This window comes from Chryseobacterium candidae, from assembly GCF_004916905.1.
Taxonomy (GTDB): domain Bacteria; phylum Bacteroidota; class Bacteroidia; order Flavobacteriales; family Weeksellaceae; genus Chryseobacterium; species Chryseobacterium candidae.
On record NZ_SDLV01000003.1, the window covers coordinates 115,344 to 173,014 of the forward strand.

A 57,671-nucleotide genomic window follows, 5' to 3' on the forward strand; every position below is an offset into this window, starting at 1 on the left:
GAATTCCTGAGCTTTTAAGTGAATTCCTTTATTGGTTACGTCAAAAGTCTCGTCATTCAAACCGTCAGCAACAATTTTATTTCTGACTTTTATGGTTAATTTTAAAAATGAGTAATTGTCATGGTCTACCGCTACGTTCAAACGGATTCCTTTCATGAAGTCATAAACTTCCAGCGTATCACGAAAAGCCTCAAACTGATCTGCAGGAACACTCATCTGAGCATTAATTCCTTCTGTTGCAACATAAATACGGCCAAGTGCATCCAGTGCATTCCAGGCTATAAATAATTCGTCGCGAAATTTTTTGGGATCTTCAATTTTGGCATACGCATAGAAAGACAAAGTAAGACGGTCTTTACCGGCTTCATCAATAAGTTGAGCTCTTTCTTCTGCGCTTAAGGTGTTATACAGTTGCATGCTATAAACGTTTTAAGTGAGAATAAAATTTTTGCAAAGGTAATAATTTTTGAATTAAGTATATTTATGACACAAATCAAGAATAGTAAGTAATGACCTGTCTGCAATGAAAAAGAAATCACTTTACATCATGATTCTGCCATATTTTCTTTAATTTTTTTTTAAGTTTTGTTAACTCTGACATTAACAATTATGACATAAGACATAAAATGATATAATAGCCGTTAAATTTTAGTTAAAATTGAAACATAGCATACTAATTGCTTACTTATTTAACATTAAATTTGTTTACTCAAAAACATAAAAATGAAATTAATTAATAAAAAAGAAAGATATACAATGAAGACTACTTTTAAAAAACTATTACCATTTGCAGTGGTAGGCGTATTATCTGGAGCTACTACCGTTGGAGCTTTACAATATTTCGGACATGGCTCTAATAATGGAGATCAATCTTATTTCACAACAGCCGCACCTAATACATCATTCGCAGGAATGAATACAGGAGCTGTAGGTGATGATTTTGTAAAAGCGGCTAAAACAACCGTTCCGGCTGTAGTTACCATTAAAAACTATCAGAGCAGAACCTCAAGCAGAGCTTCAGAGCAGGATTTGTTCGACTTTTTCTTTGGAGATCCTTTCGGGGGAAGAGGCCAGCAGAGACAGAAGCAGCAACAAGCTCCTGACAATATGCCATCTGGAATGGGTTCCGGTGTTATCATCTCTCCGGACGGTTACATTATTTCCAACAACCACGTGGTAGCAGGTGCTAACAAGCTTGAAGTTGTTTTAAGCAACAAAAAATCATATATCGCTACTTTGGTAGGAACAGACCCTAATACAGATATCTCTTTATTAAAGATTGAAGAAAAAGGTCTTCCTTATCTGAATTTTGCGAACTCTGACAATATTGATGTAGGACAATGGGTACTTGCAGTAGGAAATCCATTAGGATTAAATTCTACAGTAACAGCCGGTATTGTTTCTGCAAAAGGAAGAGGTATCGGAATCTTGGGAGGCCAGGGAAAAGCTACTAATCCTATTGAAAGTTTCATTCAAACGGATGCCGCCATCAACCCGGGTAACTCAGGAGGAGCTTTGGTAAACACGAATGGAGAGCTTATCGGGATCAACTCTGCGATTCAGTCTACTACAGGATATTATCAGGGATACGGATTTGCAGTGCCTTCTAACTTAGCAAGAAAAATCGTTGAGGATATCAAGAAATTCGGAATTGTACAGAGAGGATTCCTTGGAGTTCAGTCTTTAGATCTTTCGAATGACCAACTGGTAAGTTCATACAACAAGCAGTTTAAAACAAATCTGAAGGTAGGTTCAGGAATTTATATTACAGGATTTGGTGAAAACAGTGGTGCTGAAGATGCAGGACTGAAAAAAGGAGACGTAATCACTAAAGTAGACAACTACGATATCACAGACTTTGCTGATCTTTCTATGTCTATCGGAAGCAAACGTCCTGGCGATAAAGTACAGGTTACTTATTCAAGAAATGGCAAAGAAAGTACTACCTCTGTAACGCTTAGAGACCAGAAAGGAGGCACTTCAACAAGAACGAAAGCTGACCTTAGTGTAACAGAAAAAATCGGATCTGAATTTGATCCGCTTACAGAGCGTTTCAAAACAGAATACGGACTAAATAGCGGTGTAGTGGCTAAAAACGTATCTGAGGGCAGCGAAATGGCTAAAATCGGGATCGTAGATAACTATATCATCATCGAAATCAATGGCAAGCCGGTCAATTCACAGAAAGATGTTGAAAAGATCCTTGAGAAATATCAGGGGAATGTACAGGTGAAATTCGTGGATGACTATGGAAGAATCTATACAAAAGGTTTCAAAATGCCTTAATCAGAAAAAAAATTAGTTTTTCATATCAACAAAAAGCGCTGCAAATGTCTGCAGCGCTTTTTATTATTTATTTAGACTTGTTCATTTTATCAGCGATATTCTTCTTTTTATTCCTTTCGTAGATCACTTCTACAATTTTACCCCCAATCCATGAAAACGGAAAGAATGTAAGAAAAATAGAGATCTTATAAAATGTAGGATGATAAGGAAAAATAATGACATCCAACATGGCGATAAAAAGCATAATAAAGCCAATCAGAATAGCATAGGCTACTTTAGCAAATTTAACGATAATGGCCGTTGCAACTCCTCCAATGGTCGTTCCTAATCCGGAAATAAATAAAAGGAAGCCGAAAAACGCCTTATCATCTTTCATGCTGAAAAGAAACCTTTGCCAGTGCTCAAACGGAGCAAAAGCCTCAAAAGTTACCCATTGCGGAAAAGCCCTTATACCAAGAGTAATAATAAGTCCTGCAATACCAAGGCCTATCAGAACCGCAATTGTATTTCTTATAAAGTTCATTAATCCTGATGTGCGATCATAGAAATTTCGATATCCACATTTTTAGGCAAGCATGAAACCTGTACTGTTTCTCGGGCAGGATAGCTTTCTGAATCTAAGTATGATGCATAAATATCATTCATTACAGCAAAATCATCCATGCTCTTAAGGAAGATGGTCGCTTTTACAACATTTTTGAAAGTCATGCCAGCTTCAGTAAGGATGGCTTCAAGGTTTTTCATTACCTGATGCGTTTCCTTTTCAATTCCTTCTACCAGTTTACCCGTTGCAGGATCTACAGGAATCTGTCCGGAGATATACAAAACTCCGTTTGCCATATTAGCTTGTGAATAAGGTCCGATAGCTGCAGGTGCATTAACTGTGTTGATTATTTGTTTCATATGCGGATATTTAATTTTTTCCAGATCATAGGTGATCACTATCTGTTATGTTCGCTGGTTTACGAATTTTGTCAACAGTGATTTCATTAACATTTATTCTGCTTGCAAATATAAAATTTATATTCACAAATGCCAATCTGATATTAGAAAGGTGCATTAGGCTGGGTAAAACTTCTGTCTTTGTACTTCAATGCATCACTTAAGATATTGGCTTTGATACCGATAAAGAAGTCATACACTTTATACTGTCCGAAAGGAACCCAATTGAAATTGATTGTAAAACTTCGCTGATCCCTTGAAAAACCAATCCTTGTATATGCCAATTCTTTAGTCACCATATCATAATGCGTACTTCCGTTGATATTCCAGTAAGGAGTAAGCTTGATACTACCGTCTAATCCTATGGATGCAATTTTATTGGCAAATTTGCTCAATCCTTTGGAATAAGCATAATTGGCACTGATATTTAAAGTCCAGGCCTGATCAAAGTGAGCATAATGATCATCATCAAAATAATAATTTTCATTTCGGACTTCTCCCTTCGAAGAATACTTCTTGGCATAATCTGTTTTTTCTCCAAAAATTTCGCTGCTTAAAGGATAAGATAGCTGAACGTTGAATCCTTGCACACTGAAGTGACCGAACTGCTCTGTTCTTACCCCTGTATTTTCTCCTGATGAGAAATCAATTTTATAAGGCTCCAGCGCAAGACTGGTATTTACAGTAAGTTTACTATTGAAAAAGGAAGACTGTCCGTTGATAGAGAATACAGACCAGGGATGATCTTTAGCAGCAAAGTTGTAGCTTCCTGCCAGGTTTAAAGATTCAAAAATTTTGATTTTCTTTACCCCTGTAGAATCACTCTTAGACTTTACTTTCATCTCAATATTGTTACCGATATTGAACCCTAAGGCTCCCTGCATACCACTTGACGGGCTTCCGATAATTCCTTTTTCAAAAATAGAATAGGGTGTCAGCGCTCCGGTTGCATTATAATAGTTTCTGTAATATCCGAAGCCAGGACTTGAGAAATCCGGTGAATAGGTAAAACTCATACTTGGAGTCATCATATGTCTTATCGCTTCCACTGTAGATCCTTTTTTGAATTTCATCATTCCAAAAAGTGTTGTCTGAAGACTTGCGGAAGTGGAAAAAGTAGAGTATCCTGTAAAGTTTTTATTGATTTCGTCAACCGTTACATTTTTTACCGGATCATAATATCTGTTCAGCGTTTTTGTAGTCAAAGCGTTATCGATATTCGCACTTAAACTGAAAGTGAAGTATTTCGCCAATGTTGTATTGGTAGCCAATGCGATATTGTTTTTAAGCCCTGTCTGCATTTTATCCCACATTTCTTTTTTAAATAGCTCGTTCTCCTGAGTATTCACAAAATTGGTAAGATTGAAACCGGTATTCACTGTAATATTTTCAAGTAATCCCTGTCTGATCCCTGTTCTTGATTTGAACAGATAGAACTGATTAATTGCTACGTTCATCTGTGGAAGACGAAGGTCTGCCAATCCTGTTGCAAAGTTCTGGGAATATGAAGCAGTTCCTGTGATAGTCATCGGAAGTTTCAGGAATCTTTTGGTAAGGGTTACTGTAGAGTTCTGCTGGGTATTCAATACATTCTGATTGAAAATGTAATTGTTGTTAAGCGGGTTGTTATAGAATTTGGTACTTACAATATCTACAGAGGCACTGAATGTAAGGAAAGGATTGGCTTTGGAATCCTGCGAGTGAGTCCAGTTGATTCTATAGGTACTGTTTTTAGTATAATCGTCCAAACCTTTGATCCCTCTCACCATTGTACCAATATCTGCCGTAAAGTTTCCTGAGTAGCGGTATTTCTTCTGGTAATTCACCTGAGGACGTAAGTTCCAGCTTCCTTTTGTATAAATATCTGCTAAAACCTTAAGGTCAAAATGTTCTCCAATCGGTTGATAATATCCAATTCCGTTCAGGAAGAAACCAACATCTTCTCTTTCCCCGAAACTTGGGATCAGAATACCTGCAGCCCTTTTATCTGAGAATGGCAAAATAGCAAACGGAAGGTAAAGCGGTGTAGGAACCTGTTCGATAAACATCTGAATAGGACCTGTTACGATCTGGGATTTTGTTTTGGTTTTAATCAGCTTAATATTATAGGCTCTCATAAAATAATCCGCTGCCGTATCTTTCTTCTTAATGAAATAATCATCCGTTGTATAATCCGCTTTTCTCATTGCGAATACGGAATCATTATATTTTTTAGTTTTCTGGGCTATAATTACCCCTTCGCTTTCTTCTGTTCTGGCATTGAAAGCAATGGCCTGTTTTGTTTTTGTATTATAGTTGAATTCATTGGTTTCGTATTTTTTCCCGGCCTGTGTAGTGATTACAGGCTCTATAATCTTCCCTAGAGAGTCTTGTTTTCCTCTGGCGTAGATCAGATTTTTGTTATCATCAATAGAGATATAATCCGCATCAATCTGCATATCCTGATACTTTACCTGAGCATTTTTGTTCAGGAATGTCATTTTTTTGGGAACATCTCTTCTCTGATCATCCGCTTTTGTACGAAGAACATCATTTAAAGGTTCTTTTTTTACAACTATGGTATCCTTTTTGGAAATAGTATCATTAACCGCATTTTCAGGCAATTTTTCAGGAGTTTTCTGTGCTAAAAAATTGTTAAAAATTAGGATAATTAAAATTTGTAATATATTTTTGAAGACGGTTTTGGCCAATTTTATTCTATATAATTAAGGCTCAAAATTAATATAATTTTTATAACTGTAAGATGCACAAACAAAATTTTAAAATAATTTTATCATTTCTCCTTATCCTTACCAGCAACTTTATTTTCTCACAGAAGAAGTTTACTATCGTTCTGGATGCTGGACACGGAGGAAGTGATCATGGAGCCAACAGGACTTATTCCGACATTGGAAGGGTTGCAGAAAAAGACATTACACTTGCCATTACCTTAAAAGTAGGTGCCATGTTAGAGAAAAACAGAGATTTCAAAGTAATATATACCCGTAAAATAGACGAGTACCCTTCTCTGTCTGACAGGACCAATCTGGCTAACAGAAGTAAAGCAGACCTTTTTGTATCCATTCACTGTAACTCTTCCCAAAGACCTACAGCATATGGAACTGAAACGTATGTACAGGGACCTAACCAGAATAATGAGAACCTGGAAGTAGCCAAAAGAGAAAATGATGTAATTTTCCTTGATGAGAAAGATAAGCAGATTTTTGGTTCTTATAACCCGGATTCTCCTGAATCATTAATTGCTTTGAAACTTCAGCAAAGTAAATATCTGGAATCAAGTCTTCTCTTGGGAGGACTGGTAGAAGATAACTTTGTGAATAAAGATAAAAGATTTTCAAGAGGTGTATTTCAGAAAAACCTTCACGTTCTCCGTATGAATGCCATGCCATCTGTACTGATAGAGACAGGATTCATCAATCACCCTGAAGAAAGCCACTATATTGCTTCAGACAAAGGACAGACTGAAATTGCAGAAAGTATCTACAATGCCATTATTGATTATAAAAAAGCGGTTGACAGAAAATCCGGCGGTTCTATGGCTGTCAGAAAACCAGAACCTGAAAAACCGGCAGAAGTTCCTTTGAAAAACGATTTCAGAATTCTATTGATGAGTTCTCCTACGAAATACAATGAAAATGATCCTGCCCTGAAAGGCCTGAACTATATTCTTACCCTTAAAGAAAACGGACAATACAAGTATTACTATGCTGTAACCAATATGGCTTCAGTGAAAGATATTAATCTTAAAACTGCCAAAGATGCAGGTTTCAGAAATGCGTTTGCTGTAGGATTTATGCCTAACCAGAGAATCAGTATGGGATATTATACCATAGAAGTGTATGCAGGTGATAAACTGAATGGTAATTCTTATATCCTTCAGAATTTAAAAGATGTGGAAAGAAACAAGGATAATGGAGTATTTTATTATACCTACGGAAAGGTATACACATTGGAAGATGCTGTAAAGCTTCAAAAGGAACTTGAAGCTAAAGGTGTCAAAAATACCGTGATACAAAAGGTCTACAAATAAATCAAAAAAAATAATTTTGAAGTTTAAAAGTTAATTCCTACTTTTGCAACCTCAAAATTTGGCCTATTCGTCTAGTGGTCAGGACTCAAGATTTTCATTCTTGCAACAGGGGTTCGATTCCCCTATAGGCTACCGAAAGCTATATATAGCTTTACACAAAATTAGCTAAAACCCCTTTTAAACAATGTTTATCAGGGGTTTTTATTTTTAATAATGTAAAGTGATGTAAAGTCACGTAAAGCGCTTTTTGTCCCTAAAACGTCCCCATTTTTTCTAAATTAATATTCTATCTCAAAATTATTTTTAACTTTAAATAAATATTTGATATGAACGTTAATTTCTATTTGAAAGAACCAAAATCTAAGGATGAAACATTAATTCACTTTAGTATAATAATTAATGGTTCAAGAGTAAAACGCTCAACAGGTGTAAAGGTCAAGCCAAATCAATGGAGCGGAACTAAAGTAAAACCATTAGCACCCAATTCCGAAAACAAAAATCTGAAACTAGAAAACATTCAACATATTATTAATGAAATTGAGAGGGACTATTTGAGGGACAGGAAAGATTTAACAATAGATTTATTCAGAAATGAATTTGATAGAAAAATCAATCCTACACACACAAATACAGATAATCGTTCTTTTTCAAACGTAATTGACGAGTTTATTAAATTAAAAACTCCTATTTCGTCCGAAAATACTATAAAGGCATATAACACTCTAAAAAAGACAATTTTAGAATTTGAAAAAGAAAAAAAATATAATGTTAACATGGAATCATTTAATTTGGTTTTTAATGATTACTTTCAAAATTATCTTATTGAAAAAGAGTTTTTGAACTCCACAATTAACAAATACTGTAAAAACCTGAAAGCTTTTCTAAATTGGACTTATAAAAGAGGCTATCATAACACTACTGATTACAAGCAATTTGATTTACCCAGCTATGAAACTGACAAAGTTGTATTAACGGCAGAAGTTATCGAAAAACTTAGAACAGAAGATTTTAAAAATGAGTTAAAGAATTGCATACGAGACATTTTTATTCTAAGTTGCTATACAGGTCTCCGTTATATTGATATTTCATTAATCACTAAAAACGATTATGATGATAAATTTTTGAATCTGCACATCAAGAAAACAAGGGAAAATTTAACTATCCCTTTGCTTCCACAAGCAAAGGCAATTTTAGATGCTCAATTCGAGCATTTTGGTAAAATGAATGTCCCTCCAAATCAAACATGTAATAGAATATTAAAAGATTTGTTTGAAGAGATAAAATTTACTCATACTGTAAAGTTTACAAAACACTCTGGCGGTAATAACATTATTGTAGAACAACCTGCAAATAAATTTATTACTGTGCACTATGGCAGATCATTTTTTATAACCAATTCTTTAACATTAGGAATGAATGAAGAACTCATTAGAAAAATTACAGGGCATAAAGACTATAAATCTTTTAAAAAATATGTTAATTTTTCAAAAGAAATGGTAGCCGAAAATTTACATTCACATTGGACTGTAAAGAAAGAACCTGAAAAAGTGGAATAACAAAAACAATATTTTTTAAGAATCTGATATTTGCCACCGCAGAAATCAGTTTTTTTATGAGCGGTTTACCAAACCTTTGATCGCTTTTTCAACATATACATCATTGAATAATCAATCATACATATGAAAATACTCATATAGATATTTTAAGAGCCTGACCTATTACAATTGCATAAGTCAGGCTCTTTTATAATAGTTCACAACCATAAAAATTGCGGAATCTTATTATTTTGAAAAATTAGCAAGTAACTAAATTAAGTACCATATTAGCTATATAGAATAATAAAAGCAACTCCAACGCTTCGATAGTAAAAATAGCTCGCTTTACCTTGTTTCCGATTTGTCGATAGTGATAATTATATTTTCTTTGGCTGGTCGCCCCTAATTACATCAGATGTTATTTTTCACTTTCTGAACAGTTCCAATGCTGACCGAACAGATTTTAGCCGTATCCCTGATAGAATTTCCTTTCTTTAGGCTTTTAATCACTTCTTTATACTTAGATAGAAAATCGTCTATACTCTCCGTAGAACCTTTCTCTCGCCCCTTATAGATGCCCTTAGCCTTTGCAAGTGCAATACCTTCACGCTGTCGTTCTAAAATGGTTTCACGTTCCATTTCGGCGATGTTTGCCATAACAGAGATTATAAGTTTGAATGCCTGATTTTCTTTTCCTTTAATCAAACTTTCTATTCCGAGGTTATCTACTTTGAGAATAACACCCTTTTCTTTGAAAAATTCCAGAGTCGTAAGAATGTCATACAAGTTTCTTCCGAGCCTATCAATAGAACTTACCGAGACGTAATTTATTTCTCCCCTTTCAATAGCTTTTATAAGCTCTTTTCCCTGAGTTCTATCCTTAAACGGACAAGAACCACTTACCACATCAATAAAAACCTTTTCTCCCTTTGCTTGGCGTTCCTCCTGTCTTGCAATGTTCTGCGATCCAGTTGAAACTCTAATATATCGTGCTTTCATAATTGTAAATGTTAAAGCACCCCGCATTTAAAGCAAGGTGCAAAAGATTGTTATTGTAATTAGTTTCTGAAGTAATGTCCGTTTGATTCAAAATAATCATACATGATGTTCCGTGCTGTACTTTCCCAGTCAATACAAACATAACTCGGCAGATTGAAAGGGATATCGTCCTCGTATAGATATTCCACGAACTCAATATCATCTGCAAACTCACCATAGTAAAAATTGTTTACGTAATCATAAAGGCTTTGAAAGTCCATTTTACCAAGATTATCCAAACAAGCTTCGTACACCTCTGCCTCATAATCTGATCCATCTATCTGATAGGCAATATCATAGATATCTTTGGATATATGGCACTCGCTAATCAGCCCTAGTTTTTCAAACAGGGAACAACATTCATAATCTTGTAGCATGAATTCAGGGCCAGATTCATCAGAATGAAGCTCATACATTGCTGTAAGTAGCTCATCATAATTTGAATAATCCAAAAGGTTTAACCATTTGCCATGTAGGCTTGCATTGTTGTACTTTGCGTACGTTCCGACATAGATACTTGCTGTATCCAAAGAATTTTTTAACTTTGTCATTGTAGATAAGTTTTTGATTGAACACTGAAATTTATTTTACACACTCCCCATTCAATATTAGTAGTATTGATGGGGTTTTTTGTTGCCTTTTAGTAGTCGAAAACCGTGCCAAATGTTATAAAAATAGGCTGGAATTCAGTGAAATAGCAGAAATATTTTGAATCCGTAGAAAATCTCTTCAAACCTGTACTAACTCTAGGCAGTAGTCTAAAAATGTTCAAAAAAAAGTACTGAGGTTTTTACACCTCCTGAAAACTTTGCCCAAATTTCTAAAGGTGGGGGTACTACCAAAAACTTGTCCTATGGTGGGGTGTTTTTGTTTAGATACCTCTTATACTGTCACATATAAAAAAGATCTTTTAATATTTCAAATTGAAGATTTTTAATGATATTTTTGCAAAACAATTTCAAATATGACTTTTACAGAAGCGAAACAGGATTTTGATAATAAATACGAAAATATAGCTGAGTTTGAATGCTTTATTCAAGCACATTTGTCCTTTGGAAAAAAGATAAATTTAAAAAAGAAGAATGGAACTAAAAACGAACAATATTACAAATGGCAGTTTTTATATTCTATAGTACAATCAGGACTTTATATTAAAGATTATATTGGTACAGAAATTCATTTTCCAAAAGGAAATAAGTCTTCGGCACCACTAAAACTTGATGGAGCAATTTTTGATGATACCTCTTGGTTTGATAAATATAAAGATTATCACGAAAATGGAAATAATGAAAGTTTAGAATGGTTACGAGAACACTTAATTGTTGCATTAGAATTTAAAAAAGAAGATAATAAGAATATAGGAGATGTTTGGGATAAGCAATTAAAAGCTTACTTAAATGAAAGTAGAAGACCTTTTTGTTTAGCAATTCTTTATGATACAGAAAGACTTTATTTATTTCGTAAGCACAACAATAAATTTTTAAGATATAGCGAAGAATTTAATACCAAAGGTGAAGATAGTAAAACCAAAGAATTGGCTTTACATCTTCCAGACCCATATATTAATATCCCAAGTTTTGAAGATATTTTAGAATGGACTGAAGCTAAAATGATTGATCGTTCAAAGAGAGGCATAAAAGAATTAGATATTATTTCAGGAGTACATTCTACACAAATTAATAATGCTATGAGTGCCATTTTACGTACAATGGATAAAGTAGGAAAGGTTGACCAAGAAGGTTTTAAAATTCTTATACAAATTCTTTCGCAAAAAATATTTGATGAGAAAAGAAACGAAAAACTAAACAATCGTTTTTTGGATTTCTATATTACTGAAGAAGAAAAAAATTATAAAACTCTTGCCGATAAGGCATTACAAGGATTTATTAAAAGGATTGATAATTTAAGAACTGAAGCATCAGGAGAATATTATCGTATTTTAAAAGATAATCCTTTAAATACAAAAAATGAAAATCATATAAAAGTACTGATTGAGGTTGTGTATCAATTTCAAGATTATTCTTTTGTTCGCTCTCATAAAACTGATCTTTACCAATTAGTATTTTACAAGTTTGCAACACCATTTTCAAAAGATGCAAATGCACAATTTGTAACTCCTCTACCATTAATTGACTTTTTGGTAAGCATTGTAAATCCAAGAAATGGCGAAACTGTAATTGATCCTACTGTTGGAATTGCTGATTTTCTTTCAGTTTCTTATGTAAACTCAAACAGTAAATTAGATGATAACAATATTTTTGGAATGGATATAGATGAGCAAATGGTAATGCTGGCTACATTAAATATGTTATTGAATGGTGACGGAAATGCAAAAATAAAAGCACAAGCAGGCTACGGTTCTTTACTTTCGAAATTTGACCATAAAGGTGAAGTACTAGAGTTAATACCAAGCATGAACCAAAAAGGAAATTGGGACAATCGGCCAGATGAAAAGCAACTGAAAAAATTTGATGTGGTTTTAACCAATCCTCCCTTTGGAGAAGATAGAGCCTTTGTACCAAAAGACGACAAAGATCTTGAAATGATACAATGCTATGAACTTTGGCATTTATATGGAAATAAAGTATCTGATTTCGACTTATTGGTCAATGATTTAAAAACAGATGTAAATAATTCCATAATCCAAACTAAGCATAAGAAAGGAGCAAAATCTAAATCCAAAATAGATTTGGGAGTTGTTTTCCTCGAAAATGCCTACCGCATTTTGAAAGAAAATGGAAGAATGGGCATTGTACTTTCTAATTCTATTGCTAGTATCGACAGCCATAAAATAGCAAGAAAATGGCTAATGGATAAAATGCGCATTGTTGCCATTTTTGATTTACCAGCCAATGTATTTGCCGAAACAGGTGTAAATACGTCAATAATTGTAGCATACAAACCCAATGAAAAAGAGCTTGCAAAGCTAAAAGCGCAAAATTACGAAGTCTACTTTAAAGGCATTGAAAAAGTAGGCTATGAAGTAAAGACAAGTAAACGAGTAAAATTCTTTTCTCCAAACTATAAAATAAATTATGAAAACTTTGAAATAGAAATTGACAAAGACGGTAGAGCTTTGCTTGATGAAGATTTTACTGAGACTATCGCTGACTTTAAGAAATGGTGCTTGAAACAAGAAAAATCTTTGCAAGATATTTTTATAAAAGTTAAGTAACTATGAGTAACACATACAGAAAAATACCAAATTCAATCTCTTTCAACTCTATTATTGAAAAAGACTACACTTTATCTTCTTCTCAATATATGGATTTAATAATGCCTAATAAAAATTTTCTGTATGTAAAAGACTTTTTGAAAAGAGGTTTACAAAGAAAAGATTTAGGTGTTGAAGTTGGTTCATTGAATTATATTGGACAATCGACACATTATTTTATTAAAACAAAAGCATTACAAGCACATTCATTTTTACCAGAAATTACAAGCGAAACAACTTTGCCAATTATGCCAAATTCATTTATAGAAATGAATTTAAAACAAGGCGATTTGCTGATTTCAAAAGACAGCAATATTGGAGAAGTAATAATTTTAGATAAAGACTATCCAAATTACATGCTATCAGGTGCAATCTATAAATTACCTGTAATTAAAAATAAGTATTATTTATTAGCATTTATAAAGCATGACATTTTTAGAGAACAATTGGATTCTATGGTTCCGAAGGGTGCAACTATTCGGCATGCAAAAACAATGTTTTTGGATTGTAAAATTCCAATGCCAAATAAAGATGCAGAAAATATAATCAAATTTGTTGAAGTTTTAACACAAGCCATAATAAACAAAGAAAAATTAATCAAAGAACGACACAAAGCCATTTTAAAAACTATAGAAACTGAATTGTTAGAAAACCAAAAATCAAATCAATTTAGTTTTGAATTACCAAGATTTAATGAATTAAAAGAAGTTGGAAGAATTGATACTGCAAGATATTCTTCTGATTATAAGAAATATGAACATTTAATTCAAAATTACAAAAATGGATTTTTCAAATTATCACAACTAGGATATACTGTAAGCAGAGGGCAAAACCTGCAAATCTCTAATATAGGAGAAAGTTTTTATTCCAATAGTAATATTAATGGCTTTTATAAATTAGCTGTATCTTCTAATTTTTCTGAATATTCAACAGTGGAGAAATTTAATTATTTGGGTAATCCAGGATCATTAAAAAAGATAGCAAAAGGAGAAATCATTTTTTCAGCAAGAGGAGCTCAATTTGGAAGAGTTGTTGTCTTCCCAGAAAACATCGAAAATACTATAACAAATATTGATAGCTTAGTTATTAAAAATGATGTTGCAAATATTGAGCAAAATATTTTTATTGCTATGTTTCTTAATAATTTGAGGTGGAATAAGCACATTTATAAAATAGCAATTACAGGTTCAGGTGCAAATAGTTTAACACAATACCAAAGTGATGATATTAATTTTCCAAACTTTGAAGCAAGTAAGCAAAAAGAAATTGCATTACTTTACTACAATGCTCAAATGGAGTACAAGTCCGACAGTTTTACATTAACTGATTTTTTAGATAGAGATAGTGAATATAATCAAAAAGCTGGTATCTACGAATTAGACAAAACAGCAAAACTATTAAAGACGCTCTTGAATAATGCTATTGATAATATAGTAAATGACAAAGATGTGATTATAAATTTTTCGTAAAAAATAAACAAAATAATCATGCCAGAAAAAAGCAAAATATGATCTTTCCAATATTACCGTTGTAAAAGATTTAAGCAATTATCATAAAAACGATTGGGTTAAGAAGATATAGACCTGAGAGAAATTCAATTCAAATATGATTTATTAAATTTCTTTAAGTTTGCATTGAATTAATAAGGCACAAAATTTGTAGTTTTGCGCAAAGACATCAACGAAAAATAATAAGTGTAAAGCTTATTGCTTTGTTAGAAAAATTTGGCGATTTTGAAAACACACGGAGCAAAAGTTAGACACCCACCCTACGGCGTGGGCGTTCTGCTTCTGTGTGTGGGTTACGCCAAATACCTTCTAACAAAGTGTGAATAGCTCACGCTTTGTTATTTTATAATACATTATAAAATGGGGTATCTACACAAAATCATTGAATTAGAAAAACAAAAGAACTTTCGAGAGATTGCTACAACTCTTTTCATGGAAGCCGAAATCAGCTACAACCAGACTGAATGGAGCGAGAAAAAACCAAACATGAAATACTGGGAGTTTGTAAGCAAAACAAAGCACCTTCTCAATCAAGAATTTCATAAAAACATTATGTTTGGCGACTTACAGCCTAATCCACATTTAATAAATGCTTATAAAATGATTGGCGGAAAAGGCGAAATTGCATTTTGGAGAGAAGACAAATATCCCCTTGACGGAGCAATAGCACGTCTTATGTTCACCCCGACAATTTACATTTACGCAAAAGAATGTTGCGAAGTATTTGAAGAAAAAATAGGCAATAAACCATTATTCATGAGTGGCTTAACTCCACAGGGAGTTGTTAACAAATACAATTCTGAAAAAAATACACTCAAATCCCCTACAAACTACACAAACAACAGCTCACAAAGTGGATGTATGGGAGTTCTATTGCTAATAATGGGAATTATAAGCCTACTAATATTACAAATTAACTTTTAAAACAATTATACATTATGAAAAAAATGATTTTTACTTTAATGTTCGCATTACCAACACTTTATTTTGCTCAGGAAGAAAAACCGAAAGAACCACAAACCGCTAAAGAGTGCGTCTTACCGAAAGATTTTAAAGAACCAATAAAAAACAACCGTCTTAAAAAGTTTGTAGCCATAGACAATGGAGTTAGCGAAAAGGACATAATTATAATTCGAGCGCAAAATGGTTTTGGAAGCGGGATTTATACGCTATGCGTTAAAGAGCAACCAATCCAATATCAAAAAATAGGGACAGTTTTTATGCGTGAGGGGAAAAATCCATTTAATAACGCAAAATGATACTGCAATTACAAGCGCAAACAAGTTGTTTTCCTGCAATCAAATTCAGACCATACAGCATTTGGGATGATGTATCACTTATTTTGACACTGTTTGTGTTTCTCATTCTGTATGTAGGTAGCATTTATTACCTTATGTTAGGGTTGAAACTAGTTATTAATGTACTAAAAAACATTTCAAAATAGAAAAATGTTAAATAATTTACAACCGATCGTATAATCTTGTCAGATTTTGTTGTCATATAGACATAAATTAAAAAAAAGACAATGTTAAAATTTGTTAAAAGTAAAAGCGATTATTTGGTCGATAATTCTTTTATTTATAGTTTAGCTATTCAATAAAAAACACGAGTGCACAAATGTTTTTTAGAATTAAGTAAATATTAATTTTAAAATCGAAAAAAAATGAATTTATCGAAATTAAACGTACAAGAACTTAGTACAAATGAAATGAGAGAAGTTGAAGGAGGTCTATATCCACTTTTACTTTTAGGAATCATCGGAGGAATGATGTATGCTCACTATGCTGCTGGAGGACTAGATTAGTTTTAAAAAGTATAGTAATATATTATGGATAATAAAGATAATAATGCAGATTATTTTGCACCATTGACTATTCTTTTCATTTTAGCATTTGCTGCTATTTGGCACTATATTTCTTTATAGAAGCCTCAAAATAAGCTTTTTACAACCATAATATTAAATAATATAGCTTCAATAGTTTATTGGAGCTATAGTTTTTCACAATATTAACTAAATAATTACTAATTATAATGTTTGATTTACCCATCGAAAAGGCAAAGATTTTAAAACAAAAAACAGAAGATTTTAAAACGAAATTAAATCAAGAATTTATTACCCATTCATCAAATGATAAAAGTATAGAAATAAAGATTTCTATTTTAGGAAATATTAAGGAAATTAACACTACTGCAAGTGTAGATATTAATCATATAATTCCCTTATTAAATGAAGCAATTAATGAAGCAAAGAGTATTTATGAAATTAGATTAGCAGAAATGTATCAGCAAGAAATGAAAAATTTGTGGAATGGTTAAAAACATTCTGTATATCAGTATTATTTTTTTTGTCTTTATCATAATTTTAGCATTACCAATTGTCAAAATTCCCATTTCTTCTTCCTCAAAAGGTATAGTTCGTTCTATAACAGAAAATACTAAACTTAATTCTGTTGTAAATGGTAGAATCATAGAAACCAAATTAGAAAAGAATAATCAATTTCTAAAACAAGGAGATACATTACTTGTTATAACAGCAGAACAATTAGATACTCAGAAACATCTACAAAATAGCCAGAGTGAAGATTATGCAGAACAGCTACAGGATTTAAACAGACTTACCAAAGGGCAATACAGTAGCTTACAGACAGGGCAATACCAAAGGGAACTTTCTGCCATGCAGGAAAAAATTGCACAGGTCCAAACTCAATTATCGTTAGCTCAAAAGGATTTAGACAGGGCTGTATTACTTTATAAGCAAGGGGTTATCCCCAAAGCAGAATATGACAAGTATTATTATGACCATCAGGGCTTTTCTAAACAAATTGCTAATATTAAAGAACAGCAAATTGCACAATGGCAGACACAAAAACGAGAGGTTGAGAGACAGTTACGTTCTTTCAGTTCAGAAATTCAACGTATCAATCAAGAACAAAAAAATTACATCATCACTGCTCCCATTTCTGGAAGATTGGTAAATTTTTCAGGAGTACAAAAAGGAAACTTCTTAGTTCAGGGACAAACTGTAGGAGAAATTTCACCTGAACAATCTTTAATTATAGAATGTTTAGTTTCTCCCAAAGATATAGGATTTATTCGAGTAGGACAAAAGGTAAAATTTCAGATAGATACTTATAATTATAACCAATGGGGACTATTAAATGGAAGGGTTCAGGAAATAGACCAGAATATAAAAGTAAATGAACAAACAGGAGAAGCTTACTTCAGGGTTCTTTGTGGAATGGATAAAAACTATTTGGAACTAAAAAATGGTTATAAAGGACAAATTGGAAAAGGAATGACCCTTACAGCCCGTTTCCACCTTATAGACCGTACTTTGTGGCAATTGTTATTTGATAAAGCAGATGACTGGTTTAATCCGAAATTGAAATAATGAAAAAAGATACATTGATTAAGCAACATGATTTAAAAGATTGTGGTGCAGCTTGTTTGGCTTCTGTTTCTGCTCACTATGGACTAAAAATGCCTATTGCTAAAATCAGGCAATTGAGCCATACCGATACAAGAGGAACTAATGTATTAGGGCTTGTACAAGGCTTGGAAGCAATGGGATTTAATGCGAAAGGAGTGAAAGGAGGGGCAGATGTTTTACCTGACATTCCATTACCTGCTATTGCTCACATTATAAGCAAAGAACAATATCATCATTACGTAGTTGTATATAAAGTTGCTAAAGGCAAAATTTCTGTGATGGACCCAGCTTTTGGTAAAATAGAAGAATACACCATCGAAGAATTTTCTAAAATATGGACTGGAGTTTTGGTTTTGTTAGAGCCTAATCAGTACTTTGAGCAAAAAAATGAAAAAACAAGCCTATATAAAAGATTTTGGAATCTGGTACAGCCCCATAAAAGTATCTTGATTCAGGCTTTGTTAGGGGCTTTGGTGTATACTATTTTAGGATTATCCACATCAATTTATATAGAAAAGATTACGGATTATGTTCTGATAGATGGAAACAGAAGACTTTTAAACCTACTATCTGTGGGAATGATTGTTATTTTGCTATTTCAAATTTTTATAGGAGCTATGAAAAGTATTCTTGTTCTGCAAACGGGACAAAAAATGGATAAGCACCTTATATTAGGCTACTATAAGCATTTATTGAAACTACCCCAACGTTTTTTTGATACCATGAAAGTGGGAGAAATCATTTCAAGGGTAAATGATGCAGTAAAGATTAGAACGTTCATTAATGATGCTGCTATTCAAATATTTGTAAATATTTTCATTGTCATTTTTTCATTTGTTTTAATGTTTACCTATTATTGGAAACTCGCACTTATAACAGCTTTGGTTATTCCGTTGTATTTTTTTGTTTATTATATTACAAACAAGTTAAACAAAAAGGTAGAAAGGAAACTAATGGAAGAAAATGCAGAATTAGAATCTCATTTAGTAGAATCTCTTAATTCTGTTCGAACCATCAAGCAGTTTGGTATAGAAACATTTGCCAACAACAAAACCGATAATGCATTCACAACACTATTAAAAACAATTTATAAATCTGTACTGAATGCTTTGTTTTCTGGTAATTCATCAGAGTTTTTATCCAGAATATTTACCATCATATTGCTGTGGGTAGGTTCAGGATATGTTATAGACAGGATTATTACTCCTGGGGAATTGTTATCTTTTTATGCTTTAATAGGTTATTTTACAAATCCTGTTTCCCAACTTATAGGAATGAACAAAATTGTACAAAATGCTTTGATTGCTGCTGACCGTTTGTTTGAAATTATGGATTTGGAAAGGGAAGAAACCACAGAAAAAATTGATTTGACAACTGAACAAATTGGGGATATTCAATTTATTGATGTTAATTTCAGTTATGGAAGCAGAGTTGATGTTTTTACTAATTTTAATTGTCTCATAAAAAAAGGACAAACAACTGCCATAATTGGAGAAAGTGGAAGTGGAAAAACTACCTTAGCAGCTTTAATTCAAAACTTATACTCTTTAAAATCTGGTAAAATCATTATTGGAGATTATGACATCAATTATATTTCAAATTATTCACTAAGGAACTTGGTTTCAGTAGTACCCCAACAAATAGATTTGTTTTCTGGCAATGTAATTGAAAATATTGCATTGGGAGAGGATTTTCCAGATATGCAAAGGATTTTACAAATCACTAAAAATCTAGGTATACTTAATTTTATTGAGAAGCTACCAAGTGGTTTCCAGACTTATTTAGGAGAAAACGGAGCTTTATTGTCAGGCGGTCAAAAACAAAGGATTGCTATTGCTCGGGCTTTATATAAGAATCCTGAAATCTTGATCTTAGATGAAGCTACTTCATCATTAGATACTGAAGCAGAAATTATTATACAAAGAACATTACAGGATTTTAAAAATCAAGGAAAAACAATGATTGTTATTGCTCACAGACTGAGTACGGTTGCTAATGCTGATACTATTCTTGTTATGAAAGAGGGACAAATTGTAGAACAAGGGCATCATAAAGAGCTACTTTCTAAAGATTCTATTTATAAATCTATGTGGGATAAACAAAGTCTTACACTTTGAGAAATAGATTTAGATAAAGTTGTAGCTATTACATCTAAAGATTAGAAACAGGCTCAAAACAAGCCTGTTTTTTATTGTCTTTGATTAGTTTTTCATTATATACATTGTTGAATAATCAATCATTCACATTATTCTATATCTTGTATATTATCATCCACCACCCCATAAAATAGCTGTTCATATTTCCTATCCAATAGGTCTTTGAAATATTTTTTTGTGTGCAACATATCATTATCTGCGAGTAACTTTTGAAACGCTTGTTTAACTCTATTAATGTTAGGTTTACCTTTTAAATCACGCCAAAATGAGGGTTCTAAATAATTTCCAATCGCTTGTTTTATATTTTCTGCAAGACCTTCCTTTTGGTTTCTGTTATCTGTCAAAATAAAATTATCCATTTTTTCACAAAAGTATTTGTACAAATTCTCTATACTCTCATTAGCAAATAAATCATCAAACTGAGTTATACCCAGTTCCCTTAAATGGTTAGATTTTAACACAATCTCAACCCTCATAATATTGGTATGTAAATGTTTTTGTTTCTTTTTACTGTAGACCTTAAAACCGAATTTGTTATGTAAGAATTTTACAAAACAAGTATTGGCATCATTATAATTACTTGTCGGAGCTTTATAATCATACAGCAGGAAATTATAGTTAATATAATCGTCTGGATCACGTTCCACTTTTAAATTGAAACCGAACTCAAGCTCTGTAATGGTCGCATCATTTAAATCCAGACCTTCAAAAAATTCCTGCAATGTTTCCAATGACTGTAAAACCTCCGTATAGTAGAAATCATTATAGTTATTATCCAGTAAATGACTGTAATCATTATCATCTCCCCTGCTACTTAAGTCATTATGCATTAAATGATTAAAATACTTATGTATAGAACCTTCTAAAACCGCCATTTTTTCGCTTATTCTCAATTTAAGATTCTCTATATCAGCAATTATAGGATAAGTCGTAAATGAGGCTTTATTTTCCGTTAATTGTTTTTTTTGTAAAGCAGGAATATTTTTCCTAAAAACATCTAAACATTTCTCTAATAAAGTTTTTTGTCTGGATTCTGCAACATTTGTAGTTATGTGTTTTCTCTGTACAGTAGGAAATTTATCCCCATTAGCATTTAACCACTTTTCTACAATGGTTTTATCTTTAAATTGTAGTTTTATATTATCTAACATTATAAGCGGTTTTATGGTTATACAAAAAACTTACATCACTATTTTTAATGAAAACAGGAGCATTAGCTCCCGTTTCTTTTAATTTGCTTAAATATATCTGTCTAAACATAATTGTCTAATTTTTAAGCAATAGAAACCCTATACAAAGGAATTTCCCATTGCAGATTATAGATTAACTTTAAAATTTTAGTTTTAAAGTCTGAAAGAATCTAGAATGTTCAGACTTTTTTAGATTGTAATTCTAAAACCTTATATTATATCAGGCTTTGAATAGTTTGTTAAGATTTTATTCATAATATTTCATTTGATATTAGTGCATTAATTAAAATTTGTTTGTTTAAAATATGTTAAGCGTTACAAAATTTCCCTGAATTACTAATAAAATTCAACACATCACTTTTTCTGTAAAGATAATTTCTCCCTGATTTACCAAAAGGTTTTAAAATGCCCTTTTTGCGCCAATCAATAATAGTAGGTCTCGATTTTCTCGTAAGCTTACATACTTCATTCGTTAATAAATATTCTTCTTCCGCATTTGAAGAGACTTTTTCAATACTTTCTATTTTAGAAAGAATTACATTCATTTTCTCGTCAGAAGTACTCACTGAAGAGAAAGCCGCTAAAAACTGTGTGAGCGCAGTAATAACATTTGAGTTTTCAATGTTTTTGTCCATTATCTTATATTATTTTATTAATTATTATTTTATACATAACAAATTTTTGGGTATAAAAAAAAGACCCCCTCATTCAAAAAGGTCTTTGATCTATCTTAAATTTTTATATGTCTATTGTTCTTTTTCTGCTATTATTTAATACAATTTTAAATTTAAGGACATAATTATCCTGTTAGACAATAAAAACATCAATTATTGCCTTTAAAGCAAAAAACCTATGAATGCCAATGTAACATTTATAGGTTTTTTACATTATTTTGATTTTTACTCGTCAAAATAATTAATAAGAGTCAAACTATATTATCTATTTGATAAAAATACCATTTAACTTTCTAATCAACCTATTATCAAAAACCGTGCCAAATTTATATTATTTCTGAATATCTATATTTTATTTTACAATTTCTTGAAAGCATTATACTATATGATACAACACACGTAAATAAACCATGATTGTAATATTAGAAAAAATGCTTATTTTTGCAACCACATATTTCTTTAAAGAGTTAAGATCAAATTAAGGCACATGTCCCCAAAATGTCCCTAATTCATAAAAGAAAAATGTAAGTTATTGAATATTAATTAAATGGGTTACGGGGTGATATTCCCCTATAGGCTACTCAACTACATCAATCAATCCCTGATCAATAAAGGTTAAGGGATTTTTTCATTCCAAAAATCAACAGAATCTCCACGAATTTTAAAAGAACGCCTCTACACACTTTGTACAGGGCGAATTTCGAAAATCTTTTTTGATATCTAAAATTTTTCTTTCCTTTCGTTACCTTTCTTGTTTCTTGAAATTGATTCGGGAATATTCCATGCTCTCAGGGCTGAAAACAGAATTATTATTGAAGGAAAATTGAGAAAATAAAAAACAGGCTTAAAATAGACCTGTTATTATTTTGTTAATCAAATGTTTCAAATGTATCAGTATTTTTATCATACTTCGCAAGTAATTTGAGTTCCTTTATTTTGTTGTTTGACGTATCAAAAAAGTGTACTTTATTCACATCATCAATAACAATACTACCACTATGTTCTCCATCAAAAAATGATACTGTTTGAGCCTTTATTTCTCCATTTGAAAAATTTCGATATTCTTTTGTCTGAATTTCAGGGCTAATGAATTCAAAGTTAATTTTTGCATTACAAATGAATTGATTAATTGTGATTTTCTCATCTTCATACTCAAAAAAAATCCCTTCACAATTAACAGCAAATTGAATTTTATGTTGTGGTGTATTGTCTTTAAGCCAATTATTGAAGGCTTGACCACTAACATACTTCCAATTTGGCTTAACTGCTTCTTCTAATAGATCATACAAAACAAGTTTTTTCCCTGAAGCTGAAATCAATTGTAATTCTTGAACACTTTTTATTCTGATTTCTGATAATCTTGGATTTTCTTCACAATAAATATCTAAAAGTTCAAACCCAAGAAACACTGGTTTTATACGAGAAATTGGGAATAATATATCACTTGCATTACTTTGGATGTCATCAAAAGTGTACAAACTAATTCCAAAGTTTTTGGCTGCATCAATTGCATCTTTTTGAAATCCTATTTGAGACACAAAAATTTTCTTATTAATTGATGGGATTCTCTGGCATTTAGAATTGAAAGCTTCGATTTTTTCAACCGAAACTTTCGCTTTGTATTCTTTGCATTCAATCGCAATTTTAATCTCAAAATTATTAATTGTTGACTCAATTAAAACATCAATTTCCCTCTTATTTCCACTCTCGTTTGGAATTTTATAATTACTATGGACTTTTGTGTTCGGATTGGTTTTATAGACCTCTTCAACAATTCTAACCAATTTCTCCAAATTCTTGCCGTCTTTTGCCATAACCAATGCTTTCGACTTTTTATTCTATTAATTTAAATGTATCATTTTTTTTCTTCATTCGTTATTGCTTATCATAAGGGAACGAAGGGCTTATGAATTTCATTTTTACAGGCTTACCTTGTTTATCATAAATAATTTCAAAAACTCCATGATCTACATATATTCCTTTGACTTTCATTGTTTCAGCATCTACAACAGAATAGTATGGTGTTGGAATGCCAAATACATCGTGATAAAAATCAACACTATAGTGACTCCATTCTTTTCCATCATACATTTTCTGCTTTTCATTAAATATGGCATCCATAAATTCCAATTCTTCTTCTGAATTTCCGTACTGAAATTTTAGTTGGTCTAATACTTTTAGGGTTGCCTCTATTGCTTTTTTTTGTTCTGTTGTTTTTTCCATTGTTTTTAAATCTTTTTATAATCAATCCCTGTTTCTTCTAATTTTTTTATTGCTTTATTTAAAATCATCTCTGCATGCTCTAATTCTAAATCGTTGAACAAGTGTTTTTTCTCCATTATTTTGTCAAATACATATTTTTCTCTTTTGTAGGTTCTGATTGCTCTCTCAACTTTTGTTCCATTGGCTCCAGCCAGATATACCTCTTTCCCTAAAAGTTTAAATTCCAATGCATGCTGTATTTCATGGAAAGCTTCATAAAAAGTAAACTTTTTTCTAAAAAACAACTCTCTGCTTGTTGGGCTAAAACCTGCTTGAGCTCCACTGGCATCTAAAAATTTATCTTCACCTCTTCTCATAACAACTCCTACATCCCCCAAAACTTCTGCAATATATTTTTCAAGAGCCTTCATTTGCCTGTTATTCATATATTCTCTGCCCAAGAATTTTCCACGTTTACTCGCTTCTTTTCCTTCCCAGCCTAACTCATCCAACAATTCATCAAAAACCTCTTCTTCTCTGCCTAATAATTGATTAAATTTGGTCTTTAAGTAATTGGCTAATCTTCCATTCTTTATCGCTTCTACCAATTCCAAAAATTCCCTTTCCAACCATTTATAAAGGTCTTTTGCCGAATTAGCAACTTTCTTTCCTAAACCTTTTCCAAAATTAAGAGCCTTTGCTCCTGCCTGCTCTGCTTTGGCAGTTATTCTGCTGATCTTCGCAGAAGTTTGTGCTACCAAAGAACTACCTCCTGTAAAATAAGCAATAATTGCATCTAAGATAAGTTCAAAAGCAACACCCCCAATGAAGTATGCCCAAAAATACTCATTCAGGTCTTTTATTTGGATGAATTTCTTTTTCAGCATATCAAAGAACTGAGAAATTTCTTTCCATATCTTTCCGTCACTAAAGAGATTTTTAATACCCTCAAAAAATTCTTTAGAGTTTTTTGCAAATAAATCTACAAAATCTTCTATAAATTCCAATTTTTCCTGATGCTTTGCCAATTCCAAAGGACTGCTTTTTTCTATTTCAAAAAGTGGAAATTTTTCCACTACCATAGCCAAAAGCATAATAATGGTTTGTACCAATGAGATAAGTCCATTGAGTAAACCACACAAGAAAGCATTAATTTTAGCTATCTCGCTATTGAGTTCCGCTTTAATGAAGTTTTCAATTCCTGAAACAGTATTCAGCAGCTCATTAAAAACAGCTTTTAATTTATTGTACACTACTTTAACGCTTTCAGGCATATTGTCTTCTATGGCATTTTTCACTAAAAAAGTAACAGCGAAAAGAATATCATCTGCAATAGTAGGGGTGGCTTTTACGATATTGAAAACAGCGGCAGTAGAAATTTCATCAAATGAAGTAATGAAGCCTTTAAGATTTTTCAATCCATCTGCCACAATATGTGGAGAATCGGACATATTCTTGTATTGATTGTTGGGAAATGGAACAGGAATAATAGGTTTGTATTTCATTTCCTGTTGTGGAAAACCACTTGCACCTATTTTATTTTGGAAATTGTTATACATAGGCAACACATAGTATTTTATGTAGTCGTAGTTTTCTTCTGTGAACTTCCATTTTTCAGTGGCTTCTATGCCTCCTTTTAACCAATCTGCTAATTGGTTGTTCAATGAAGATACTTTTTTGAAGGCATCATTTATCTTACTTTTATCTAAAATTTCCAAGTAAATAGCACCTTTCAAAAGGATTGCATTAATTCCATAATCTTCTGCAATCACTTTCATAAGACTATTGAAATCTGATACATTTCTGTCTAAAGTATTTCCGTCATAATTGATTGTTTTTCCCTTACTGTAATAGTGTTTTATCAATTGCTTCCTTGCATAATCTCCCATTTTTACCCGACAGGCTGTTCCAAAAAAATTACTGGTATTTTTGGAGGTCATTTCGTAATAAATTATAAAGTAATCAGGCTCAATAGGATCTTTTTCATACCTGTCAAAAACCTCTGTTCCACTTTCACAAAAAACAGCCTGATGATGAACCACACTGTATTTTTCTGATTGAGGATAGCTGTCTTTTAACTCTGGAGGAACAACAAATGTTTCATAAAATACACTATTTTCTCCTAAAGGACTGCCAATGTCTCTGCTTAAGACGTAATTTAATCTTTGTATCATATCATTTGAATTTATTATGAGCCAAATGTAGATTCGGGTAACGACAGAACTTGACGTATTATATTTATTTTACTTGAGACTTCACCTCATAATATTGCTATTAGCAATATTTGTATTAAGAATTATTTGAAAAAAGCATTATATTTGCAAAAATTTCACCATAGTTGGTAACACCAATATGGTCACACTGATGAAAAATATTATTGATAAATCATTGTTTGCAGTTTTCTGCAGACTATCAAATTTTATATCATGCCGGATTTAAAAATACAAGAAGCGAAATTGCTTTTTAAGAAAATCCACTCTAACCCAAAAAGTTACGATTTACAAATCAATGAAGGCGGGATTACAGGCAGAGATGATAAAATCAGTTTCAGGCTTTACAGGACTGGAGAAAGGGTTGCTTTTGAAGTAACAATTGACGGACTTACTTTCACCAATACCACTGGAGAATGGAATAATGCACTGATCATGCTGGGAAATACGATCAAAAAATTAGAGAAAGAACAAGAAAATTTAAAAATAGAACAGGCAATAAATAAACTTAGAAAGTACCTATCAGAAGAAAATTAAATTTTTTAAAAATAAATTTGGTAGTTTAAAAAAAAGTTTATAGTTTTGCACTCACATTTAAACGATATGGCAAATCATAAATCAGCACTAAAAAGAATCAGACAAAACGAAACTAGAAGACTTCGTAACAGATATTACCACAAGACTGCTAGAACAGCTTTAAAAGCTTTAAGAAATGAAGAGAACAAAGCTGCTGCTACAGAACAATTGCCAAAAGTTATCGCTTTATTGGATAAATTAGCTAAGAAAAATATTATCCACAAAAACAAGGCAGCTAACTTGAAAAGCAAATTAACAAAACACGTTAATAAATTAGCGTAACAATATAGCTGGCCCGTTCGTCTATCGGTTAGGACCTCAGATTTTCATTCTGGTAAGAGGGGTTCGATTCCCCTACGGGCTACAATAAGAGTTGATACTTACTAAAACAAAAGCTAACACATTACCTCGGTAATGGAAGATAGAGGGCCCGTTCGTCTATCGGTTAGGACCTCAGATTTTCATTCTGGTAAGAGGGGTTCGATTCCCCTACGGGCTACTTACATCTTATAAGACCACTGTAATAACGGTGGTTTTATAAAGATCAAAGTAGAAAAAGCTATATTAAAATAAATCTAACCGGCCCGTTCGTCTATCGGTTAGGACCTCAGATTTTCATTCTGGTAAGAGGGGTTCGATTCCCCTACGGGCTACAAAGGACTTTTTCGAAGGTCCTTTTTTCGTTTCTATATACAGATTTCAGGGAATCTTTTCCACACTCCCCAATAGTTTTTTATGCTATTTTTATTCTCTAAAGTAAAGTCATATTAAATTTCATTAAAAATATCACCAATAATGGAAATATTATTTCATATTTATTCTATTAATTATTAAATTTGAATAAAACTATTCATTCTAAAATATATAACATGAAATTCAATTTACTTTCGGGAAATCAATTCTCTATTAAAGCCGGATTGATGGCTTTATTTTTATTTTCTGCCAGCACAATGTCATTAGCACAAGACAGAATTTACGCGCATGCACAAAGTTCAGGCGTATTCGGAGTAGCCTGCCTGGGATGTCGTATAGATAATCCACTTAATGCTGTAGGTTTTAACGAAGACGACTATTCAACAATGGTATTGGGAACCGTGCTATTGGGAGGGATTCAGCAAACTCTTCTTTTCCCGGACCTGAGATCAGACACAAGACTGGTAGTAGGAATCGGAACAGATAATATCCCGTTATCAGTACAATTATTGAGCGGAGTAACACTGGAAACCATGAATGGCGGCACTTCTAACGATGATCGAAGAACAATCGATGTAAGCCTCCTTAAATTGGGAGCAACTCCTAACAGAGGTACAATAGAATTCAAGCCTGCAAAACCCTATGATGGAATAAGAATCGGATTAACCGGCGGTGTTCTGAGCCTTGGTGGTGGTTTCAGAATTTATTATGCTTATCAGGATCCATTAATAAATATTATGGCTCATAGTCAAAACGGACGGATTACTCTTGGCGGAAATGTTCCTGTGGAGGGTTCAGAAGTCACCCTGTTCAATACTTCAGGAAAAGAAGTATTCCGTGCAACATTGAACTCAAATACATTCGAAGCAAAACAACCGGAAGGTGTTTACATCATGAATGTACAGACCAGGGAAGGTAAAACATATTCCAGAAAAATTTTAATCAAATAATTTAATAAGCGATAATATAAATACGGCAGACTTTGTTAGCTTGCCGTTTTTTTTATATTCATTTTTCAGATCAAAAATGGCAGCAAGCCCTTTAAACAATAATAAAACTACAATTACAAATATCAATAAATCATTGACAATTCACATAATTATGAAATAAAACAAGTAACATAATTGTTTTAATTACAAAAAGCTAAAACCAAAATTTTTCTACATATGAAATCTTATTTATTACTTAGCCAACGCACCATGAAAACTTCAATTTTGGCATTATTCCTATTTTTAACCAGCACAATGTCTTTTGCTCAGATTGTAAAAACCTACGCAGACAGCCAGACCAATCAGGTATTTGGAGTATGTCTGGGTTGTGGTGTATTGAATCCTGAGAATGCGGTAGGAAGCAACGAGAATGACTACTCTACTTTACAGGTGTCAGTAGGTCTTCTTGCGAGAACGGAACAGACATTAATTTTCCCAACTACCAATATTGCAAACAATACCAACAAGCTTGTTCTTGCCATTGGTTCAAACGGAACTCCATTATCTGCTCAGGTGTTGGGTGGTGTATCTATTGAAACATTTAATGGAGATGTATCCAATAACGATTATACAAGTCTTGCTACAAAAATCATCAACATTGGAGCCGGAGATCCCAGCAAAGGTGAAATTGAGATGACGATGAACATTCCTTTTGACCGTATAAAAATTAATGTTAACTCAGGGGTATTGAATATTGGTGGTGAGCTTAGAGTATATTATGCTTACCAATACAAAGATCCATTCATTAATTTCATGACGCATAGTAATGATGGGCAATTTACTCTGGACAAAAATGTTTCTGCTGAAGGTTCGGAGGTTACTCTCACTAATACTTCAGGCAAAGAAGTATTCCGTTCCAGGCTGACATCAAATTCTTTTGAAACAAAACAGCCACAGGGAGTATATATTATGAAACTTCAGACAAAAGAAGGAAAAACATATGCTAAAAAAGTGATAATTAAATAAGAAAAAACATAACAGATTGAATCCGGCAAGCTTTCCAAGCTTGCCGGATTTTCATATCCAATTTATAATCATATTGAATGATAAATAAAAAACCTCTGGTCAAAATTGACCAGAGGTTTTATTAACAAGATTACGATCTAAACCGGTATTAGTTTTTGATTAATTTTTGTTGATATACTGCTTTATCTGTGACAGCCTTTAAAATATAAATACCTTTTGGAAGTGTTGTCACATTGATCTGTGCGTTGTTCAGCTGTGCATTCACTACTCTGCCTGAAGTGTCATAAATAGAAACATTCTGGATTTTCTCCTGTGTTTTAATGGTAAGAATATCAGTTACAGGATTCGGATAAATGCTGAATTCAAGTTTTTTCACCTCAGCGGCGGCTAAAGTTGATGTAGTACTGTTTACTGTAATGTTTTTTTCAACCAGTTTACCATTGGAGTTAAAACCAATCACAATATCAGATGTGCCTGAAACAAGTGGTGTTAAAATCAATTCATCATTGGTATTAATCACAGCAGACACCGCTGTAGGATTGCTGTTTGATTTTATCGTTTTCACAACAGATACCGCCATATTATCGGCATCAGAAACTATTGATTTCAGATCAATCGTTGTTATGTTTCCGGCAGTAACCTGAGAAGGTAAAATGTTACTTACAACAGGAACCGAGTTATTGGTAAATACCGTTAATGAAGGAAACCAATAGTAATCATTCAATGTTTTTGTATTGATAAGAGTTCCGGTCATATCATAAGTATGAATCCAGTTTTTCTGGTAGTGTGCTCCATATCCGCTTTCTGTAGTATTAAGAACTAATTCTCCGGTAACCGGGTTTACACGAAGTGCTGCTCCGTAAGGAATCTGTTTAAACTGACCTGTTTGTCCGGGAATTTCAGCAAAGTCTTCATTAAATGTTTTCGTGGTAACATCAAATCTTACAATCTTTGTTCCTGAACTCCAGCTGCTAATTGAATTGATCCAGTATAAAGCATTTTCTTTATTACTTGCTGTAAATCTGCCTGCATTCCATGCCCCCCAGTCTCCAAAATATTTAGTGGTAGGAATATTATAAACCTGTGTTGCAAAAGTAGTAGGATTAATGTTGATCAGCTTCTGATCCTGAATCCCCCAAACACTTCCGTCTTTGGCCTGAACCACTGAGTAGAAGCCTCCCGCAATAGTACTCACTATCGTATCGGTATTAGGATTAATGACTAAAATTCCTGCCCCTTGCTTTACTGCAAAAACATATTGTGAAGTTCGGATCATATTTCCAATCTGTCCGTTTCCTCCTGTCCCGGTTATTAAAGAACCTACCTGCAAATTATCAATATTGAAAGTAACAATACCAGTAGAAGTGCCAATGTAGCCTTTATGCTCGTTTACTCCCACAAATGATCTACCATCACCACCTCCAATGTTATTAAATCCAGCAATTTTCTGCATAGTTTGTGCATTGGCTACAACCAATCTTCCTCCCGGAGTATATTGCGTATCACCTCCATCAGCAGCTTGTTTTGAAACGAAATAGAATTTATCACCATAGATCGTTCCGTATTGTGTAGTTGCTCCAAAAGCCTGATTATTGTTTGCATTACTGTAGACACGGTAATTAATCTGGCCGTTATTATCAATGAAGTTTACGGAACCGTTGGTATGGCCAAACCATTCTTCGTTCACCATAAAATATCCATTGGTATAGTTTGTAGAAGCTACAAATGGAGAAACAGGAGTAATGGTAGAAGAAACAGGTGTTACATTAAATCCTACATTAAAGTTCCATACATCCCAGGAACCATTTTCCAATGCACGGGAGGAAGCACCAACACTGGAATATCCGAAATCAGCATCTGCCGGATTTTTCACCCAGTACGCCCAGTATCCGTTCACAGTCCAGCCAGACTGCCAATGATCGTTCGCGGCATCTACTATCGTGTAGCTGTCAAAATCATAAGCCGTAGTATTGACAAAACCATTCACCGGATATAAAGGATAAGTGGTATTTCCGCTTTTTATCAGAGCATTGGTCCCCTGACCGTTCAGATCAAATCCAATTCCTCCGACTGCTGATCCAAACTGTGTTCCCTGATAAAGCAGGGTATATAATCTGTGGTCTGCTTTAGCAATAGCTTTCAGCATGTCTTCCCCTGTAGCATTTCCGTTCCATTTGAATCCCCAAACCATAGCATCCGGGTTTTTACCGTCGTTCCACTGTACTACAAAAGCAGCCTGATTGGTTCCGGACCCTACCCAATACTGAATATCAGAAAAACTGATGGTAGTGGTATTAAGATTACTGATCCCTGAAATATCATTTCTGGGCACACCCTGTACTTTTATCTGCGCATTGGATAAGCATGCAAACAGAAAAAGCATCATAAAAAGATAAAACTTTTTCATTTTTTATTAATTTAAATAGATTGTATTATTAATTTATTATTTGAAATGTAAATCGTAAGCTCCCGCTACTTCTGTAGAGACTTCTCCCAGCCAGCCAGCTTCCTGATTGACTCCTGTATATATTTTCATAAAATCGATGCCCGGAAGTTTTACATATTTTCCGTTTCTGTCTACCGCCCATGAAATATCAATATTGGAGGCATCATCATTGTTCGGTGCATTATCAGCATATCCAAACTCATATGATTTTCCTACCCAATACGATCCGTCACCGTTCTGATCGTAAAAATTATTCGCAAGTCTTGTTCCCGAAAAGCTGTAATAAGGATCTGTAAACCATAAAGGATAATAGCTCTGGGTGTGAAAGGTATTTTTTGTTTTGAATCCCTGATTTCCCAGATTGTCACTCCACTTGATATATTCCACATCAGTCTGCCAGAATTCAGTTCCGGGTACAGGTGTTTTATTTTCGTTAGGCTTATGATAAGTTATACTGTAGTCTTTAAGTGTAGCATTTTTGAAATATTCACTGCCTGCAATTTCGTACCATTCATCATTATCGGGTTTTCCGTTTTTATTTCTGTCGTAGGCCACCATAATAATTCCCGGTTCACAAGATCCTGAACGCTGATCCGCGGCATCATTTCCAAAGAATGCATTTCCCAGTACTTTAAAATCACGTCCGTTTAAATTGGGAATCGTATGATCAAAACCGAACACTACATATCCGCCATATCCTCCCAGGCTGATCATCGTAGAATTACCTCCCACTAAAGATTCATTGGCTTTCTGAAGCATATTCGCTGTGGTATTTCCAGGTAGATATTCCGGGATTTCGTTCATAAACTGTCCTACGGCAGGACGGAACTCCAATACTTTAGAAATATATTTACTGTAAGGTGTTTTTTCCTTGGTTACGATTATTTTAGAATGAAAAACCTGCTCGCTTCCATTATTGTTAATCTTTAAAGTCAAAGGATAAGCATCTGCAGTAGGACTGATGAACTCAAGTTCTGAACTTTGAGAAATAATAGAATCGTTGATACTCCATGTAACCGATCCTGAAGCATTGGTAGGAATACTCAACACCTTTAAACGTTCAATGGTATAGGAATCATCAAGGCCTTTAAAGGTAAATTCCTCTTCATCATCGTGTTTACAGGCGATCACTCCTAAAAGGAAAAAGGATAAAAGTCCGGTTTTTAAATCAGTAAATGTATTTCTGTTCATGTCTTAAAGTTGGGTTATTTGTATAAAAAAGCGAAGTGGGCAGGGATATTTCCGCCTTCTGTTTTCCATTTAAAGTGTCCGTTTTTATCAAAGCAATACACAAATCCCATGGATACATAATTTCTGGCATCTGTGATGTAGATATCTTCTGTGATGGGATTTACGGCAATCCCATAAGGAGTTTTAATAGCGGTTTCATATTCTTTGTCAAAAATTCTGTTGGTGATAATCTCTTCTGTTTTTACATCAATGATCCCAAATGTTTTTTTGTAGCTGTGGGTATTGTAATTGAACTCATTTCCATAGAAATAGAGTTTATCATTCACGATTGTCATTTCACTTACGGAGAGATGAAAATCTTTTTTCACAGTTCCTGTGGCTGCATCTATCAAATAAAGGCTGGAAGGAACGTTATAATAATCTCCTCTTGAGGTTACGTACAAATCACCGTAATTGTCTTTTTTAATGTGATGAAGATTAATCGCTACATTTATTTTTTTGAGTTCTGTAAAAGTATTCAGATCAATTACCGAAACCGTATTGTCATAATCGGGAGCTTTATATCCTCCGGAGTTGGCCACAAACAACTGATTACCCACAATTTCCATTTCTTCCGGCTGATATCCTACTACCACTTCACGCTGAATGGAAAGAGAAGTGGTATCAATTTCCACTACTTTTCCTTTAGGAGCCTTGGGATTAATGGCTACAGGGCCGGCATAGCTGCTGGCATAAGCTTTCCCATTTTTAAAAGCTAGATATCTGCAGTTTTGCAATGGAATAGAAGTAATACGTTTCGCCGTTTTGGCATCCAGCACTTCAATTTTATTGGAAACATTGACAACGATATAGAGTTTGCTTCCGTACACTTTAATATCATTTCCTACATCTCCCAGTTCTTTTACCACATTGGGGTTGATTTCTGCGTAGATATTTCTAAAATAAGTTCCTTTGGTATAATCAAAAAAATCCAGGGTACATTTATTACTGCCCATATTCCCTTCATTCAGCATATAGAAGCCCTTTATGGCTGTATTTTCTGAGGGAAGTCCTTCTACCACTTCCTGACGGACAATAATATCATCTGTACGGCATGAGGTAAGAAAAGCTAATACCAGAAATAAAAAATAAAAGTTTAGTTTTCTCATAAGGTGAAGTTTAGAATAAGTTTAAAGTTTCTTCCGGGCATCGGATAATTAATGACCACATCATAGTATTGATTGAAAATATTATTCGCCTCAAGGCTTACTTTGAATTGATGATTGGCCCAGTTGAATTTTTTCCGAACAGACAGATCGTGAGTATACCAGGGCTGCACATAATTGTATTGAATATTATCCTGATTCACATCATATCTTTCTCCCACATACATTGCACTGTAATTGAAACTCCAGTCTTTATAATCTGCCATCAGGCTGAAAGATCCACTGTGCCATGGCGTGTAAGGTATCTGATTACGGTAAAAGGTATCTTCCGGATCGCTGATATCTCTTGCACTTTGGTACGTATAAGAAAGCAAAGGTCGAAGGGTTACTTTTCCCAGCTGAAGTTCAGTATGTACATTTACATCGGCTCCAATAATTTCAACCAATCCAAGGTTCATCATCAGCCAGCGGAACATACTTCCGTTTGGAGCGGCTACAATTTTATCCTGTACTTTATTGTAGTAACCGTCTACTTTAGCATAAAAAGTTTTAAAGAAACGGTTGTTATAATTCTTCTGATAAGTAAATCCTACGTCATACTGATTGGTAAATTCCGGTTTCAGGTAAGTATTTCCGATATTGGTATAATAGAGATCATTAAAGGTAGGAAGCCGGAAAATCCTTTTATAGAATGCTCTGAGGGTAAGCTCCGGAATGATCTCCGGCTGATAGCTCATAAATACGGCAGGTGTCCACTCTCTGGCATCTCCCGGTCTTTTATTTTTTCTTACTTCCTCAAATGTAAAGGTTCCTAAAAGGCTTCCCAGAATTTTAAACCTGTTCCACTGATAGGTTGTTGCCAATGCTACCAATGTTGTGTAACGCGTAGGATAAGAAAAGTTATCCAGATTGGCATCCAGATTATTGTACTGAAAATCTCCACTCAGGCTGATATCCCAATTGGGCGTAATAGAATAGATATTGGATGAGGAAAGGTAGAGTTCCCGCTGGATATAGGTATTATCGGTATGAATAATAGACTGCGAACGAACCGTATCCATAAAATGGGTATAATCATAAGCAAATTTTGCTTTCAGCTGGGTTTCAAATTTCGGGAACAGTTTTTTTCTCAGATTGGCCTGTACGAAATAATTTTCATCAGATAGTCTCGCTCCCCTTCCTCCAAAACGGCCATTCACAATAGGTGCCGGCATTCCACGGTCTGAAATATAACCGTAACCACGGATATTCCAGCTTCCGTTATTCAAAGTTCCGTTGAGAGAGGTTTCAAAACGTTTTGCTTTGATGTCTGAATCCTGTCTTTTCGCAATGGTATCATAGGCCTGCTGTCCATCAGGATATTTCTTGGCATATCGAAATCTATAAATTCCGTCACTCTGCATAAATTCTCCACTGAAGCTGGCAGAAACCCTGTCTGAAATCTTCTGTTCCAATCGGAATGAAGGGTTGAAAAGATCAATAGACGCACTTTTAGCTCTTATAACGAGATTGGTTTTCCTATTTCCTTTAAATACAGGTGTTTTAGGCTGTAAATAAATAGATCCTGAAGATCCGAAGTCTTTTGCCGGTTGGAAAATCTCACTTTTCTGTCCGTTATACAATGATATTTCTTCCAGATCATCCAAGGAATATCTTCCCAGATCTACCAGTCCGTTTTGGGCATTACCCAGTTGAATTCCATCATAGAAAACCCCTACATGCTGACTTCCCATACTTCGGATATTAATGGTTTTCAAACCACCTAATCCTCCATAATCTTTGATCTGAACTCCTGAAAAGTACCGCAGTGCATCTGCAACAGAATGACTGTTCAGTCTTTCCAGCTGCTCGCCCTGTAAGGTTTGTGCCGGAAGGATTTCTTTAAAATTCTTTTTGTATAGATTGATTCCTTTAATCGTCTCTTCCTGAAGACTGTCCTTCTTCTTGGTTTGAGAAAATAAAAGTTGAGATGTAATCACCAATATTGTGAAAACAGCTTTATGAATTGCAGAAGTAGTTAGTTTTGCCGCCATTAGCTCATTTAGGGTAATGAAGACGCTAATGGGTATAAGAATACAACGACAAAGCACAGCGGTCACTGCACAGAATCATTGATGTCCTAAGCTTTATTCCACGAAAGCGTCAAACGATTATTTTCTGGCAGGTCTTCTGACTTACTCCATTTTTGAAATCCTTCCCATTAAAAAAACAGTGGATATATTTTCCAAAAACTTTGGTGCGGAGCTTACAGCAGCGGGTCTGTTCCGGATTCTCACCGGATTCCCTTTTAAGAGCTTTTTACGGCTCACCAAATCCCGGCAAAGATAAATAATTATTCCTAATCCCCAATTAAAATCATGATTGATAAACAATTAAAGCTCCCGAAGGAGCTTTAACATGGTTTTATGGAGGGTGTTTGCCCTAAATTCCAATATTCAGGAAAATACTGAATCTTGATTTGGCTTCAATATCTCCTCCTGCCAGATGAGTATACATGGGAAGCATAATTTCACTTCCCAGGCTCAGCTTTTTATAAGAAGCTTCAAATCCCAGTTTTCCGTACAAAGCGCTCCCGGCAGTGTTAGGCAATGCTTCATCAAATTGCTTATTCTGGGCATATACTTCTCCCTGAACTCCCGTTTTTACAGAAAAAACAGACTTTTCATTTCCTGCAACCTGATAAAAACCTGTTGCAGCATAATTCCACTGGTTTCCAAAACGGTAATTTTTCTTATTCTCTGTTTTGATTGTATAATCTGTGTTAACCAATACGGCAACTTTATTTTTCTGAAATTTATAATTCAAAGCCGCCTGATAATCCCAGCTTCCGGTTCCCAGCTGAAAACTTGGATTGACACCGGATGTTCCTTTTTCATCAAATTTCCCTAAAGGAATTTTCAAGCCCAAACCTCCGCTCAGATGATGGAAATTATCTTTGGAACTCATCAGCTGGTAAATTCCCATCAGATTAAGATCCCCTATTCCATTGATTTTAATATCTCCCTGCATGGTTTTCTTTTCATGAAAGTGGAATGGCAGACTTGCGTAAACACTCAGTTTCTTAGTCAGTGGAATTTTTCCCCAAAGCTGCAGGGTATTAAAATACTGATCCTGCGTAAGATCTTTTACAAATAAGTTTTCTTTGGCTTTGTAATGCTGGGCAAAGTATTTGATTCCGACAAACTGTGGATTCAGCAAAGATTCAAAGCCGGAAGAGCCGTTTCCTGCCGCACAGCCACAGGCATCACAATCATCATCAAAATTGAATCTGCTAAAGGTTTCCGGGGCAATATATGCACTGTCTCTAATGGTCTTCGCCTGATACTGACTCAACAGGATCAAACTTATGATTACTATAATCTTCTTCATGTTTCTATAAATTATTCTGCAAATTTTGGATTGGATATAAAACTCTTATCTGATAGTGTTTTCAGAAAAGCTATAATATACTGTTTATCCTGACCCGTCATGGGAATACCAGTATGCCCATTCTGTTTTAAAAGAGGATCAAGATTTGGATGATTTTCAACATTGTCTGAATAGAAATTAAGTACCGCCTCTAAGCTGTAAAATCTTCCGTCATGCATATAAGGTGCGGTATATTCTACATTTCTTAAGCTGGGAACTCTGAATTTCATGTTGTCATTCCAATCTAAAGTAACCCTGTATCTTCCTCTGTCATCGAACTGGGCGTTATAATACATTCCTGTATTTCGGTAGCTCTCATCGGTAAATAATTCTCCTGAATGACATGATGCACATTTATTCTGGAAAAGGGACATTCCCTGTGTTTCTTCAGCGGTAAAAGATACTTTTCCTTTCATCATCTGATCATATTTGGAATCTGCCGATATCATTGTTGCCATAAACTGAGAAATAGCCTTAAGAATACGGTCTCCAGTGATCTTTTCATCACCAAATGCTGCTTTAAACATTTTTTTGTAATTCGCATCACTATTCAGTTTTCCTACTGCTTCAGGAAGAGAGCTGTCCATTTCAAAATCTGTAGTAATAGGAACCAGAGATCTTTCATCCAGATTATGACTTACCCCGTCCCATGTATAATTTTTGAGAAAAGCCATATTCTGAATAGGTGGTGCATTTCTTATTCCTAATCTATCATCTATCCCATGGCTTACATTATGGCCGTGGTGGGTAAATGCATATTCCTGAATGTGACAGAACCCGCAGGAAATAGTATTATTTCTGGACAGCTTTCCTTCATAAAACAGTTTTTTTCCAAGAGCTACTCCATTTACTGTAACAGGATTTCCGGTAATATCAAACGTCATTTTGGGAAAGCCTGAAGGATATTCTAAGCTATAAGGTTCATCTTTATCAATAGGAATTCCTTCATATTCGTCAGAACATGAAACCAAAAGGCTTGTCAGGATGATGAAAATCCAAAGAGAGCAAAACCGCTCTCTCTTGGACATCGTCAATATCTTAGTCATTATGCACATGATCTACTTTAAACATTTTTGTAATGTTGTTGGTCACATTCACAAGATGCTGGCTGGATCCCATTGCCATATTGTTGCTACTGTTCAGAGTTAAAGCAGTCTGCCCGCTCAAATACTGATTAAGATCAGCCAGAATATGTACAGAAGGCCTGATATCTTTGGTTACTCTCGCTGTAACAGGTAAATCCAGAGTAATTTCACGGTAAAGATCAGGAGTACTGTTGGCCGTAACATTCCCCATATTCCCACAATGATTCATAAAGTTGGTATCTGCAGAAGAAGTACCATACTTACCTTCAAGCTTGGTAAAAATGTATCCTGCTGCCCAGGACCATGCCATACCAGCTGTTTTAGCCTTCTGCCAGAAAACTCCCTGTCCATCCTGTCCGATAAGATAGGCTGTCTGGCTGATTCCCAAACCAATTCTTATCTTTTTATATTTATTTTGAGGGATATCCGTTAAATTAATGTAATTGATTCCTGCAACAGCTTCTGCCTGATCTACAATGAAAGCCCCTTTATCAGGATCATTATAGTGGTACTTAAATTCTCCTCCGTTCTCATCAATAAGTGCAATATTACTGATCACATATTTAAGAGTAGAAAACTGATGCTTTTGTCCGTTTGCTGAAGTCTGAGTGGTCTGGTTCAGAACAATATCTCCAAGATTATTGAATCCGTTTTCAAATTTGATCTGAAGATTTCCGGGTGTTGTATCCTGAACCTCATCATCATCGCTGCTTCTACATGATGAAAGGGTAAATAATGTAATGGCTACGAAAAATAGGGATAAGAATTTGTAAATTTTCATTTTGATTGTTATTTTAATTGTTAGTTATTATTGTTTTGTTATTTTTATTACTTCAAAGCCTTCTTTGAATTTTAGTTTTACGAAATAGATTCCCTCACAAAGGCTTGACAGATCAATGCTAATGTTTTTGTCTTTAATAGTACTTTGCTTAAGGACTATACCTCCAAGACTACTATAAATTTCATATTCAGTAATAGATTGATCTGACCAGATGTTTACAGAATTTTTCGTTGGATTGGGATAATACTGTATATTATTTATTCTTGAAGTCTCCTTCACAGACAAATTATTGTTGATCACATTCATTATATAATCACGTGTTTCACCTGATCCGAAACTGCTGCAGGCATCTGCGGCAGATATTGAACTTCCATAAGCTCTCGACCGAACTCTCATCCTTATATTTCCTGATGGTATATTATTCGGTATAGAAAGTGTATGGGTATTTTGAGAATTCATTGAATTGACTAACAGTGTGAATTCATTCTGTTCAAAAATACTGTTGCGGTTATAATCAATCCATACCCCAATCACCGCTTCGGAAGACGTAAAGGTAAACACATCATAAGACTGCCCGGCTGTAAGCTGTGCAGTGGTATTCCCGTTCGAGGGATACTCGTGATAATAAACAGTTGGCTCATCATAGGTATTATGATTTAAATCTGTTCCGTTTATTCTGAAGGTTACAAAGGAAGGCTCAAGTCCGCCTCCAAGATTGGCTGTACATACTGCCTGAGCATTTAATAAAGCATAGGACAGCAGTAAACCACTTATTAAAAATGATTTCATTCGGATATTGTAATTAAAAAAAGAGAATCAGCAAAATGCTCCAATAAATCTATCGGAAACATCAATTATGGAAATACCGTTATTTCTTCAAGCAATTTTATTGTCTTTGAAGAGCATCCGCTAATTCTCCTGGAGAAAATAGTTGTTATTTTGAGTATTTTACAGGATTCTTTTTGAACTCTGTCTTGCAGGATTTACTACAAAACCCGTAAATTTTGTTTTTGTAAACGGCAGTATCCGATAAAGACATTGAGGTCTTCATTTTACAGATAGGATCTAAAGTATTTATTACTTTAACCTTTTTACTATCCAGGGTTCCTGAAGTATGTTGTGCAGATATGCTAAGTGATGACATTGTACAGAATAATGTCATAAAAAAAAATATTTTCATTCGAAATCAGTATAAATTGTTATTCTCTATTTTGTTACAGATATAGAGTTATACTAATGGCGGATGAAAAAACTGGTTATAAAGTAAAAGATTGTAAATATTAGTATAAAATGAACTAACAGAATTTTTCAGAGCACCTGATTTTAAAATAAAGCTTTCGTCAAGGCTTTCGTTAATGATAAAATTATCAATAGAATTTAAGCTTATTTTTTGGGGACTTTTATTTCCCTGCTCCTGGGTAGTTTTTACCAATTCTTTTGAGAGGTAACATTTACCGTTACACATCAGCTCAGGTTTCATTCTATTTTCACAAAGTTCTTTTGTTATATAGTCATAATTAACTGTATAATCTATAAATGGCAATATCGGACGTATTGTCATCTGAATAATCATGAATATAGAAATGATGTATTTCACACAGCAAATTTAATAATAATTTTACCTTTTTTATATGATATTTGACATAAAAGACAACCAATAAATCAAACTATTAGCTGTCTTTTTATGATTTTAATCAATTAATGTTCATCTTCAGCAGAACACAATCCTACAATTGTATGGAAGGTATCGTGCACAGCAGTAAGAGATTTTGTAATATTTGCATCAGAATCTTTCTTCTTGATTTGTTTTTCAAGATTCTGACTATCTTTAAAAAGTTTTGCAATGGCTTCCTTTACACCTTTTTTATTAAATTCAGCAGGAATAGCCGAAGTTTGCAATGCTTTTGCTTTCGCTACCATCTCTCCTGCTCTGGTTTTTATCGGCTCAAGATTCCCTTCTTCTGCGGGATGAAAAGTCTGGGACATCACTTCATGAAAATCTTTCATTAAAGCCCAGTCATCAAACCTGCCTTTTTTTGCTTTAGTGGCTTGTTCGTATCTTTTACTGATCTCATTCCAGTTGGTAACATTCCAGATCGCGGTAAGATAATCTGCTCTTTTATTCTGATATTTTAAATAATAAGCATGCTCCCATACATCAATTCCGAAGATTGGCGTTCCTTTTTCCTCCACTACATCCATCAAAGGATTATCCTGATTAGGAGTAGAGGAAACAAATAATTTTCCATCTTTCCCTACAGAAAGCCACGCCCATCCTGAACCGAAACGGTCTGCTCCTGCCTTCGCCATTTTTTCTTTAAAAGCATCCATACTTCCGAAAGCTTCGGTGATGGCTTTTGCTAATTTTGCTGAAGGCTGAGTGTTTTTCTGAGGCGTAAGAACCGTCCAGAACAATTCGTGGTTGTAATGTCCTCCTGCATTATTTCTTACTGCAGCAGGTAATTTTGATACATTGGAAAGAATCTGAAACAACGTTTCTTTTTCCTGTGGAGTTCCTGCAATTGCTTTATTCAAATTGGCGGTGTAAGCTGCACCGTGTTTTGAGTAGTGAATTTCCATCGTTTGGGCATCAATATTCCCTTCCAGAGCATTATAAGCATATGGCAGAGGAGTCTGCTTAAACTGAGCCAGTGCAAACTGAGCCGCGAAAACTGCACTTAAAGCAGCTATTTTCATAATCTTCATAACTTTTTTGTTTATGGTTGAACAATGTTTTCTTTTAAAGATGGAAGCCGGGAGATGGAGGCTGGAAGTAATAAATGTCATAACATCAATTTTTCAACTTCTAATTACCTTTACGTCAAAAATCATCAGAACTTCATAGGCCGAAAGTACTTCCTGCTTCCCTCTCTCATCTTCTCTATTTCAATAATTTCTTAATATCCTCAATCAGAATTTCTCTGTCGGGATGGTATTTTCCTGTAAGCACAGGTGTTTTACCTTCCGGATCTCCATAATTCAATCCTGAATAATACAGAATGGGCATATTTTCTTTATTGTATCTGCATCGGATATTTCCGTCCTGATCTACCAGAGCAATCATTCCGCTATGATTCAGGCTTTCCCCTTCATCTTCTTTATCACCTACGTAGATATTAAACTGATCAGCAAGATTACCTATGTATGTACGGTCTCCTGTCAGGAAATGCCAGTTGGGAGATTTTGCACCAATTCTTTGCGCATGTTCTTTCAAAGCTGCAGGTGTATCATTTTCCGGATCAATACTGATAGAGATAATCCCGAAATCAGGATCATTAATCTGGCTCTGAATCGCTTTCATATTGGTATTCATCACCGGGCAGATGGTAGGACATTTGCTAAAGAAAAATTCTACCAGATATACCTTTCCCAACATATCCTTACTGGTGATCTTTTTACCATTCTGATCTGTAAGTTCAAAGTCCGGAACTTTCATCACCGTATAAAGGTTCTTTTTAAAATACCCCATTCCTACCCCGATTCCCAGGAAAAGCAATGCAAATACCACAATGGGTATAATCACTTTACTTTTATTATTGGTCTTCTTATTTTTGGGCATATTTCTCGGGACTTTTTTTAAATTCATCTTTGCAGTACACACTGCAAAAACCGTACGTTTTATTTTTATATACCGCAGTATCTTTAAGAGATCCGGCTGTTTTCATGTGGCAGATAGGGTCTTCTTCATTCACTACCTGTACATTTTCTATTTTCTTTCCTGAAGTGTCCATATGGCTTGCATGCTTTACCTTAGGCGTTTCTTTTGCACACGACAGCAATGATATCGACAGCAAAGCAGTCGAAATAATGAGAGATTTCATTGTAATGTTAAATTAAAATTAATACTATTAAATAAAGTTATGATATAATGCATAAGTGGAAAAAATACAGCATTTCTTAAGAAGAATTGATGCATTCTTTTTGCTTACATCAATTAATTTTAATTGCAAAATATTTCTTTAACGGCTTATTAATAAAGACTTTTGAAAACCTTCATCTATTAAACTAAAGATATAGTTTGCAATACAATTATATCAATGGAGGATGGAATATCCTTGAAAAGTATTCTGAAGAACGAAAATTAAAGTAGCCTGAATCGGGAATTTCAGTTAACAATTCCGAGTTTAGCTGAGAAAAGAAGGAGAGGATATCATGAGAAATAAAAACATCTAATCCTGCAATCTTTATGGTTTGGGAGCTGTTGGATTGTTTTTCTGTTTTTGCCAGTTCTTTTTTCACATAGCATTTTCCCTTACATGTTGATTGTGGCACATTTCTGTTCTCACAAAGGTTTTTTACAATATAATCATAATTAACAGCATAGTTTACCAATGGCAAAACGGGACGCAATGCAACGGTAAAAATGATGAATATGGAAATGAATAACCTCAACGATTCTGTTCTCTGTTACAAATATACTACTTCAAAATTGTTTTATGACAGATTTATGATGAATGTCATTGGAAAATTTTTATCTGTTACCGTCAAAATTTACAAAACTGTGGCTGTTACTATCATCCTATTATCCCGAACTTTGAGCAGGACCAAATCCGATAAATTTAGTTCTTTATATACAGTTTAATCTTGTTGATAAGAGCTTTGCTGATATTGTTGGCAGAGCTTTTTTATTTTCTGTTCGTTGGAAATCACAAAGACGCAGTTTTTTTTTAAATATTCCCTGTATCAAGGCGCGAGGATTTTATCTCTGATAAAATTGCAATACTGTTTTGATTAATCTCTCTAATTAGAGGAGATTTGTTTTTGCAGAGATTACTAATCGGAATGACAAACCGGGTGTATCATTTTTATACTAAATGCAATTATCAGTTATAGTTTATACGAAAGTAAAGGCAGTCTCTTTGTCACTCCGCAGGAGTCTCAATAGCATAATATAGAGTTTAAAACAAAAGCCCTGCTGAAAATTCAGCAGAGCTTTTATTGAATATAATTGAGTTGTGTTTATTATTTGCTTGTTAAAATTTCATTCTTTGGATTCTCACCGCATTTAAAATAGCCAGCAATGCAACTCCTACATCTGCAAACACAGCTTCCCACATGGTTGCAAGACCTCCTGCCCCAAGAATAAGAACAACAGCTTTTACAGCAAAGGCAAGTACAATATTCTGCCAAACGATCTTTTTCGTTTGTTTCCCGATATTGATTGCCATTGGGATTTTGCTTGGTTTATCATCCTGAATAACTACATCGGCCGTTTCAATAGTAGCATCACTTCCTAAGCCTCCCATTGCAATTCCTACATCACTTAAAGCCACTACGGGAGCATCATTTACTCCGTCTCCTACGAAAGCTACAGTCTGGTTTTTAGCTTTGATTTCTTTAACCTTGTTCACTTTATCTTCAGGCAGCAGATCTCCGAACGCATTGTCAATTCCCAGCTGATCTGCTACATATTTCACAACAGTACCTTTATCACCGCTCAGCATGGTTGCTTTCACATTCATTTTATGCAGGTTATCTACTGTTTCTTTGGCATCTTCTTTTATGCTGTCTGCAATCGTGATATATCCTGCAAATTTGTTGTCATAAGCCACTGCAATCACGGTGTACACTATATTGGCGTGGTTGATATCATAACTGATGTTGAATTTATCCATCAGCTTAAAGTTTCCTGCCAAAAGGTCTTTTCCGTTAACCATTGCTTTTAATCCATGGCCGGCAATTTCTTCTACATTTTCTAAAGGAATAGCGTGATTGATCTCTCCTGCATAATTATGAATAGCCGTTGCCACCGGATGGGTACTTTTACTTTCGAGGGCATTGACCAGCTGAAGGATTTCTTCTTTGTTAAATTCAGGGCTTATGCTTACTTCCTGAACTTTGAATACACCTTCTGTCATCGTTCCGGTTTTATCCATCACAACATTCTGAATTTCTGCAATGCTGTCCAGAAAGTTACTTCCCTTGAATAAAATTCCATTCCGGCTTGCCGCTCCGATTCCTCCGAAATATCCTAGAGGAATTGAGATCACCAGGGCACAAGGACAGGAAATCACAAGGAATATCAATGCTCTGTACACCCAGTCTCTGAACTGATAATCGCTCACAAAGAAATACGGCAGTAAACAGATTCCTATGGCAAGAAATACTACGATAGGCGTGTATACTTTCGCAAATTTTCTGATGAACAGTTCTGTAGGAGCTTTTTGAGCCGTAGCATTCTGAACGAGTTCCAGGATTTTACTCAGTTTACTGTCTTCATAGGCTGTATTTACTTTAACCAAAGCAATACTGTTCATATTGATCATCCCGGCAAGAACCGCTTCGCCTTTATTTTTGGTATCAGGTTTACTTTCTCCTGTTAAAGCGGCTGTATTGAATGAAGCCGAGTCTGAAAGCAATTCTCCATCCAGCGCCAGTTTTTCTCCGGGTTTCAGCTGTATAATGTCTCCAATTTTAGCCTCTTTGGCTTTCATGGTTTTTGGCTGATTATTGACCATAACCGTTACCTCATCAGGACGTTGATCCAATAAAGCTTTTATATTTCCTTTGGCTCTGGTAACTGCCATAGACTGAAATACCTCTCCTACGGCATAGAATAGCATTACTGCAACTCCTTCAGGATATTCTCCGATGGCAAAAGCACCAATGGTTGCAATACTCATCAGAAAGAATTCTGAGAATACATCTCCTTTGATGATACTTTTATACGCATCCTTTAATACAGGAAATCCCACAGGAATATATGCAGCCAGGAACCAGACTAAACGTACCCAGCCTGTAAACCATATGGGTTTTATATAGTTGTCAAAGGCAATTCCCAATAATAAAACTACAAAAGAGATAATAGCCGGAAGAAACATCTGAAAGACCGTCTGATCTCCGGAGTTGTGAGAGTGATCATGGTCATGTCCGTCTCCTTCTGCATGATGATGTTTGTGCCCTTTTGTATCTGGTTTTCCCGGGGTTGTACTACAGCATTTATCCATAACTGAATATTTTTATACAAATGTAAAGATGAGACTGATGCAATGCTATTGCAAACTTTCAAGACAGTTTTCACAGATTCCTTTGGCAAACAATCTTATTTCGTCAATCCTGAAATTGGTCTGGATATTTTCAGGGAAGGAAATATCTTCTTTGCAGGTAGTCTGCTTGCATATTTTACAGTAAAAATGCAGATGCCAGTCTTTGTGTGTCTTTTCATCACAATCATCTTCGCAGAGTTTGTATTTTGTGGTTGTATTTTCCTGGATGCTGTGAACAATTCCTTTTTCTTCAAAGGTTTTCAGTGTTCTGTAGATGGTGATTCTATCAGCATTTTCAAAATGATTTTCTATTTCAGAAAGGGATAAAGCCGCTTCCTGAGAGCTTAAGAAATCATATACCAGAATCCTCATACTGGTAGGTTTGGTATTTTTATCAATGAGTTTGTGTTCTATATCTTTTTTCATATTTACAAATTATTACATTTCATAGTACAATGTATTTTCTTTTTTGGAAGGGACATTCTGTTCGCCAATCATCTGTCTGATATTGATTTCTATGGTCTGCGCCAGAGAAGTCATTGGGGTATCTACCGGACCATTTTCAAACGGATCCTGCATGATGATGGATGTTTTCTCAATGGCAATGAATGTCACCGGAACCAGGAAAGTAATGGCAATTTCTACCATCAGCTGAGAATCATCAAGTCCAAACGGAAGAATGGCTGCAAAAACATAGATCAGAATATGTACTAAAACACTATAAGAGCGTGGAAAAACGGTATTCTTCAGTCTTTCACATTTCCCCATACTGTCGCATAATCTTGTGATGATATCATTCAGCTGCATCTGCTGGAAATCCGTCAGTCCTTTGGAGGCAGCAATTTCTTTCACCTGTCTGGAGTGTTCGTCCAGAATTGCATTGGGAATATTGGCTCCTTTAATCTGATGTTGATCCAGATATTGCTGAACTTTTTCAGAAAACGAAAGTTTTCTCAGTGATTCTCCAAGGGCATAGGTCCAGATAATCTGTCTTTCGGCAAAATCTTTTATTGCTTTATCATCTCCGGCAGGCATAAACTGAATAACCAGTCTCACAAAAGTTCTGGAATCGTTGACAACGGCTCCCCAAACGGTTCTGGCTTCCCACCATCTTTCATAGGACTGAGAGGTACGGAATGCCAGCAGCAATGATACTGCTGTTCCCAGCAATGCAGGAATATTCAATGGCAGAGAGATCTTGCGAAACCATGGTAGCTCGTCCAGAAGTCCAATGGCTATGGCAAATATTCCGATCAACAGAATTTGGGTTTTTATTTCACGGATGAAATACCAGACTGATATTTTTTTGTTTAATAACATAATCAGGTCATTTATTAAAAATTCGGTGAGATAATCTTTTCTTTTTTTCTGCCGTTTTTATTCAATAAAAATTCCGTAAACAGCTCTAATGTAAGGATAAAAATCGACATTTTACTGGTTTCAATGGCTTTCATTAATGTTCGTGTTCTCCTGAATTCACCAGTTTTGCATTCACGAAAAATGCTCCTTTTACTACTATTTTTGCATGGTCAGGAATATTTCCTACCGGAGTTACGGCAGTATATCCCATATCGGAAGTTCCTTTTACCACTTCTATTTTCTCAAAATTTAAGGTTTTCGGATGTGGTTTGCCTTTTTCTTCATGTTCTTCTTCCCCTTTTTTATCGGTCTGAACAAACACAAAATATTTCCCGTCTGCTTCTACAATAGCCTCTGTAGGCACTGCAGGTGTGGTACTTTTATCAAGGCTTACAATTCCGGTGATATTCATTCCGTCAATCAGTCCGGATTTGTTTCCAATTACTTCGCAATGCATAGAAATGGTTTTGCTTTCGTTTTCAAAAGAAGATCCGATGCTGTAAATTCTTGCATCATATTCGGTTTCCGGATTGTTGGTCAGTTTAAAATGAACAATCTGTCCTACTCTCATTTTAGGAAGATCTTTTTCAAACACCTGAAGGTCGAGATGAATGGAGCCGTTATCAATCACTGTAGCAACGGGAGAAGAGATATCCACATAACTTCCGATCTGTGCGGTAATACTGCTGATCGTTCCGCTGATAGGGGCAGTGATCACCAAACCGGATTTCATATTTCCATTGCTTACTTTTCCAGGGCTTATTCCCATCATCTGAAGCTGTTTTAAAAGGGATGCTCTTTTTGTTCTTAAGGTTTTAAGTTCCGCATCGGCACTCTGAAGATTTTTCTTCGCCCCTGCATCATTATCAAAAAGTTCTCTCTGTCTTCTGTATTCCTGCTCTGCATAAGTAATTCTGCTGTTGGTCGTCAGGTAATCTTCCTGAAGCCGGATATATTCCGGGTTGGCAATGGTAGCAATCACCTGCCCTTTCTTCACGATACTTCCTACCTGAATATTGATGGTTTTGATGATTCCTCCATACAGCGAAGTAATGGTTGCTTTATTGCTGTTCGGTACGCTCAGCAAACCATTTGCTTTTATCGTTGATGTCAGCTCTTTCATTTCCACAGTTCCTAAAGCCACTCCTACAGACTTCATCTGCACTTCCGTAAGAGAAGCTATAGTTTGTGGAGCTTCTTCATGAGTCTTCTCTTTCTGTTCTGTTTTTTCAGGAGCTTTTTCTTCCGAAGCTTCTTTTTTTCCACAGCTTGTTAATAACATTGAGAACAAGATAATGGGTATGATATTATATTTGAGTTTCATATCTGAGAATGTATTTTGTGTGATGCTGTATTTCAACACTTTCATATTATTTATTAATGATTGAATTAATGGTTACAACAGATTGGTTCACCTGCTGGATAGATTCCAGATATTTCAACTGGATATTCGTGGCTGTCTGCAGGGCAAAAAGATATTCTACATAAGAGATTTCTCCTGTTTTATATCCCAACTGAGCTGCTTTTACAATTTTCTCTGCGTTAGGCAATGCCTGGCCTGTATAGTAGTCATACTGCTGTAAATCCTGATGATACTGACTGAAGGCGTTATCCAACTGAGCAGAAAGCTGTTTCTGCTGCATTTTAGCATTGGTTTCAGCGACCTGTTTTTCATATTCCAACGCCTGAATTCTTGCTTTCGTCGTCCCAAATGTTAATGGAATTGCTACGCCTACTGTTGCCGACTGAAAACGCTTTCCTGAGTTATAAAAATTCTCCTGCCCGTTGATGGTATGAAAACCTATCAAAGACTGGTTGGTATATCCTAAGCTGAAATCAGGAAGCCCAAGGGATTTTTCAACTTTTTTGTTTTTCTCGGCGATCTCCATTTCCTGGTAAAAAGCTTTTACCGTAGGATTATTGGCAACCACAGCGCTATCGAGCACATTTTCTGCTTTTAAAGGTGCATAATCTCTGTTAAACGGAACTTCAAGATCTTCTGACGTGTTCATCAGCGTTTTTAAATTCTTGTAGGCGTTATTCAGAAAAACTTCATTTTGTCTGAGCAGCAGATCAATTTCCCCTTTCTGGGTTTCCGCTGTACTGATCTCGATCTTTTTGATATCACCCGCTTTGAATCTTACGTTTGCAATTCTGATGAATTCCTCATAATATTTATCAAGACTGGTCAGCTGGGCTTTATTATACTGAAGATATTCAATCTGATAGTAATAGGTACGAACCTGCTTTATCAGTTCATTGGCCGTAATTTCTTTATCAATCTGTCTGCTTTTAATATTCTCATTGATTAATTCTTTTCTTGCTTTAAATAATGTTGGAAAAGGGATACTTTGTGATATAGCAAATGATTGGTCAAACTTCGGACTGTTGTATTGTCCGAGCTGCGCTTCAAAGCTCAACTTAGGGAGTTCTTTTGCAGTTGCCCTCAATGCTTCAGCGGATTTAATACTTAGGTCTTTTGACTGCAGGGTTAAGTTATTATTCACAGCCTGCTCTACCGCCTGTTCCACAGAAATAGATCTGGACTGTGCTTTAAAAGTCTGTCCCAGCATCATGAAACCTACAACAAGAACCGTTGTAAACATTCCTGTATTACTATTTTTTCTTTTCAAAATCTTTGTGTTAAAAATGATATACAACATTGGCAAAACAAATAGTGTTAGGAATGTTGCGGTTACCAGACCACCAATCACTACTGTAGCCAAAGGTTTCTGTACTTCTGCTCCTGCTCCGGTGGAAATAGCCATAGGTAAAAATCCTAAAGAAGCTACCGTAGCCGTCATCAGTACAGGTCTTAATCTGGTTTTTGTTCCTTCAAATACTCTTTTCAGAATATCGGTTTCGCCTTCTTTTTCCAATTGGTTAAATGTTCCAATCAAAACTATTCCATTCAATACCGCTACTCCAAAAAGGGCAATAAATCCAATTCCGGCACTGATACTGAAAGGCATGTCTCTTACTAAAAGCGCAAAGACACCACCAATAGCACTCATAGGAATCGCTGTAAAGATCAATGCAGCCTGTTTAAACGAGCGGAAAGTAAAATACAACAGCATAAAAATCAGAAGCAATGATACCGGAACAGCGATCATCAGACGTTTGCTTGCTTCCTGTAGGTTTTCAAACTGCCCACCATAGGTAAAGTAGTATCCGGAAGGAAGTTTCACTTTATCCAGTTTTGCCTGAATATCTTTCACCACACTTTCCACATCACGGTCTTTCACATTGAATCCGATCACAATTCTACGTTTTCCCTGCTCACGACTGATTTGTGCAGGTCCTAATTTGTAACTGATATTAGCGACCTGCGATAATGGAATCTGTGCTCCGGCAGCAGAAGTGATCATCAGATTATTCACATCTGAAATATCGGTTCTGTGAAGACTGTCCAGGCGGACAACCAGATCAAAACGTCTTTCATTTTCAAACACCTGTCCGGCAGCTTTTCCTGCAAAGGCTGTACTTACAGCATTGTTGACATCTTCAATATTCAATCCGTAATTAGCGATTCTTGTTCTGTCATACTGAACATTGATCTGCGGGAGACCACTCACTCTTTCAACCTGAGGAGCTGTAGCTCCATCGACTGTCTGAATGATTTTCCCTACTTTATCCGCATACAAGGCTAAAGAATCAAGATTTTCTCCGAAGATTTTTACGGCAACATCCTGCCTGATTCCTGTCATCAGCTCATTGAAACGCATCTGAATAGGCTGGTTTTTCTCAAAAAATACCCCAGGAATTGTTTCCAGCTTTTCACTGATCTCATCCGCGAGTTCGTTGTAGGATTTCTTGGTTTTCCATTCGCTTTGTGGTTTTAAAACTACAATCATATCGGTTGCTTCAGGTGGCATCGGGTCTGTAGGAACCTCAGCAGAACCGGTTTTGCCAACGACCATTTTCACCTCATCAAATTGCCTGATCAATCTTGAGGCCTGCATAGAGGTTTCTATACTCTGGCTCAATGAACTTCCCTGTGGTAAAATACAGTGGAATGCAAAATCGCCTTCCTGCAGCTGCGGAATAAATTCGCCTCCCATATTTTTGAAAATAAAAGCGGAAATAAGAAACACAACAGCCGTTGCTGACACAATGATATATTTTACTTTGATTGCTTTCTGTAATAATGGCTGATATACCTTTTGAAGACGGTTCATCATTTTATCAGAGAAGGTTTCCTTGTGGGATATTTTCTTAGATAAAAAGAGAGCACTCATCATCGGAATGTAGGTCAGTGAAAGAATCAAAGCTCCCAGAATGGCAAATCCTACTGTTTTGGCCATTGGGGTAAACATTTTTCCTTCTACTCCAGCCAACGTAAGAATTGGAATGTAGACAATAAGGATGATGATTTCTCCAAAGGCGGCACTGCTCCGAATTTTTGATGCAGAAAGGAAAACTTCTTCATCCATTTCAGACTGTGTCAAAGCACGAGTAGATTTTCTTACGCCTAAATGATGTAAAGTGGCTTCTACAATAATTACGGCACCATCTACAATCAACCCGAAATCTATGGCTCCAAGGCTCATCAGGTTGGCGCTTACCCCGAAAACATTCATCATTCCCAATGCAAACAGCAAGGAAAGCGGAATGGCTGAAGCTACGATAAGTCCGGCTCTCAGATTTCCTAAGAAAACTACAAGAACGAAAATAACGATCAGCGCTCCTTCAATGAGGTTTTTCTGTACAGTATTGATCGCTCTGTCTACAAGATCTGTTCTGTCCAGAAAGGGTTCTATAATGACATCATCGGGAAGAGATTTCTGAATGGTCGGGATTTTTGCTTTGATATTGCTGACTACTTCATTACTATTGGCTCCTTTCAGCATCATCACGACTCCACCCACAGCATCTACTTTTCCATCATAGGTTAATGCTCCGTAACGAACGGCACTTCCTAAACGAACATCGGCAACGTCTTTTATAAAGATCGGAACGCTTCCCGTTTCATTTTTAACAGCAATATTTTTGATATCCTCAAGTGAAGTTACCAAACCAATTCCACGGATGAAATAGGCGTTGGGCTTTTTATCAATATAAGCTCCTCCGGTATTCTGATTGTTTTTTTCAAGGGCTGTAAAAATTTCGGTGATGCTTGTTCCCATTGCTTTTAACCGATTGGGATCAATAGCGACTTCATATTGCTTTAATTCACCACCAAAACTGTTGATCTCCGCCACTCCCGGTGTTCCGTTCAGCTGTCTTCGAACGATCCAGTCCTGCATGCTGCGGAGTTCTTTAGCATTGTATTTATTTTCGCTTCCTTTTTTAGGGTGAAGAATATACTGATAGACTTCTCCAAGCCCTGTACTTACAGGAGCCAGCTCGGGAGTCCCTACTCCTTTCGGAATTTCTTCCACTGCGTTTTTCAGCTGTTCATTAATGAGCTGTCTGGCAAAGTACACATCTACATTTTCTTTGAACACCACAGTAATCACAGAAAGCCCGAATCTTGAAATACTTCTTGTCTCCTGAATATCGGGAACATTGGCAATACTCTGCTCAATGGGAAAGGTAACCAGCTGTTCCACTTCCTGCCCCGCCAATGTAGGACACACGGTAATGATCTGCACCTGATTGTTGGTAATATCCGGTACAGCATCTATTGGCAATCTGGTGGCACTCCATGTTCCCCAGATAATCAGCACCAATGTCATCAAACCAATGATCACCTTATTTTTGATACTGAATTTTATGATTTTATCTAACACAATTTGTATTTAATTTTTATTGAAAAATGAATGCATACAGCATAAAATACTGCAGCAAAAATATCCTGAAACCCTCTGCAATGGTATTGCAAAGTTTCAAGCACAGTTTATCATTAGAAAGCATTACTTTCTAAAAATCAATAAAAATTAAATTTTAGGAGGCTGCCAGATAGGATCGTAAACCTGGTAAGCAAAGTCGTTTTTGTGGAATAAAATCTTCTTTGAAAAATAAGCCGGAATCTGATCCGGAATTTCCAATAAAGGATTCATTTTAAATGCCGAAACTGTCATCTGGCAGCAGCTGCAGGCACACAGCGGAGAACAGATATCTCCTCTTTCTGTAGAATGATTTTCCTGAACACTAAGAGAAATCATTTTATTCCCCGAATTCTGCGGATGAGACACATCAGCACATGGCATTAATGATAGCGCCATGAAATACATTGCCAGTATCCATCTTAAGAGGTTCATGGTACAAAGGTAGAGATTTTTTCTAAAATGGGTAAAAGTTCATGATATTAGCTTTCCAATAAAAAAATAATTTTAGCAGTAACTTATATTAATTGTAATAAATTTTATCAAAAAACATTATATAAACAATTACGTATGGAAAAAATTAAATACTCATTAAAAAAACACAAAACTGATTATTATCTATTAAAAAATATTAATATCTAATTAAAAAAAAATCAAAAACGTATTTTTTTTGTAAATTCACAAACAAAGACCAATCGAGACAGTGACCCCAATTATTAGTAATAAAATTCTCATGAAACACGACGTCATTTGTCGCATTGCGGTTATAGTTTTACAAAAATAAATTTTAATTAATAATTATGAAAACACAATTATTTTCGATTGCACTTTTAGTGTCATCATTTACATTCGCACAAAGCTGGAATATCACAGGAAATTCAGGGACAAACTCATCCAATAATTTTATTGGAACTACAGATAATCAACCTTTGGTTCTGAAGTCTAATAATATTGAGAGCCTTCGAATTAAGCCTAATGGGAATATTGGAATTGGAACCGTAAGTCCTAACAGCAAACTACATATCGCTCAGGACAATATAAACAACCAAAATTTGTCTCTGGGAAAGTTTACATCTGTAGGACAAACCGGGGGTAGTGCTATAGTCAGTTTAGCATATAATAGCACTACCGCTAATCTGGAAGTAAATTCTACCTACTCAGGCAGTGGCTTCAGGTATGGAACTTATGGTGACTTTAATATTGAAAATGAGATTACTGCCCCAGATTTTGGAGCGATTAATTTTATTACAAACAAGAAAGTACAACTTGCCATTAAGCCCAATGGAAATGCTTCATTACAGGGAAAATTTGAAGCTAAAGAAGTAAAGGTCACTCTAACTCCTACTGCTGATTTTGTATTTGATGAAAAATACGATCTTCCAAAATTAGAAGAAGTTGAAAAACACATTAAAGAAAAAAAGCACCTTCCTGAAATTGCTTCTGCTAAAGTTATGGAAAAAGAGGGGGTGAATGTGGGTGAGTTTCAGATTAAACTTTTACAAAAAATAGAAGAGCTTACACTATATTCAATTGACCAGAATAAACAGATAAAACAACAGTCAGAACAGCTTAAACAGCTTCAGAATGAAAATGAGGTTTTAAAAGCACAATCAGCCAAAATTGAAAAGCTGGAACAACAGGTTCAACAACTCTTATCCACACAAAAATAAACACCAATGAAAAGAAAATTACTCTCACTGTCATCGCTGATGATAGGATTCTTAGGTTTTTCCCAAACCGAAGTCTATTTCAAATATGATGAGGCCGGAAACCAGCGATACAGGGGAATCGACGCTGCTGGTAAACAAGCCGAAGGAATGGTTTCAAAAGAATCAAAGGTAGCAGCTGTTACCAGACAAGCTCCTGTTATTGATGAAAAAACATTCCTGAAACAAATACGTCTGTACCCGGTTCCTGTTAATGACTATCTTACGATAGACTGGACAGAGGAAGTAGATGGATTAATAGAATCTGTTTCACTCTATCAACACAGTACAGTTCACTGGAAATTCCAGCAGCAGAATATCCCAGATTTAAACCGCCAGGTCAAAATCAATATGACAGGTTATGACTGGGGTGTATATGTTGTGCGCTTTACATTAAAAGATGGCAGGATTTTCAGTAAAAACATCACCAAACGATAGATAACCATGAAATTTTACGTTAAGAAAATACAAGTATTTTCATCATTCATACTGTCCTTATGTTCGGTATTGGGCTTTTCGCAGACCATACTGTATCAGGCAGAGACTAGCTCGCGGACAGTACAGGATCCGCAAACAGTGGTACTGGCACCAGGATTTCGTGCATCTTCCAGCTCATCGAATCCATTCGTAGCTAAAATTGGTCCAGCAACGGAGAATCCTGGCGGCGGACCAACCGATTCAAATGCAGGAGCAACTAACCCCTATGGAACAACAGCTCCAGATGGGAAAAGTTTTCATGATACCAAGGGTAATATTGAGGTTAACGGAGCAGGACAATTACAGTTTACTTTACCTATTGCTTTGCCACCGGGGGTGAAAAGTGTAGCACCTCAAACCAATCTTATTTATACAAGTGGAACAGGAAACAGTATAGCTGGATATGGCTGGAACCTGTCAGGAATTACATCTATTTCAAGAACTGGAAGAACAATTGAAAAAGACGGAAGACTAACAGGAATTCAATTAGACTTTTCGGACTATTATAGTTTTAACGGGGAAAGACTAATCTTAAAATCAGGAGAATATGGAAAGTCAGGAGCAGAATATACAACAGAGAAATATTCCAATATAAAAATAAAATCTATTGGAACAATTACCAACCAATCCTGGCAAGGACCAGAATATTGGGAAGTTAATTTTGAAGATGGATCACAAGCCTGGTATGGTGCTATTGCATCTGGCAATAGCACAGCAAGAACACCTCTAGAATACAATATTGTAAAATGGAAAGATACGCAAGGAAATTATATTGCTTACAACTACATCCAATCTGACAATGTAGCTATAATATCACAAATTGAATGGGGAGGAAATGAAACAAATGGGAAACCTCATTTAAATAAACTTCAATTTAATTATAATAACAGAAGTTTAAATGAAACTGCCTATTTTAAAGATAATAAATTCATCCAATCTAAAATCCTTAAAAACATTGAAATATATACAAACAATAATTTACTAAGAAAATACGAAATAGAATATGAGAACCCGATCATAAATAATAATTCTCAGAGAAGAACTAATTATCAATTTGTAAAAAAAATATGGGAATCCAATGCTAATGGAGAAAAAGCGAATCCAATTATTTTTTCAACAAAGCCTTTACTAACAAGCGTCAACGAACAAAACTTTATTAGTTTCGATAACATTATTACAACCGGAGATTATAATGGAGATGGCCTGATTGATTTCATTGTAAGGCAACCTGCACAAAATGCCAAACCAGAAGGTTACTATATCTATTTTGACGCAGTGAACAATGGTAACCCTTCTTTTGTTTATCTAGGAACAACCAGTACATTCTGGCCAAGCAGTGATTTTACCACATTCAATATAAAACCTACCGATAACTATATAAAACCTAAGCAGGGGATTATTATTTCAAAGAAAAATGCAGGATACAACCCTCCTTCCTCTGGAAATATAGAATTGAAATACTATTCAATTAAAAGCGATGCATCAGTACTCAATACGTATAATAATCCTCTTGTTTTAGAACATTCAAAAACAATACAGTCTACAAGCTATATATATGCTGATTCTTTATACCCGCCAGAGACTGACCCTAGCTATATGGGGGGATTGAATGTTTCCCATCCTATAGATATAAAAGAAGTAGATATTGATTCTGATGGCATGTCTGAATTAGTAATGTCA

General features: G+C 34.9%; 48 protein-coding genes, 4 tRNA genes, 1 pseudogene and 1 riboswitch (2 of these 54 cut by a window edge). Of the genes and pseudogenes, 22 read left to right on the forward strand and 31 right to left on the reverse strand.

The annotated features are described in order from the left end of the window. On the reverse strand, positions 1–417 hold the 5' portion of the coding sequence (trhO, locus tag EK417_RS01320; protein ID WP_136521109.1) for an oxygen-dependent tRNA uridine(34) hydroxylase TrhO. The gene continues 945 nt to the left of window position 1, outside the view; only the first 417 of its 1,362 coding nucleotides appear in the window; the start codon lies at positions 415–417; its stop codon lies off the left edge, out of view. Between the two features lie 339 nt (positions 418–756). Between trhO and EK417_RS01325 the strand changes: the two genes are divergently transcribed. Continuing rightward, positions 757–2,286, forward strand: coding sequence for a trypsin-like peptidase domain-containing protein (locus EK417_RS01325; protein WP_076597036.1), 1,530 nt, complete (start codon positions 757–759; stop codon positions 2,284–2,286). Positions 2,287–2,353: 67 nt separating this feature from the next. On the opposite strand, the gene EK417_RS01330 is transcribed toward EK417_RS01325, so the two are convergent. The 3 genes from EK417_RS01330 to EK417_RS01340 all read right to left on the reverse strand — a co-directional run bounded on the left by EK417_RS01330 (position 2,354) and on the right by EK417_RS01340 (position 5,918). After that, positions 2,354–2,809: a hypothetical protein gene (locus EK417_RS01330; RefSeq protein WP_136521110.1), complete on the reverse strand. Its 456-nt coding sequence runs from the start codon at positions 2,807–2,809 to the stop codon at positions 2,354–2,356. After that, positions 2,809–3,189, reverse strand: coding sequence for a RidA family protein (locus EK417_RS01335; protein WP_034694591.1), 381 nt, complete (start codon positions 3,187–3,189; stop codon positions 2,809–2,811). The genes EK417_RS01330 and EK417_RS01335 overlap by 1 nt, the downstream gene beginning before the upstream one ends. Positions 3,190–3,332: 143 nt before the next feature. Beyond that, positions 3,333–5,918, reverse strand: coding sequence for a putative LPS assembly protein LptD (locus EK417_RS01340; RefSeq protein WP_110366446.1), 2,586 nt, complete (start codon positions 5,916–5,918; stop codon positions 3,333–3,335). A 53-nt stretch (positions 5,919–5,971) separates the two neighbouring features. Between EK417_RS01340 and EK417_RS01345 the strand changes: the two genes are divergently transcribed. The 3 genes from EK417_RS01345 (at position 5,972) to EK417_RS01355 (ending at position 8,814) form a co-directional block, all read left to right on the forward strand. After that, positions 5,972–7,258: an N-acetylmuramoyl-L-alanine amidase family protein gene (locus EK417_RS01345; RefSeq protein ID WP_181416090.1), complete on the forward strand. Its 1,287-nt coding sequence runs from the start codon at positions 5,972–5,974 to the stop codon at positions 7,256–7,258. 60 nt (positions 7,259–7,318) lie between these two features. Next, positions 7,319–7,390 (forward strand) — tRNA-Glu (locus tag EK417_RS01350). Between the two features lie 194 nt (positions 7,391–7,584). Continuing rightward, entirely contained in the window at positions 7,585–8,814 is a 1,230-nt protein-coding gene (locus EK417_RS01355) for a phage integrase SAM-like domain-containing protein (protein WP_136521111.1), read from the forward strand. 390 nt (positions 8,815–9,204) lie between these two features. Here EK417_RS01355 and EK417_RS01360 read toward each other — a convergent pair whose 3' ends face one another. Continuing rightward, a complete protein-coding gene (locus tag EK417_RS01360) occupies positions 9,205–9,792 on the reverse strand; it encodes a recombinase family protein (protein WP_136521112.1) in 588 nt (195 codons plus the stop codon). Positions 9,793–9,851: 59 nt separating this feature from the next. Then, the gene (locus EK417_RS01365) at positions 9,852–10,382 is read right to left on the reverse strand and encodes an antirestriction protein ArdA (protein WP_136521113.1); all 531 of its coding nucleotides are present in this window, start codon (positions 10,380–10,382) and stop codon (positions 9,852–9,854) included. Between the two features lie 413 nt (positions 10,383–10,795). Here EK417_RS01365 and EK417_RS01370 point away from each other — a divergent pair, with 413 nt between their 5' ends. The 8 genes from EK417_RS01370 to EK417_RS01405 all read left to right on the forward strand — a co-directional run bounded on the left by EK417_RS01370 (position 10,796) and on the right by EK417_RS01405 (position 20,100). After that, positions 10,796–13,006: an HsdM family class I SAM-dependent methyltransferase gene (locus tag EK417_RS01370; RefSeq protein WP_136521114.1), complete on the forward strand. Its 2,211-nt coding sequence runs from the start codon at positions 10,796–10,798 to the stop codon at positions 13,004–13,006. A gap of 2 nt (positions 13,007–13,008) precedes the next feature. After that, positions 13,009–14,514 (forward strand): restriction endonuclease subunit S domain-containing protein, encoded by a 1,506-nt coding sequence (locus EK417_RS01375; protein ID WP_136521115.1) that lies wholly within the window; start codon positions 13,009–13,011, stop codon positions 14,512–14,514. 471 nt (positions 14,515–14,985) lie between these two features. Beyond that, positions 14,986–15,477: a hypothetical protein gene (locus tag EK417_RS01380; protein ID WP_136521116.1), complete on the forward strand. Its 492-nt coding sequence runs from the start codon at positions 14,986–14,988 to the stop codon at positions 15,475–15,477. A gap of 14 nt (positions 15,478–15,491) precedes the next feature. Beyond that, positions 15,492–15,812, forward strand: a complete 321-nt coding sequence (locus EK417_RS01385; protein WP_136521117.1) for a hypothetical protein — start codon at positions 15,492–15,494, stop codon at positions 15,810–15,812. Between the two features lie 404 nt (positions 15,813–16,216). Next, positions 16,217–16,357: a class IIb bacteriocin, lactobin A/cerein 7B family gene (locus tag EK417_RS01390; RefSeq protein ID WP_105700815.1), complete on the forward strand. Its 141-nt coding sequence runs from the start codon at positions 16,217–16,219 to the stop codon at positions 16,355–16,357. Positions 16,358–16,584: 227 nt separating this feature from the next. Beyond that, on the forward strand, positions 16,585–16,869 hold the full coding sequence (locus EK417_RS01395) for a hypothetical protein (RefSeq protein ID WP_136521118.1): 285 nt from the start codon (positions 16,585–16,587) through the stop codon (positions 16,867–16,869). Next, complete coding sequence (locus EK417_RS01400) at positions 16,862–17,944, forward strand: HlyD family secretion protein (RefSeq protein ID WP_136521119.1); 1,083 nt, start codon at positions 16,862–16,864, stop codon at positions 17,942–17,944. Before EK417_RS01395 ends, EK417_RS01400 begins: the two co-directional genes overlap by 8 nt. Then, positions 17,944–20,100: a peptidase domain-containing ABC transporter gene (locus tag EK417_RS01405; protein ID WP_136521120.1), complete on the forward strand. Its 2,157-nt coding sequence runs from the start codon at positions 17,944–17,946 to the stop codon at positions 20,098–20,100. Before EK417_RS01400 ends, EK417_RS01405 begins: the two co-directional genes overlap by 1 nt. Before the next feature lie 128 nt (positions 20,101–20,228). Here the strand turns inward: EK417_RS01405 and EK417_RS01410 are convergent, their stop codons facing one another. The 5 genes from EK417_RS01410 to EK417_RS01430 form a co-directional block, all read right to left on the reverse strand. After that, positions 20,229–21,290 (reverse strand): hypothetical protein, encoded by a 1,062-nt coding sequence (locus EK417_RS01410; RefSeq protein ID WP_136521121.1) that lies wholly within the window; start codon positions 21,288–21,290, stop codon positions 20,229–20,231. 347 nt (positions 21,291–21,637) lie between these two features. Further along, positions 21,638–21,964 carry a helix-turn-helix domain-containing protein gene (locus EK417_RS01415; protein ID WP_136521122.1) on the reverse strand — a complete coding sequence of 109 codons (327 nt, stop codon included), beginning with the start codon at positions 21,962–21,964 and terminating at the stop codon, positions 21,638–21,640. Between the two features lie 908 nt (positions 21,965–22,872). Next, positions 22,873–23,817, reverse strand: a complete 945-nt coding sequence (locus tag EK417_RS01420) for a restriction endonuclease (protein WP_136521123.1) — start codon at positions 23,815–23,817, stop codon at positions 22,873–22,875. 61 nt (positions 23,818–23,878) lie between these two features. After that, entirely contained in the window at positions 23,879–24,226 is a 348-nt protein-coding gene (locus EK417_RS01425) for a hypothetical protein (RefSeq protein ID WP_047422373.1), read from the reverse strand. Positions 24,227–24,231: 5 nt separating this feature from the next. After that, a complete protein-coding gene (locus EK417_RS01430; protein ID WP_136521124.1) occupies positions 24,232–26,379 on the reverse strand; it encodes a zincin-like metallopeptidase toxin domain-containing protein in 2,148 nt (715 codons plus the stop codon). Positions 26,380–26,631: 252 nt separating this feature from the next. Here EK417_RS01430 and EK417_RS01435 point away from each other — a divergent pair, with 252 nt between their 5' ends. The 7 genes from EK417_RS01435 (at position 26,632) to EK417_RS01465 (ending at position 29,639) form a co-directional block, all read left to right on the forward strand. Further along, a complete protein-coding gene (locus EK417_RS01435) occupies positions 26,632–26,952 on the forward strand; it encodes a hypothetical protein (RefSeq protein ID WP_076597979.1) in 321 nt (106 codons plus the stop codon). A 66-nt stretch (positions 26,953–27,018) separates the two neighbouring features. Continuing rightward, positions 27,019–27,273, forward strand: coding sequence for a 30S ribosomal protein S20 (gene rpsT, locus EK417_RS01440; protein ID WP_002983073.1), 255 nt, complete (start codon positions 27,019–27,021; stop codon positions 27,271–27,273). Positions 27,274–27,283: 10 nt separating this feature from the next. Beyond that, a tRNA-Glu gene (locus EK417_RS01445) sits at positions 27,284–27,355 on the forward strand. Positions 27,356–27,418: 63 nt separating this feature from the next. Then, positions 27,419–27,490: transfer RNA gene (locus tag EK417_RS01450), tRNA-Glu, on the forward strand. Positions 27,491–27,572: 82 nt separating this feature from the next. Then, positions 27,573–27,644, forward strand: a tRNA-Glu gene (locus EK417_RS01455). 216 nt (positions 27,645–27,860) lie between these two features. After that, positions 27,861–28,634, forward strand: a complete 774-nt coding sequence (locus tag EK417_RS01460; protein ID WP_136521125.1) for a T9SS type A sorting domain-containing protein — start codon at positions 27,861–27,863, stop codon at positions 28,632–28,634. Positions 28,635–28,883: 249 nt separating this feature from the next. Continuing rightward, positions 28,884–29,639 carry a T9SS type A sorting domain-containing protein gene (locus tag EK417_RS01465; protein ID WP_168801915.1) on the forward strand — a complete coding sequence of 252 codons (756 nt, stop codon included), beginning with the start codon at positions 28,884–28,886 and terminating at the stop codon, positions 29,637–29,639. A 148-nt stretch (positions 29,640–29,787) separates the two neighbouring features. Here the strand turns inward: EK417_RS01465 and EK417_RS01470 are convergent, their stop codons facing one another. From EK417_RS01470 to EK417_RS01565, 20 genes and pseudogenes are all read right to left on the reverse strand, one after another. Further along, complete coding sequence (locus EK417_RS01470; RefSeq protein WP_136521127.1) at positions 29,788–32,046, reverse strand: DUF5074 domain-containing protein; 2,259 nt, start codon at positions 32,044–32,046, stop codon at positions 29,788–29,790. 36 nt (positions 32,047–32,082) lie between these two features. Beyond that, a complete protein-coding gene (locus EK417_RS01475) occupies positions 32,083–33,276 on the reverse strand; it encodes a cell surface protein (protein ID WP_136521128.1) in 1,194 nt (397 codons plus the stop codon). 14 nt (positions 33,277–33,290) lie between these two features. Then, positions 33,291–34,424: a YncE family protein gene (locus tag EK417_RS01480; protein ID WP_136521129.1), complete on the reverse strand. Its 1,134-nt coding sequence runs from the start codon at positions 34,422–34,424 to the stop codon at positions 33,291–33,293. Continuing rightward, a complete protein-coding gene (locus tag EK417_RS01485; RefSeq protein ID WP_136521130.1) occupies positions 34,421–36,454 on the reverse strand; it encodes a TonB-dependent receptor plug domain-containing protein in 2,034 nt (677 codons plus the stop codon). The genes EK417_RS01480 and EK417_RS01485 overlap by 4 nt, the downstream gene beginning before the upstream one ends. A gap of 109 nt (positions 36,455–36,563) precedes the next feature. Continuing rightward, a riboswitch (cobalamin riboswitch) is annotated at positions 36,564–36,749 on the reverse strand. 93 nt (positions 36,750–36,842) lie between these two features. After that, on the reverse strand, positions 36,843–37,790 hold the full coding sequence (locus EK417_RS01490; protein ID WP_076595920.1) for a transporter: 948 nt from the start codon (positions 37,788–37,790) through the stop codon (positions 36,843–36,845). Positions 37,791–37,801: 11 nt separating this feature from the next. After that, positions 37,802–38,857 (reverse strand): cytochrome-c peroxidase, encoded by a 1,056-nt coding sequence (locus tag EK417_RS01495; RefSeq protein ID WP_076595921.1) that lies wholly within the window; start codon positions 38,855–38,857, stop codon positions 37,802–37,804. A gap of 10 nt (positions 38,858–38,867) precedes the next feature. Further along, positions 38,868–39,695 carry an MbnP family protein gene (locus EK417_RS01500; RefSeq protein WP_076595922.1) on the reverse strand — a complete coding sequence of 276 codons (828 nt, stop codon included), beginning with the start codon at positions 39,693–39,695 and terminating at the stop codon, positions 38,868–38,870. Between the two features lie 27 nt (positions 39,696–39,722). Beyond that, on the reverse strand, positions 39,723–40,484 hold the full coding sequence (locus tag EK417_RS01505; RefSeq protein WP_110366455.1) for a GEVED domain-containing protein: 762 nt from the start codon (positions 40,482–40,484) through the stop codon (positions 39,723–39,725). 145 nt (positions 40,485–40,629) lie between these two features. Beyond that, the gene (locus tag EK417_RS01510; protein WP_076595924.1) at positions 40,630–40,875 is read right to left on the reverse strand and encodes a YHS domain-containing protein; all 246 of its coding nucleotides are present in this window, start codon (positions 40,873–40,875) and stop codon (positions 40,630–40,632) included. 48 nt (positions 40,876–40,923) lie between these two features. Beyond that, positions 40,924–41,292 (reverse strand): hypothetical protein, encoded by a 369-nt coding sequence (locus EK417_RS01515; RefSeq protein WP_076595925.1) that lies wholly within the window; start codon positions 41,290–41,292, stop codon positions 40,924–40,926. Positions 41,293–41,729: 437 nt separating this feature from the next. Beyond that, positions 41,730–42,401, reverse strand: a pseudogene (locus tag EK417_RS01520) (superoxide dismutase); the annotation flags it as partial. Positions 42,402–42,576: 175 nt separating this feature from the next. Further along, positions 42,577–43,254, reverse strand: a complete 678-nt coding sequence (locus EK417_RS01525) for an SCO family protein (RefSeq protein ID WP_076595926.1) — start codon at positions 43,252–43,254, stop codon at positions 42,577–42,579. Further along, positions 43,241–43,516 (reverse strand): YHS domain-containing protein, encoded by a 276-nt coding sequence (locus EK417_RS21280; protein WP_083688837.1) that lies wholly within the window; start codon positions 43,514–43,516, stop codon positions 43,241–43,243. The genes EK417_RS01525 and EK417_RS21280 overlap by 14 nt, the downstream gene beginning before the upstream one ends. Positions 43,517–43,724: 208 nt before the next feature. Further along, positions 43,725–44,087 (reverse strand): hypothetical protein, encoded by a 363-nt coding sequence (locus EK417_RS01535; RefSeq protein ID WP_136521131.1) that lies wholly within the window; start codon positions 44,085–44,087, stop codon positions 43,725–43,727. Between the two features lie 581 nt (positions 44,088–44,668). Continuing rightward, a complete protein-coding gene (locus tag EK417_RS01540; protein WP_136521132.1) occupies positions 44,669–46,642 on the reverse strand; it encodes a heavy metal translocating P-type ATPase in 1,974 nt (657 codons plus the stop codon). Positions 46,643–46,687: 45 nt separating this feature from the next. Further along, entirely contained in the window at positions 46,688–47,107 is a 420-nt protein-coding gene (locus EK417_RS01545) for a Fur family transcriptional regulator (RefSeq protein ID WP_034691375.1), read from the reverse strand. Positions 47,108–47,119: 12 nt separating this feature from the next. Continuing rightward, on the reverse strand, positions 47,120–48,001 hold the full coding sequence (locus EK417_RS01550) for a bestrophin family protein (protein WP_136521133.1): 882 nt from the start codon (positions 47,999–48,001) through the stop codon (positions 47,120–47,122). Positions 48,002–48,134: 133 nt separating this feature from the next. After that, positions 48,135–49,364, reverse strand: a complete 1,230-nt coding sequence (locus EK417_RS01555; protein WP_136521134.1) for an efflux RND transporter periplasmic adaptor subunit — start codon at positions 49,362–49,364, stop codon at positions 48,135–48,137. Positions 49,365–49,410: 46 nt separating this feature from the next. Next, complete coding sequence (locus EK417_RS01560; RefSeq protein WP_136521135.1) at positions 49,411–53,772, reverse strand: CusA/CzcA family heavy metal efflux RND transporter; 4,362 nt, start codon at positions 53,770–53,772, stop codon at positions 49,411–49,413. A gap of 147 nt (positions 53,773–53,919) precedes the next feature. Then, the gene (locus EK417_RS01565) at positions 53,920–54,243 is read right to left on the reverse strand and encodes a DUF6660 family protein (protein WP_136521136.1); all 324 of its coding nucleotides are present in this window, start codon (positions 54,241–54,243) and stop codon (positions 53,920–53,922) included. A gap of 365 nt (positions 54,244–54,608) precedes the next feature. On the opposite strand from EK417_RS01565, the gene EK417_RS21350 reads away from it, so the two are divergent. The 3 genes in view from EK417_RS21350 to EK417_RS01580 are tightly spaced (at most 6 nt apart) and all read left to right on the forward strand, a layout consistent with a single transcriptional unit that may run on beyond the window. Beyond that, entirely contained in the window at positions 54,609–55,478 is an 870-nt protein-coding gene (locus tag EK417_RS21350; RefSeq protein WP_228457868.1) for a PilN family protein, read from the forward strand. 6 nt (positions 55,479–55,484) lie between these two features. After that, a complete protein-coding gene (locus tag EK417_RS01575; RefSeq protein WP_168801916.1) occupies positions 55,485–55,952 on the forward strand; it encodes a T9SS type A sorting domain-containing protein in 468 nt (155 codons plus the stop codon). A gap of 6 nt (positions 55,953–55,958) precedes the next feature. After that, positions 55,959–57,671, forward strand: partial view of a SpvB/TcaC N-terminal domain-containing protein gene (locus EK417_RS01580; protein WP_136521137.1) — the 5' portion only. Its footprint extends 540 nt past the window's final position; only the first 1,713 of its 2,253 coding nucleotides appear in the window; the start codon lies at positions 55,959–55,961; its stop codon lies off the right edge, out of view.

Coding starts and splice junctions, on each gene's coding strand:
- EK417_RS01360 (WP_136521112.1), bottom strand. CDS start 9,792: ATGAAAGCACGATATATTAGAGTTTCAACTGGATCGCAGAACATTGCA.
- EK417_RS01540 (WP_136521132.1), bottom strand. CDS start 46,642: ATGGATAAATGCTGTAGTACAACCCCGGGAAAACCAGATACAAAAGGG.
- EK417_RS01575 (WP_168801916.1), top strand. CDS start 55,485: ATGAAAAGAAAATTACTCTCACTGTCATCGCTGATGATAGGATTCTTA.
- EK417_RS01480 (WP_136521129.1), bottom strand. CDS start 34,424: ATGAGAAAACTAAACTTTTATTTTTTATTTCTGGTATTAGCTTTTCTT.
- EK417_RS01500 (WP_076595922.1), bottom strand. CDS start 39,695: ATGAAAATTTACAAATTCTTATCCCTATTTTTCGTAGCCATTACATTA.
- EK417_RS01460 (WP_136521125.1), top strand. CDS start 27,861: ATGAAATTCAATTTACTTTCGGGAAATCAATTCTCTATTAAAGCCGGA.
- EK417_RS01545 (WP_034691375.1), bottom strand. CDS start 47,107: ATGAAAAAAGATATAGAACACAAACTCATTGATAAAAATACCAAACCT.
- EK417_RS01370 (WP_136521114.1), top strand. CDS start 10,796: ATGACTTTTACAGAAGCGAAACAGGATTTTGATAATAAATACGAAAAT.
- EK417_RS01325 (WP_076597036.1), top strand. CDS start 757: ATGAAGACTACTTTTAAAAAACTATTACCATTTGCAGTGGTAGGCGTA.
- EK417_RS01565 (WP_136521136.1), bottom strand. CDS start 54,243: ATGAACCTCTTAAGATGGATACTGGCAATGTATTTCATGGCGCTATCA.
- EK417_RS01405 (WP_136521120.1), top strand. CDS start 17,944: ATGAAAAAAGATACATTGATTAAGCAACATGATTTAAAAGATTGTGGT.
- EK417_RS01420 (WP_136521123.1), bottom strand. CDS start 23,817: ATGGCAAAAGACGGCAAGAATTTGGAGAAATTGGTTAGAATTGTTGAA.
- EK417_RS01465 (WP_168801915.1), top strand. CDS start 28,884: ATGAAAACTTCAATTTTGGCATTATTCCTATTTTTAACCAGCACAATG.
- EK417_RS01385 (WP_136521117.1), top strand. CDS start 15,492: ATGAAAAAAATGATTTTTACTTTAATGTTCGCATTACCAACACTTTAT.
- rpsT (WP_002983073.1), top strand. CDS start 27,019: ATGGCAAATCATAAATCAGCACTAAAAAGAATCAGACAAAACGAAACT.
- EK417_RS01495 (WP_076595921.1), bottom strand. CDS start 38,857: ATGTCCAAGAGAGAGCGGTTTTGCTCTCTTTGGATTTTCATCATCCTG.
- EK417_RS01470 (WP_136521127.1), bottom strand. CDS start 32,046: ATGAAAAAGTTTTATCTTTTTATGATGCTTTTTCTGTTTGCATGCTTA.
- EK417_RS01330 (WP_136521110.1), bottom strand. CDS start 2,809: ATGAACTTTATAAGAAATACAATTGCGGTTCTGATAGGCCTTGGTATT.
- EK417_RS01505 (WP_110366455.1), bottom strand. CDS start 40,484: ATGAAATCATTTTTAATAAGTGGTTTACTGCTGTCCTATGCTTTATTA.
- EK417_RS01425 (WP_047422373.1), bottom strand. CDS start 24,226: ATGGAAAAAACAACAGAACAAAAAAAAGCAATAGAGGCAACCCTAAAA.
- EK417_RS01525 (WP_076595926.1), bottom strand. CDS start 43,254: ATGCCCAAAAATAAGAAGACCAATAATAAAAGTAAAGTGATTATACCC.
- EK417_RS01365 (WP_136521113.1), bottom strand. CDS start 10,382: ATGACAAAGTTAAAAAATTCTTTGGATACAGCAAGTATCTATGTCGGA.
- EK417_RS01390 (WP_105700815.1), top strand. CDS start 16,217: ATGAATTTATCGAAATTAAACGTACAAGAACTTAGTACAAATGAAATG.
- EK417_RS01395 (WP_136521118.1), top strand. CDS start 16,585: ATGTTTGATTTACCCATCGAAAAGGCAAAGATTTTAAAACAAAAAACA.
- EK417_RS01345 (WP_181416090.1), top strand. CDS start 5,972: ATGCACAAACAAAATTTTAAAATAATTTTATCATTTCTCCTTATCCTT.
- EK417_RS01475 (WP_136521128.1), bottom strand. CDS start 33,276: ATGAACAGAAATACATTTACTGATTTAAAAACCGGACTTTTATCCTTT.
- EK417_RS01485 (WP_136521130.1), bottom strand. CDS start 36,454: ATGGCGGCAAAACTAACTACTTCTGCAATTCATAAAGCTGTTTTCACA.
- EK417_RS01555 (WP_136521134.1), bottom strand. CDS start 49,364: ATGAAACTCAAATATAATATCATACCCATTATCTTGTTCTCAATGTTA.
- EK417_RS01400 (WP_136521119.1), top strand. CDS start 16,862: ATGGTTAAAAACATTCTGTATATCAGTATTATTTTTTTTGTCTTTATC.
- EK417_RS01550 (WP_136521133.1), bottom strand. CDS start 48,001: ATGTTATTAAACAAAAAAATATCAGTCTGGTATTTCATCCGTGAAATA.
- EK417_RS21280 (WP_083688837.1), bottom strand. CDS start 43,516: ATGAAATCTCTCATTATTTCGACTGCTTTGCTGTCGATATCATTGCTG.
- EK417_RS01435 (WP_076597979.1), top strand. CDS start 26,632: ATGCCGGATTTAAAAATACAAGAAGCGAAATTGCTTTTTAAGAAAATC.
- EK417_RS01355 (WP_136521111.1), top strand. CDS start 7,585: ATGAACGTTAATTTCTATTTGAAAGAACCAAAATCTAAGGATGAAACA.
- EK417_RS01510 (WP_076595924.1), bottom strand. CDS start 40,875: ATGAAAATATTTTTTTTTATGACATTATTCTGTACAATGTCATCACTT.
- EK417_RS21350 (WP_228457868.1), top strand. CDS start 54,609: ATGAAAACACAATTATTTTCGATTGCACTTTTAGTGTCATCATTTACA.
- EK417_RS01335 (WP_034694591.1), bottom strand. CDS start 3,189: ATGAAACAAATAATCAACACAGTTAATGCACCTGCAGCTATCGGACCT.
- EK417_RS01490 (WP_076595920.1), bottom strand. CDS start 37,790: ATGAAGAAGATTATAGTAATCATAAGTTTGATCCTGTTGAGTCAGTAT.
- EK417_RS01430 (WP_136521124.1), bottom strand. CDS start 26,379: ATGATACAAAGATTAAATTACGTCTTAAGCAGAGACATTGGCAGTCCT.
- EK417_RS01410 (WP_136521121.1), bottom strand. CDS start 21,290: ATGTTAGATAATATAAAACTACAATTTAAAGATAAAACCATTGTAGAA.
- EK417_RS01380 (WP_136521116.1), top strand. CDS start 14,986: ATGGAAGCCGAAATCAGCTACAACCAGACTGAATGGAGCGAGAAAAAA.
- EK417_RS01415 (WP_136521122.1), bottom strand. CDS start 21,964: ATGGACAAAAACATTGAAAACTCAAATGTTATTACTGCGCTCACACAG.
- EK417_RS01375 (WP_136521115.1), top strand. CDS start 13,009: ATGAGTAACACATACAGAAAAATACCAAATTCAATCTCTTTCAACTCT.